Here is a 57479-nt window from a genome sequence, read left to right as displayed (position 1 = left end):
TATTTTTAGAACGAAAACGTAAGAGATAAAGACTTATTGCGTTTATCTAGGATCTTGTGAACTAAAAGATGCACATATCAATACAACGAGGGGGATTAGTGTGAATATTGATTTTTTATCAAACCATCCCGATAAAATTAAAGAAGTTTCTGAGATGGTTTTTAAGGAATTTGTAATGGATTCGGCTAGTAGCATGAAACTGGAAGAAGTTGTTAAACATTTTTCAACAACAAAGGACAATGCATTTCCAATAACACTTGTTGCTTTAGAGAACGGAGAATGTTTAGGAACTGTATCAATCTTCAAAAACGATTTAAAGATAAGAGACATGTATAAACCTTGGCTTGCTTCTCTATATACAAAACCTGAGTATCGGGGGAGAGGTGTAGGGCAAAAGTTAGTAGCCAAAACCATAGATGTAGTCAAAGAATTAGGATTTAAAGAACTTTATTTAAGAACAGAAGATGCATCGGACTATTACAGGAATAGCGGATGGACCTATATTGAAACTGTTTCTGATGATAAATACGAAAGAATTGATGTATTTAAAGTAAAGTGTATTTAATTTAAACCAACAGTCTACTTTGTGGAAAATTGCACTTCAAGTAAAGGGGGCTTATACAACAAGGAGGTGCACCCTTGTTGTATTAAAGGGCAGTAATGCACAATAAGGTGTTAGAAATAATTAAAGGGGGGTAATGAAATTCATGACAAAACTAAGTTGTGCAATTTTGGTAGGTCTAATTACTGGTCTTTGTGTTTTTGCAGCAGTTATGTTAATTCCAGATTCAAGTTATAAGCCTATATTCATTATCTTAGTTGCTTTTTTAAGTAGTTACATCAGTGGTGAATTTGTAACAAAATTTCTAAAGAGTAATGACGAAATAGTTTAGGTACTGTTGTGCTAACGGGATGTTTATATAACACAAAAAGATTTGGGTGATTTAAAATGGTAGCGGCATTTTTTATGTATTTTGTTATATTTTTTGTAGTTGCAAGATTGATAAGCTTTTTAGGTAGGATAAAGTGGTTTCCTTCAGTAAGAACTACAATTCAAAAGGATGCGAAATTATCAGCGATTTTTTCATTTGTTATTGCTTTAGTCCTGATTATTGGTGAATACAATTAGTTTTCATTAAATTAACTAGCTGGGTGCTTGTTTCGCTAACGGGCGTGAGTGTTGAACATAGGGATTCGACTTGCCTTGTTAAAGTAAAGGATGCTTGTTGAAAAAGGAATCCCATATTCACCTAAAAGTGTATTGAATATATGTGATATATTCTAAAAGTAATTGGAAGGGTTGAATTGATAAATGGACATAAGAAAACCAAATGAAGTAGAAATTGAAAAGATATTAACACTTTCTCCACAAGCGATATTTGAGGGAACTTTAGGTGAAATAGAACCAACGATTGAAAAAGCAAAACAACTGGTAGAACCTCTTCTAAAGAAGGGGAGTTATTATTTAATATCAACTGAAAACAATGTAATAACTGGTTGGATTCTTATAGGCGGAAGTAAAGACCAGTTTTCAGATAAGGCGCTCGGATTTATTTATGAATTATTTGTTCTAGAGGAATACAGAGGTAGAGGTATTTCAAAACAATTGATTAAAACAGGTGTTGAACAATTGAAACAAGAAGGATACTCCGAAATTCGTTTAAGCGTATTTGATGGAAATCAAGCAATTAAGATATATGAAAGTCTAGGCTTTAAAAACAGAACAATTACTATGAATATTTCATTATAAATAACAGGAGCGAATATTTAACGAGGCGTTGTCAATCTGATAACGCCTATTGTGATAAAGTGGCAGAATTGTTCAAGATATAATTATTATAATCCAAGTAATTATGGAGGATGAAAATGAAAATAAGACAGTTAAAAGTTGAAGATTGTCAGCGAATATTACCAGTCATGAATGAGTGGTGGGGTGGTAGAGAAATGACACATCTATTACCTCGTTTTTTATTCGATAATTTTTATGATACAAGTTTCGTAGTAGAAAAAGACGATAATATAATAGGTTTTTTAATTGGATTCTTGTCTCAAAGTAATAAAGAAGAGGCGTACATTCATTTAGTAGGGGTTAATCCAAACAATCGCAGAGAAGGTGTGGGAAGCACTCTATACAATCAATTTTTTAAAACTGTTGAAAAGTTTAGTGTGAAGAGGGTTCGTTGTATAACCTCACCAGTAAACAAAACCTCTATTGATTATCACACTAATCTAGGTTTTAGTATTGTTGAAGGTGATAAATTAGTTGATGAAATTTCAGTACATACAAATTATGACGGCAAAGATAATGAATGAGTGTTATTTGTTAAAAACATGTAATTTGAATAAATACACTTAAAATAACGGAGGTTGTTAGCACAACAAAAGGATCGTCATTCCGTATAGACGGTCTTTTTCTAAAAAGAATTATTGGGATTTTATGTTAAAATATAATGTAAATTGCTGATCTTAAAGTAAAGAGCAGGTTAATTTAAAAACAAAAATTTATTGATGGAATGGAGGGGTAAGATGTCTAAGCGTAAAATAAGTGTAATTGCTATGATTTCTATAGTATTAAATATTTCTTTAATTTGGTTTGGATTTTCTTTTTATCAAGAAAATATAACTATTAAAAAAGGAATTATTACTCAATATTCAGCACAACAAGAGGAAGCACTGTTTGAATTGGAAAGAGCATTGGAACATCAGGATAACAAAGAGGAATTTGTCAAAGCATTAACATCGGCATATGGAATCATATATCATAATGAAGTCTTAACGAGAACTTATACGCCTATTGGTGAGAATGTAGAAATTCCTGAGAATATAAACACAATAAATAGTCCTTACACATCAAAAGCGATTGGGGAGGCACTATTCGAACGAACAATGGATAGAGTGGACAATGACGATATACAAAAATTGGAAGAATATACATCATATGTTGATGATGTGGTTAAAACACTTGATTATCAAAATAGAATAGAAGGAAAAAGTTTAAGCGAGCAATATAAAGTATTAAATGAAGTTAGCAATTTAATCGAAGATTTTGATTTACAAGACTAAAAATGTAATGACATTATATTTTGTGAACTATTACACTTAAAGTAAAGGTGAGCGTATTTTGAAGATAACTTGATATCGTTGAATGTGACAATTCATGATATAATTGAATAAACTATTCAATACTATTTAAGGAAGAGGTGAACGCAATATGAATACAGCTAAAGAGCGTTTGCTTAAGATTATTGATGAAATACCTGAACGAGAAGTAGTTAAAATCTTAGATTTTGCAGAGTATATAAAAATTAAAAGGGAGAAGAGCTTATTTGAGGATTTAACAAAGGCTAGTGAGAGCAGTCTAGATTTTTGGAATAATGACATTGATGATGAGGTTTGGAATGATGTATAAACAAGGTGATATCGTTTTATTACCTGTTCCATTCAGTGATTTAACAAATAGAAAGCAACGCCCTGTTCTCGTTATTTCAAGCGATAGTTATAATGATATGACAGACGATATGGTTGTTGTTGCTATTACTTCACAACTTAGAAATCTAGATTATTCAGTGATAATTGAATCAATAGATTTAAAAGAAGGAACCCTTAAAGTTACATCTGCAATCAGAGCTGATAAGGTTTACACATTATCTAAAGATATCGTTAGAAAGAAATTTGGACAAGTTAATACCGAAGTTATGGAAGATGTACGAAAAAAAGTTAATGAGCTAATAAAGTAATGAATGAAGAAGGACTGTTATTGCAGTCCTCTTTTTAATAATCGTTACATTTGAGGAGAAATACACTTAAATTAACGGTAGCATTAACATAAGAAGATAAAATGAATTTTTTAAATAAATTACGACAATTTTGGTGTAGATAATGGAATAATATGGAACGTGCTTAAAAAGAAATACCACCTTTGAAAGATAAAATAATAAATATACTTGAACGTACAAGTATGAGTAAAGGCTTGGGTTATAAAAAATCTAAAGTCTTTTTAATTTTCAACTACAAAAAGTGGTCATACACTAAAAGATTATTATTAGCGCAACAAGAGGATCGTCATATATTATTGGCGCTCCTTTTCTTTATAAGAAATATTGGAATTTTATGTTAAAATATAATGTGAATTGCTGATTTTAAAGTGAAGAGCAATAATGTTTAAAAAGAGAAAGAATTAATTTAGTGAGGTGATACTTATGAACAGAAGAGGTATCGGGTTTGGATTTTGTGCTATTGCAGCTTTTTTGTTTTCTGTAAGGTACGTAACTGGTGCCCTGTATAGTATTAGTGGGATAGGGACTTCTAGCTCATATGGTCCTGGAACTTTTCAAGATCTTTGGCTCAATTCCACTGGAACGCTTCCGTTAATATTAAGCATTATTTCTTTAATTATTAGTGTTGTTTACTTAGTTGGGGCGGAAACAGAAAATAAATAAACTCCATTATTATTAAGCTAAACTGGCAAAAGTTGAACAAGAAGTTGCCGATGCGGCAGCGCTTATTGTGCTAAAAGGCTGGGTTATTGAGTAATTTACAATACAATTAAGGGGATGAGTTCTTGAAAATCTTGAGGATAATAAACACTATTCTTGCAGTTTTAATCTTGAGTGTATCTATCTACCATTTTCTTATAGAAGAATTACCTATAAATGTAGTATTTGTCTGTTTGTCAGTGTACTTGTTGCTTAACGGCATCCAACAGGTCATGGATAATAGGAAAGATTGGCTGGGCTATTTCTCTACTGGAACTGGTATTATTTTGTTTCTTGGAGTTATTATAGAATTTCTGTTTAGGTAATTCATTAACGGGAGCGTTACTGGAATAAGATGATTAAATAATATGGAGGGATTTCATGGAAAAAATTATTCAACAGAACAATGACCAAACTAAAATGAAATACTTAGTCATTACTTTTTTTTCGTTGCTAACTTTAAGAAAGTTAAAAAGAGTAGAGAAATATAGAAAGGAATTGAAAGCTGAAGTAGAACGACAAGAACTAGATAATGATTTTCATAAACTGTAACTGTAATGAATTATAGTTACTTCACTATAGGGTGCAGATATTGAATAAGGAGTTGTCGATGTGGAAACTTCTATATGATTTAAAGATATAGAAGAGTTAAAGAAGAAATAGAGAGAAACCAATTTTATTGTAGCTTTTTGATGAAATTATCTTTTAAATTATAGCTGAATTTTGAGGAGGAGATCCGTGGGAAAAAGATTTACGTTGTGGTCATTATATCTAACACTTTTTTGTATAGTTTCATCAGCCTACTCTTTATTTTCTATGATTAACAACAATTGGCTTATATCGCCTCTAACTGTGACTATTTTCTTAATGATGGGTGTGCTTTCATTATGTCTCGCAGTAGTTGGAGTAATTAAAGACGATGGGACTTGGTGGAAAATAACTAGAAGTTGGTTGGTACTAATTTTATCCTCTTTAACATCATTTGGACTTCTTTTGGCACTATTATTTACAACTGTTTTTTCGTCAATGGGAGAATCCACTCATATAAAGACAGTAAGCTCACCTAATAACACTTATACAATTGAATTTTACAAATGGGATGCGGGAGCTGCAGGAGCTGCAGGGACGTTTGGGATAAGAGGAGAACTAAATGGACCATTATGGTCTAAGAAAAGGATTTATTATGAAAAAAGAACGGAAAATGTGGTTGTTGAATGGGAAAATGATAGTGAAGTATCCATTAATAATCATATTCTAAATTTAGATGAAGGTGAGACTTTTGGTTATTGATATTTGATCGTCTTGTTATTTTGCTTGAAAAATTACTGGAATATTATATTAATATAAAGAACCAGATTTTTTAACAAGCAAAAAATAATTCTGAAAGGAAAAATAATGACTATGAAGTTAATTTTCCCATTATTTATGTTTATCATATTTTTACTATACGGTTTCCAATACTTTGAATTCTTTGAACCCCTAGGTTGGTGGCAATACCTAATAGCTCCCTTACCAATAATGTTGTTAGTTTGGTTACTATTCGACACTTTAAACCTTTTAAACCTTAAAGAAAAGAGAGTGGGGACTGGAGTAGGGGTAATGATTATAGTTTCTGGATTGATATTAAATATTGTTTTAGATAATTTTATATTTGTTAATTAACTTGTTCCATTAACGCGTGCTAATGTGCAACAAGGAAAGGTACTGATCAATGCAGGATTAGTACCTTTCCTTGTTGAAGAAACCCTTTTTAAATGTTAGACGTAAATGTAAAATAAGTTGAAAAGTTAAAGGGATATATTGCTAATCAAATCAAAGGCGGTGTTAAAAATAGAGAAGCAAAATAAAGTTATTTTTAGAGAAATTCAAAAACCGCGTTCAATGCTGTTGTGGATATTTATTTCTGTGTTTACTTTTTCTATGTGGTATATATTCATTCAACAAATAATTTTAGGAAAACCAGTTGGTACTAAACCAGCTCCTAATGTATTTTTAATTATTCTTTGGGTATTTTTTAGTGTTATTGTACCAATAATTTTGCTATTCTTCACCAAACTTATAATAGAAGTTCGTGAGGAAGGGTTATATATTCGATATATGCCTTTCCATTTTCGCTACAAACAGTTTCTGTTTAAGGAAATAAAACACTATCAATCAATTAATTATAGTCCCTTAAAACGTTTTGGTGGTTGGGGAATTCGATTAAATGTAAATGGGGAAAAGGCTTATAATATGGATGGTAACAAAGCTATAGAATTGGGTATGAAAGGTCAAACTCTGGTGATAGGTACTCGAAAGCCAGAAGAATTTAAGAATGCGATTGATTCATTAAAAAAGGGACTGTAGATGCATTATTTAACTAAAAGAGCGTTTGTGAAACAAGTGTTTCTTCGTTCTTTTTAAATTAAAGGTATGGATGCTTTAAAATCATACAAATGGAGCTATCCTATTAATTGAGGAAGTTGAAGAACCTGCCTTTAAGATTAGTTTGATGCTTACTCACCTTGAACAAGCTGGGATTTTCAATGCTGTCGATGGTGTGGTCGTTGGTAATTTCCAAACAGACCCTGACGAATATGAGAAAATAAAGAAAGTGCTTCAAGATTTCTTTGCTAGTGCTTCTTTCCCTGTTGTAGAGAATTTTCACATTGGACACTGCCAACCTAATTATGGTGTGCCGCTAGGAGCAATTGCAAAACTCACAACGTCGCAACCTAGATTAGTGATTGATTCGGGCGTGACTAAAACTTAAAAATCTATATTGAAGTCTTGTATTGATAAAAAAGAGATTGAGGATGTTTTTAAAGAAGGTTGTCCTAGCCTTTGTTATAGAACTAAAGGGCAAATCTAGAAGAAGGATATGTCGCAGCAGCTCGTATGTTAGTTGAATAAGCATTAAGTTACAAGAGGTGTCATATGACAATAATTTGCTTGGAAGGGACAAGTGCGGTCAGAAAAACAAAATGAATATGAATGTGACGGTCCTTTTGTTTTTAAGAATTATTGGGATTTTATGTTAAAATATAATGTGAATTGCTGATCTTAATAGTGAAGATTCAGGAATGTTCAACAATGGAATTACAAAATAGGGGGGGTATTATTTCAAAAAAGAAAGGGTTTATCGGAGCTTTCATTGTGATATTAATCATTTTTGGTTTTCGCTCTTTCTCTTTACATCAGGAACAGAGCCAAATCAAAAATGACACTCTTATGCACTTGGAAAATCAAGGTTATGATGAAGAAACGGACATAAAAGAAATTTATATTGTCGAAATACTTGAGAAAGACGAAAATGATGAAATTGAACATACTGAGAAATACGAAGCAGTTGTTCATTTTCAAGATGAACCAAGCAACGCTTATTTTTATCGGTATAAAAAGAGTACAAATGAAATAATTCAAACTGATAGTATTAACGAAGGTACGAGCCAAGCATTAAAACATATTGAATAAAATGTTGCACTAACGGGTTTAATGCTTCAATAAGAAACGGACCAGATTGTACAACAAAACAATAGCTTAAATTATGTTTATTTTGAATGAAGAGGGGTCATTATGTGGTTTATTAAGGAATACTTTTTAGGATATTTGTTTATTATGATTGCAGCACAAGGATATTCTTGGTATTACCTTTCGGGTGATATTTACCCTTTATGGTTTTTCATAATAGCTGCTATCGTAGGATTGTGTTTATTAGTTCATAAAAATAGCAAAAAAGTGCCTGACAATAAAAAAAGTAAAGTCATACTATTCGACGTTATATATATCATTATTGTTTCTTTACTCGTAAGTATTCCTTCGCCGTTTTTAACGTGGGTTATAGCTGCATTTCTTCCTCTTTTCATTATTCAATATGCTTTTAAACCTTTAGGTAGTAATGATAGAGGATAGAATCATTTGGTTATTGCACTATAAAAATAATATTAAGCTTAGTCCATTAACGGGGAGCGTTAGCACAACAAAAGGATCGTCATTCCGTATAGACGGTCTTTTTTTAAAAAAGAATTATTGGAATTTTATGTTAAAATATAATGTGAATCAATGATCTTGAAGTAAAGAAGCAGTAACGTGGAACAGTAAAGGGGGATTTTGTGAGTAAAGCAAAGCCGATATATATCATACTTTTTATTTTATTAACAATTACTATGTGGATAGTTGTATTTCCTATTTCAATTGAAAAAGCACTTGAGAAACAGGGATGGAATAAGGCATTTTTAACTGTGGAGTTAGAAAGTGATTCAGTTCTGCTTTTTATGGAGGAAGAAAAAGGGAAAATTAGATTGGCAAGTGCTTATAGAGGATTATTTGGTTGGAAAATTGCAGATAATACTGGACTTCTATCAGTAAATAGCGATGTAGAAGGGTTTAGTGGTTCAGAAGGCAGTATTCTAATTAAGAATGACAATAAACTACATTATTTATTTGGAATTATAGTTGATGAAGATATTGATAGTATGACTTACAAAACAAATAAAATAACAAAAGAAAAAATGATAAATACATTTACAACGCAAAACGGAACAAGAATTTATTATTCAACACATGAACAAGAATTTGGTGATGTTACTTATATTGCTTATAATCATCAAAATGAACTTGTATACAGTAAACCATAACACTATATGAATTGTTAAACTTAAAGTAAAGGAGAGCTTTAGTAGAACAGCGGTAAGATTTTTCTTTATAAAGATTTCAAGTAAATAAACGGAGCGTGTTCCATGTGGACTTTGGCAAAATACATTACAATAATCATCTGGGTGGTTCTTTTTAGTTATCTTAGAGAAGCAATTGGAGTTCCCAATAACATATATTATATAATTATAGGCTTCCCATTACTATTGGGAGGAATATTGCTTTTAGAATATTTATTCGAGAAAAAGATAAAAACGTAAACTTTGTGAAAAAGTGTTCTTAAATTAACGGGGCGTTTCTTTAACAAGCTATGGTTTATGACACTTGGAAATTTTAATCCATGAATACATTCATTTATTTATGGTTAAATAGTTATAGATGATATAATTAATTTAGAGTATTTTGGAGCGGAGGTAGGTATTATGGAGTATATATTAAAACAGATTTTAAGTGAGTTGAAAGGCATAAAGACAGACATTGGCGAACTACAAACGGGACAAGCAAGGTTAGAAGCAGGGCAACAAAAGTTACAGCAAAACTTGATTGAAAGTTTAGGGACTTAAACAGAAAAAATTACTGAACATGTTGATGACAAAACCGAAGTATTGAATAAAAGAGTTTATAAAGTTGAATCTGAAATAGAGAGAGTAAGCAGACAGTAAGGAAGGAGAAACTTCATAACTGTCTTTTCTTTTTGTTGGTTTGTGATTTTTTTCACTTGAACTCTAAAGGAGAGCTAATCTTTAACAAAGGAGTAGTCCTTGTTATGCAGGATCGCGTTATAAAGTGCAACTCCTATCGTGCTAAAGCAGAATACTTTAACAAGAAATAATGATTTTGTGCTTTAATTTTTGAATTTAAGGGGAGCCGAATGATTATATCAGATGAAATTTACGGTAAATTTGAATTGGATAGTGTTTTAGAAGAAATAATTTTAAGTGAGCCAATTCAAAGGTTAAAGGGGGTTAAAGGGAATACATCAAGGTGGAGCAAGTTACTTAGTTAATAGAAAGTGGAATGTTACTCGTTATGACCACTCCATAGGTGTAATGTTGTTAATAAGAAAACTTGGCGGAACAGTCGAAGAGCAGATTGCAGGGTTATTGCATGATGTTTCCCACACAGCATTTTCTCATGTAATTGATTTCGTATTTGAAAATAAGGAAGAAGACTATCATGAAAAAATATATAATTCAGTTGTTGAAAATTCTGCCCTTCCAGCAATTTTAGCCAAATATAACTACAATTATGAGGATATTTTGTTCGATGATAGTAAGTGGACATTGTTGGAACAGCCAGCACCAGAATTATGTGCTGATAGAGTAGACTACACTCTTCGTGATATGTATAGGTATGGAGTTATCTCTTTAGATGAAGTAAATCGTTTTTTGGAGAACATAACCGTTGTAAAAGGGAAAATGTATCTTCAAAACATTGAAATTGCTGAATGGTTTGTCAAAACGTATTACAAAGAAGTAAATGACTTCTTTATGGACCCTCTAAATGTCTATAGCTACAATATATTGTCTAAGACTTTGAAACGATCTTTAGAAAAAAATATATTAAACCTTAACGACTTTCTTGGTAAAGATGACGAATTACTAAACAAAATAAAATCATCAGCAGACGAGGAGTTACTTGGTTTATTAAGTAAGCTCAATCCAACTGTACTAGTGAAAGAAGATAGTGAGAATTATCATTTACACCAAAAAAACAAACTTCGCATGATTGACCCTTCTATATTCAAAGATGGAGAATTAAAACCAGTATCAGAACTATCAGAAAGAGTAAGGGATATGAATAATACAGCATATGAGAAAGCCACGAGAGGGATGTTTGTAAGGATACTCTCTTACTAAGTTAGGATTTGTTTTAGGGGTCTGACCCTGTCGAAAGACAAATTCCACGTATGGAGGACAGTTTGCAGGGTAGTTGTCCTCCATTTGTAATTTAATTAGTTCTTCCAAACTTCTTAAATATCTATAAACTTAATTCCTTGACCGTAATGGCTTGAGACATTTTAGTTGTTTTACAATCCACAAAGTCTCCCTCATTAACTAAGTCTATTTTCATCGCAGCTTCTAGCTTTTCTGTATCTGGTTGTTTTACTTGCAAGATAAAATCTTGTAAGTGAAGCTCCTCCAACTTTTGTATCGTCTTCTCATCATCGTACTGAACAGAAGAGCGGATAGCACGCTGCGCCTTATATTTACCGAGTTTCACTTCTCCCTTTTGTTCTTTTCCAAAAGTTTCATCTAGATAAAGATGAATTTGTTTTTTTATTTGATTCATTTCCTGCTCTAACTCTTTTTTCTGGCTATTTAAATCATAGTATTTCTTTAATATCTCTTCAGATAGTTGAGACGGTTCTTTGACTTCATTTGTCATCATGATTCCCCCAGTCCATAGTAATTAGTTCATTTATATGAAAAGGAAGGGTTTATTTAGACTGGGTCTTTATGATTATGATTATGTAGGGGTCTGACCCTGTCGAAAGACAAATGCCACAGAAGGCGGACAGTTTACATATGTAATGTAAATTGTCCGCCTTCTGTACTTCGGTAATATGCCATATCGACTACTATGAGTGCCTGTTACCGCCGGTGAATTGTTGAATTCGTCATATTACGGTCGGTGACTGGCACTAGTTAATAAAGGTAATTTTATCTTCAAATTTGATAATTTGAAGAATAATAAAAGTAATAACATAGGTAAATGTAAGGTGAAAAGCCCAGCTGCAATTCTTAACCATGGGGTCGAAATGATCTGCTCAACACTCAAACTAAATAGCTGCATAAACAGTGGCACCATAAGTATTTCGAAAGTAAATAAGAAAATAAAAGAGATTAATCCAATTATAATACCTGAGATTAACTTAAATCTGAAGAAATAAGCAACTAATAATGAAAAAATAATGAATGTTAGAAGTGGCTTCAATGAACTTTGCATAATAATGCTTAACGAAAAGGTGATTCCGCCATATAGGAATGAAAAAATCACCATAGATTTGATTTCTTTCGATATAGAAATGCCAAAAAGTGCAAATGAAACTGCAAGCAATAAAAAAGCTTCTGGAACAGATAATAAAAAATAACTAAACCATGCCATAAAATCCCTCTTTTCTATGTGTAGATCAAAGTAGTCTATTAGATTATAATATGAAATTCTTGTGATTTCGACATATTTCATGGTTTTTTTGCAGTTTTTCTTTGCTAAGCTTAAAAAGTTTATTCAATGAACAAATAAAATCCATCAAACTGTTTGTAGTTTGATGGATTTCTTTATACGTTAGGAAAGCATAAATTTTTTGCTAGAAAGTCTCTCGACGTAGTGAAAAATCTAATGTTTCAAGTATAAGAAAAAGCTAAGACATTTGAAAAAGGACGAGCGAATACGAGTTTTTTAAGTAACATTTTTTAGTTGTCCTTAGGTAGCTTTGGTTGAAATAGTAAGCTACTAGATGCAGTACTAACTTCTGCTTTAGCAATAAAAACAATTACAGTAACTACAAATCCCACTATAATTTTCAATAGATTTTTCACTGAGTTCTCCTCCTTTCTATTAATCTTTCTATCTTATTTACAACAAGATATGAGAAGGGATGAATACTACCAATTTGAAAGATAAAACCCAATATAGAAGCTAAAATAGGCTCAGTTGAAAATGAACCGAAAATAAGAACGTGTAAGAGAATACTCCAGATAACTACGGTAGCTATTGCATATTGTTTTAGCTTTTTTTTCTGAAGAGTAGTGAATTTTTTATAAAAGTGATTAGATGGTGCATATTTGTAAATTAAAATAATTCCAAATAAAGTAGATGAGATTAATAAAACAATAAGTGTACCAGTATCAATCATATCTCCAATTATATTTACAACATATGAAATACCAACGATCATAATAAGGCCGACAGTTAAGCAACGAATATAAGTAGAGTAGTGATGTCCACCTGTTAAAAAACGAAAAAAAACAAATGTGAAAAAAACAAATATCATTGGGTAAATGACACCAAGTATATAGGCTGTAGTGAGTAATGCTAGAAACTTAATCGTTCCTCGAATAATAATCTCGATCCCATATCTTAGATAGTCGACATCCGTTGATCGATCAATATATTTACATAATCTTACCGCCAATTTTTCACTTGCAACTGTAATCATTTATTTTTTCACCTTCGGAAAACAAATTTTAAAAGTAAGTAATTGATCTTTAGTTGTTATGTCATGTGTGCCATTGTATTTCTTTATAATTTCCTCAATAATTGCTAAACCAAAACCTCTATTACCACTGTCTGATTTCGTTGAATAACCAGCCTCAAAGAACTTATTCGAAAGGTTGGTTTGGATGGTTGTATTCTGAACAATAATGATCAACTTTTCTTCCGTTTCATCAATGTAAAGTGATATAAAACGTTCTTTACTATTACTAATTTCAAGTGTTGCATCAAATGCATTATCTAGTAAGTTGCTAATTAAACGAATAAGGTCAGTTGAAGAAAGGATGTTTATGTCAGCTTCGTTCTCTATATTCAACTCTAAATGGATACCGTTTTTATGGTATTGGGTCATTTTTGGAAATAGCATAGAAGCAAGAATAGGATTTTTAACCGTTAATACTTTGTTATTGATATGAATGTCACCGATCATCTGTTCAATATAGTCGTTTGCAGCTTCGTACTTTTTGATCTGTATTAAACCAGAAATAACTGTTAAATGGTTATTAAGATCATGACGATCTGAACGCACGGAAGCGACTAATGAGTTAAATTGTTCAACATGGGTGTTTTCAGAATTTTTAATATTTCTTCTTTCTTCTTTTCTAAAGATTTTACCTAGGATATAAAGTGATGCTATGTTTAGTATCACAACAATAAATAAGTAAATTGGTACTCCTAGAATGCGGAAAACCTCATGGAAATTAACCATGGATGTGATAGATATTAAAATTAAGAAGATTTGTACGAATACAATAATAGCCAATGTGAAAATATTCATATGTATATAAAACAAGGATTCTAAACCAGATATATAATAGAAACCTTTTCCTCTCACTAATATTAATTTTACCTGCTTATTTCAAAGTATATCATAATTTGTGACATAGGGGTCAGACCCTGTCGAAAGACAAATTCCACAAATGGAGGACAATGTACATAAGTAATGTACATTGTCCTCCATTTGTAATTTTCCAAATTGACTGGCACTACTTTTAAGACAGTTCTATGTGCATTCTTGTTTCGCAAACTTCGTGTTTTATTTTACACAGGATATCCATTCTTAATCTGTAACGCTTTTATCAGGAGTTAAAGCACTTATTAGTCCGAGGGTGCTTGGTGGAATGCTAGCAATCAAAAACCACCAGTTGCCTGTAGTAATAGATAAGATTGCAAAAATTATAAGTGACACTGCCACAATAGAAATGCCAAATTTAACTCTAGAGGGTTTTAAAGGCTCTGTCATATTCATATTGATCGATAAAATGACACCTATAATACCCCAACTTGCCATATGAACAAGCATAATGATTCCTAGAAGCATCCCGGCTTTTATCTCAATTCCGAATAAAATTAAAGAAAATAAAACATAGGTGGAACCAAGGGTGAAGTACCAAGAAATCGATCGAGCCTTTTGCCAAATATGGTCATGTAGTTCATCTAAACCGCGTTGTTTTTTGGCCATTCGACGGCCGAACCACCAACCTAATATACCAAATGCTGCTCCTCCATATAATCCTATCATCCCAAGTATTTGTTCACTCATTATTCCTCTCCCCTTTCTTCTAATATAAAAACGTCTTCGATGATGCTATCGAATGCCTTTGAAATGTTGTATGCCAGTTCGAGTGATGGATTGTATTTTCCAGATTCGATGGCAATAATTGATTGTCTTGAAACGCCTACCTTTATTGCTAGCTCTTCTTGCGTCATCTTCTTGCTTTTACGCAAATCTTTGATCCGGTTTTTCACCGTTTCTTCACCTCCGACTAATTTTGTAAAGGTAGCTTTACATCTTTGTGAGTAAAGTGTACTTTACATTTTGTGTAATGTCAAGTAAGCTTTACATTATTGTTGTGTCGGGGTCAGACCCTGTCGAAAGACAAACCATAACTTTTTCCATGCATGGAAGACAGTCTACATTAAATTGCTAGTGCCTATAAGGATTAGTATTTTTTTGAATATAATCTACTACGGGTCGTCACAGATACTATTTTTAATTTTTTTGTAACACACATGAAACTATAGTAAATAAAGAAACGTCAATCATATAAGTGATCTTTTACTATAAAATTTAAATTTATTGTTTCTCGGTCGTATGTATGAGGTTTTGGTTAATTTAATTGAAATTATTCCCTATGTTAGGTGGTACGCTATGAAAAAGAGATTCATGTGGATTATCTTGATTCTAGTTATTGTTGCACTCTCTATTAAAATCTACTTAGACACAAATGATTTTAAGGTAAATACGGTTCAATTAGAATCAAATAAAATGCCTGAAAGTACGGAAATAACCTTGGTCCAAATAAGTGACTTACATAATCATGTTTTTGGCGATCAGAATGATAATCTCATTGATACAGTGAAAAAGTTAAATGCGGATGTGATTGTTATTACGGGCGATCTTATTGATCGAGGTACAGAGAGCTTTGAAAATATGTATGATCTTATTGAGAAGTTAACAGTTATTAACGAGAGGATTTATTTCGTGTCTGGGAATCATGAGTGGGATAATGAAGACACGGAGAATTTTTTTAATGGTCTACGAGAACGAAATGTAAGTCTATTAAACAACACAAATACGCAAATAGAAGTAAATGGGATGATGGTTAATATAGTGGGTGTAGATGATAGCTCGACGGATCATGAAAACATAGAAGAAGCGTTTGATGGCATAGATCAGGAGATTTACACGATTTTGTTGTCGCATTCACCAGGCATTGTTAGTAAATATGAAGCTATTCCAGCTGATTTAATCTTAAGCGGGCATACGCATGGTGGGCAAGTAAGGGTCCCGTTTATTGGTGCCATTGTAGCACCAGATCAAGGATTTTTCCCGGAGTTGGATAAGGGAACGTTTACCATTGGTCCAGAGCAAACGCTGTATATCGATAGTGGTCTTGGTACAAGTATTGCTCCAATACGATTTTTAAACAAAAGCCAGATGAGTTACATTCGAATTACCAATAATAAATAGAGGTGGTTATAGGTTAGACATAGGACATATAAGTTCCAAGCCCTGTCGACAGACGAACCAATGCTATACCCATGCAAGAAAGACAACCTATATTAAGATGTTAGTGCCTAGTCATCACCTATGATATGTCGATTTCGACAATTTACGAGGGATGACTAGGCGCTGTTTTCTTCCTGGTGGATTAATGGGTGCAGAATGGGTGCAACAATTTGGACACCTTTCCTTTTTTAACTATAAAAGGAAGCGCCAACAATAATTAACAGGATAAACAATACAACAATTAATGCAAAGTTGTTGCCGTATCCTCCACTATAGCTCATTTTTTCACCTCCACTTAAAGAAGTTACTATATACTATTTTCATTTTTGCTTTTTGCTGTTGGCGAATATAATGATCTTTCTGAAAAAGATTAAGAATCCCAGCTAAGGCTTCCCAGACATTAGATAATAACTAAAGAGGTGTTTACAACACACGCTTAAGTCTGAGAGTTACTCAACAAGCTGCATGGTGGTGTCAGGAATCTTTGCAATTACAACGTTATACTTGGACCTTTACAACTAAATGGTTCAAGCTTTTTGACTTGTAATGTTTTTCAAGAACGTCAATTAGTAATCCATATATAATGGTGGTTTCAGGAGTTGCAGTAGATGGCAACTAATTTATTTCCTCTTTGGGGGCTGTTGTTTTTATATACTGGGAATTGTTAATTAAATCTTAAGACTATCCAGGTTTCTTTTTTATATTGCAGGGAATACAAGGTGAAACTACAAATATTTTAGAAAGAAGGATGCAAATGGGGATTACTAATTCAACCAACGCATCTACCCAAGAAGCTAAAGAGGAATTAAAGCCATGGATTAGGCGTCTTGCAAGAATTGGATATATGGCAAGGGGTTTGGTGTTTGTGATGGTTGGTATATTAACGTTTATGGCAGCGGTCGGCGTTGGGGGTAACGCGTCAGGTACGCAAGGTATGTTTCGGTCTTTGGCTGGAATGCCTTTTGGAGAGATTTTACTTTGGTTAATTGCGATTGGATTATTATTATATGAAATGTGGTTATTCATTAAAGTTATCAAAGCACCCCAGAATAAAGGGAAGGGATGGAAAGAACTTTTTTCAAGAGGAGCAAGTTTGGTAATTGCCATTATTTATGGTGGACTTATTTATAGTGCTTTTAGCATTGCATTACATGCTGGAAGTAGTAGTGGAAATACGGAAAAAACATGGAGTGCCAAATTATTATCACAACCTTTTGGGCAATGGCTCATAGCTGGATTAGGAATAGCTATCATCGTCTACGGTATATTGGAGCTTTGCAAAGGAATTACGACAAAGTTCATGAAACGTTTTCATACAGAAGATATGAGTGCTCATGAGTATAAAATCGCTAAAAATGCTGGGAGATTAGGTCTAGTTTCAAGAGGAGCTGTGTTTGGGATGATTGGTTTTTTCTTTATTAAAACCGCATGGACTTCAGATTCTGATCAAGCAAAAGGGCTAGATGGTGTTTTATCTGAATTGTCTCAAGAGCCTTATGGACAAATAATACTTGCAATAGCTGCAATAGGATTATTTTTATACGGCGTTTACCAAATCGCCAGGGGAAGATATCAACATATGGGATTAGGAAAATACTGAATTTTTGTTGAAATAACGGGTGACTTCTTTTAGCTAGTTTAGTAAAAGGTAACCATCAACGCTCTCGTGCAGCACAATATCTAACCAATCTAGCTAATTGTGAACCATAGATGAGAATGATGATAGACTTCCCTAATGGAAACAGAAGAACCGTCCCTATGTTTCCACTTTTTGTTTAAACATTATGAATTCGGACAAACGCTTTTTTAAGCGATGTATAGTTACAATGCCGAGTGGCCCCGCCACTCGGCATTCTTTATGTAATTGGAAACATGGGGACGGTTCTTGTGTATCCAAATAGAAAAAGTACGCAGGAGAACCGTCCCCATGTTCACGTTTTTGATTCGAAAGTTGGGTGTATAAAATATCCATCTTGATCAAGAATAACCATGTAAATTATGTTTGAAAGGGAGAGTATGATGGATAATGTTTTGCTTGCTAGAATGCTGTTTGGGTCTTCCCTGATTTTTCATATTATTTTTGCGACATTAGGGGTTGGGCTTACGCTAATGATTCTCATTGCTGAAATATTGAGAGTTGTTCGAAAAGACGATGATTATGGAATCCTTGCAAAGAGATGGACCAAAGCTGTCGCTATTTTACTTGGAGTGGCAATTCCATCCGGCACGATTGTAGCTGTCATGCTTGCATTATTATGGCCAGGGTTTATTGAGGTCGTAGGACAAGTCATTGCTTTACCTTTTACGTTAGAAATATTCGCATTCTTTATAGAGGCTTTATTCCTTTCGATTTATGTGTATGCTGCTAGTCGATTAAGTTCTACGATGCGGATCATCAGTGTCTTTTTCGTCGCACTTGGGGCTACTGCATCTGCTGTATTAATTACGAACGTACAATCATGGATGAATACACCAACTGGATTTAATGTTGTGAATGGAGAAATTACAGATGTTCGTCCGTGGGAAGCGGTCTTAAATCCAGCCTTTGGCTATACAGCTGTGCACGTGGCAAGTAGCGCCTATATGGCAACTGCGTTTGTCGTTGCTTCCGTTGCAGCTTATCAATTATTAAAACCTAATTTGAAAGCAAGTGAAAAAACATATCATAGAAAAGGGCTCATGGTTGCACTTGTTTTTGGTGCCATTACATCGATTTGGACTGCAACAAATGGTCATGCATCTGCTGTAGGATTACATAATAACGTACCCGTTAAGCTAGCAGCAGCTGAAGGCCTATTCGAAACACAGTCCAATGCTCCACTAGCGATTTTTGGTACACCTGACCCAGAAGCGAATCGGGTTGTCGGCGGTATTGAGCTACCAGGAATGCTCAGCTATCTGGCAACCGGCTCTCTTGACGGGGTCGTGGTTGGACTAAATGAATTTCCGCGGGACGAGTGGCCACCGCTATTTGTTCATACATTATTTAACATCATGGTAGGCATTGGGACTTTACTTATTGGGCTATCATTTGGCGCGTTAGCTTATCGGTTTATTTTTAAGAAACGAGAATATCCGAATTGGCTGCTCATTCCTATAATAGGAAGCGGACCGCTTGCCATGCTTGGTATTGAAACGGGCTGGATTTTTGCCTGCATTGGAAGACAACCTTGGACAATTTATGGCATACAACGGACTGCAGAAGCGGCAACGAAATCTGCAAACCTCGGCACATTCTTTGTCATCTTTCTTACGCTGTATGTTTTCTTATTAGTCATAACAGCACTAGTAATGCGTTTCTATTTCCGCCGCAATCCACTTATAAATGAATTTAACAGTCAAAGCCCATCGGTTTAGAAGGAGGGAAAATATAATGGAAGCTTATGTTGCGATTATCATCATCTGGTTGTTTTTGTTTTTCTATGCATTAGGGGGAGCGATCGATTTTGGCGCCGGCTTTTGGTCGATGTTTTATTTTGGACGAAAAGATACAACAGCAGCAAGCATAGCTAACTTGTACTTAACGCCTTCCTGGAAAGTAACGAATGTTTTCTTAGTTTTGTTTGTGGTAGCTTTAGTCGGATTTTTTCCGCACGCTGCCTTTACGTTAGGTTCGATCATGATTGTTCCAGTAAGCTTTGTGCTTATTTTACTGATTATAAGGAGCGCTTTTATGGTGTATTCCTATTCGGTACAAAAATACACCAAAGCATTTACATACATCTCTGGCATTACCGGTCTATTAATTCCAGCGCTCATGCTAAGTATCCTTCCAATCATTATTGGAGGGTTTGTCGAAGTGGTTGGTGACCGTCATTATATTCTGTATGACAGGCTGCTCACTAGCCCAACACTGTATGCACACATCGGCTTTGGTTTAGCTGCTGAATTGTTTCTATCCTCGCTATTCCTAAGCGATTATGCGAGAGAAGCGAAATCAATGGAAACGTATAAGGTGTATAGAAAAAATGCGATCATCTTAGGTCCGATCATGATTGGTATGGCTGTTGCTGCAACGATGACACTTATTCCAGAAGCGATGTGGATGGTTGAAAATATGGCAAGTCAATGGCATCTATTTGCATTAAGCGTTATTGTTTTTTCGGTTGGATATAGTGCACTATGGTGGCCTTCGAGGAAAGGGCGAGTCGGGCAGCCTCGGGTTGCTGTCGTATTTATGATGATTCAAATAGGCTTAGCAAGCTTTGCATATGGTTGGAGCCATATGCCTTACATTGTCTATCCAAAACTAACCCTATATGATGCGCTTACAAATAATCAAATGTTTTATTCACTCCTGTGGGGATATGGAATCGGTATGGCCATTATCGTGCCACTATTCTACTGGTTTTGGCGTCTGTTCCTTAAAGATAAGCGGTATCTTACAAATGAAGAAGTGGATGATGTACGGTAACTAGGAGGACATAAAGTGAAGCAACTAAAAGATATTGCCAAAAAACAGAAAAAGGACACTTATTCTCTTTCGTTTACTGCGTTTGTGATTGGGGCGATGACGGTAACACAAGCTTTATTGATTGTGTCGATCGTCATGCTCATTTTTTTAGAAGAGAAGCCGTTTTCAGATGTTATTTCGCAATTAGCAGCGCTTCTAGTTGTGTTTATAGTAAGGGGGATTTTTTCCTATATCCATGGAAAAATCGGTATTGGAATGGCATCGAAAGCAAAAAAACAGTTTCGAGAATCATTGCTTACGCATTACAGCCATAACCCGATTCAAACGTCTATCAAAGGGCAATCAGGTAAACGCGTCACGCTGGTTACAGATGTGGTGGATGAAATCGATCCATACTTTAGTAAATATTATCCACAACGGATCTTATCTTCCATTGCAGCACTCATTTTGTTAGCAGCAGTGTTTTGGCAAAACTGGCTTTCAGGGCTGATTATGCTTGTAACGGCTCCTCTCATTCCCATTTTTATGATTATCATTGGGAAAAAAACGGAGAAAAAGGCACTCCAACAATTGGACAACCTCACTGCCCTTGCAGGGAAATTTTTGGATAGCTTGCAAGGGTTAATCACATTGAAGCTTTTCGGAAAAGGGAGGGAAGAAGCGGCAGCCATAAAACAGAGTAGCGTGGATTATCGTACAGCAACCATGGATGTACTTAAATTCGCCTTCCTTTCATCGCTCGTACTTGAGCTCATTTCGATGCTTGGGATCGCGTTAATTGCGTTGGAGGTTGGACTTCGTCTTGTCGTTTATCAAAACATCTCTTTTTTTGCAGCATTTTTTGTCCTGGCAATTGCTCCTGAATTTTATAAAACGTTAAAGGATGTCGGCAGTGCCTTCCATGCAGGTAAAGGAAGTATTGCTGCTGCCAAAAAAATTGTAGAAGAGCTAGCAGAATCTGATCAGACCATTACTTGGGGGAACGAACGGTTGTCACAAATAGCTGGACCTCCAAGTATCGGGCTGAACAATCTTTCCTTTACGTATGGGGAGGATCATTTTTCTTTACAGGGGATCCAAGCAACATTCGAACCTTATAGCCAAATTGCTATTGTTGGGGCAAGTGGTTCTGGCAAAACAAGCTTACTGCACTTAATTGCTGGGATGTATGCGCCTTCAACCGGAGAAGTCTTGATTAATAAGCAGTCGCTTTTTACCTATGATGAAGGAGAATGGTTCGACAAGCTCATTTATATATCGCAGGACCCTTACATTTTTTCGGGCACCATTAAAGATAATATCCTGATTGCTTGCCCTGGGAAAAATATCTCCGAAGAAGCGCTGAACTATGCCATAGAAAAAGCAGGGCTCACAGAGCTGATCGATCAATTAGAAGATGGCGCCAATACGGTGATTGGGGAAGGGGGCAGAGGTTTATCTGGTGGGGAAAAACAGCGGATTGCACTTGCCCGTGCCTTTTTAAAACGGCCTTCGATTATCTTGTTTGATGAGCCTACCGTCGGATTGGACCTTTATACAGAGAGCATTTTGCAACAATCAATCCAAGAGCTGGCCCAAAACGCGACAATCATTACAGTCGCTCACCGCTTACATACCATCAAACAAGCAGACTGTATTTTGTATCTTGAAAAAGGGACGTTAATTGGAAAAGGTACGCATGAAGAGTTAATGGAAAATACAGAGGATTATTTGACGATGTTAAAAGAACAGCAAGGAGGTATGGCGGGATGACGGAATTAAAATCTGTAATCAAGTTGATGTTCATCGAACGAAAAGATATGTACATTTCAGTATTTTTTGGCGTATTTGCTGGCATATCCACGGTTGCCGTGTTTGCAATCAGTGGTTATATCGTTTCAAAGGCAGCACTGCTTCCCCCGCTTTATATCCTTACGATTTTTGTAGCATTGTTAAAATTATTCACCGTCATTCGTGCCTTTAGCAAATATGCAGAGCGCTATTACTCGCACAAGGCTACGTTTACCATACTAAGTAATGTAAGGACCTATTTTTTTACAAAACTTGAAGGCCTTGCGCCATCCCTTTTTCAAAGGTTTCGCAGTGGTGACTTGTTAGCCCGGGTTGTTGGTGATGTCGAAAGCCTGCAACATTTTTTTCTTCGCGTTATTTATCCACCAATTGTCATGCTCGTTGTTTTTCTTACAACGATTATTTTTACAACACTATTTTCCTTGCCTGTGGCATTAGTCCTTTTAACAGGACTAATCTTGACCGGGTTTTGTATTCCCCTGATTTTTGCTATAAAACAGCGGGGGATCCAATCAAATATACGACAGCTTCGCGCGCAACTGTCTACGGACACAACTGAATTTTTATATGGCTTTTTAGATTTAAAGCTTTATCGGAAAGTCCCTTTGAAAGAAAAGGCACTGCGTCGAACCTCAGACGTTTACATTGGTGAACAAAAAGATCGAGGAAAGCAGGAACAATTAAATTTTGCAGTCAATCACTGGGTTTCGCTCGTTACTTCCTGGTCTGTGCTTGCTTTAGGGGCTTACCTCGTATCTGCGAATGAGCTTGATGGCGTTTTTTTAGCCATGCTTGTTCTCGTGTCATTAACGGTATTTGAAACGGCTACGCCAATGACAGAGGCACCGAGTTATTTCGAAGATGCTAGAAATGCTTCAACGCGGCTGTTTTCTATTATAGATGAAGCTGAAAACGAGCAAGAACGGAAAAACAAAAACAAAGTAGTAGACTTGCAGAAAGCACCGGAAATCGAATGTGCAAATGTTGATTTTTATTTTCCGGGAGAAGATCGTCCTACGCTAGCTAATGTTTCGTTACGCTTACCGAGCGGTTCCAAAACTGCGATCGTTGGACCAAGTGGTTGTGGGAAATCAGCATTGCTGCATCTATTACTAAAGCTTTATTCGCCGTCTAGTGGAACAATTACGGTACAGGGGCAACTGTTAGCTGATTTAGATGAAGATCAGTTTTGGGAAAACATCTCCCCTGTGCTCCAAAGCAATCACTTCTTTTATGGTACGGTCAGAGATAATTTAAAGCTTGCAGGTGAACATATTTCTGACAAGGAAATGAATGAAGTACTTTCGTGGGTAAAACTAGACCATCTATCCTTAGGCGCTACCATTTTAGAAAAAGGGGCAAATCTCTCAGGTGGCGAGCAACAGCGGCTTGCGATTGCTAGAGCTATACTTAAAAAGGGCAGCCTCTTATTTCTTGATGAACCAACCTCATCTGTTGATCCGATTACAGAACAGCGCGTGATGAACAAGTTATTCACACAAGCAAAAGGGAGTACGGTGGTTCTCATCAGCCACAAACTAACCGGATTAGAACAAATGGACCAAATCATCGTGATGGACAAAGGCACAATCATCGAAACTGGAACATACCCCGAATTAATCAAAAGAAAAGGCTACTTCTATCAAATGAAGCAGATAGAAAAGAGCGTCTTTTTATAAAGAGGGGTCCTTCTTTCTTTTTAAAAGGGGTCTGACCCTGTCGAAAGACAAAATTCCACCCAGGGAGGACAGTGAACATGGGGACGGTTCCTGTGTACACAAATGTAAAAGGTGGTAAATGGAAACAGAAGAACCGTCCCTCCGTTTATTTCTAGCAACCTCTATTAATATCAACTAGCATCTAGTTTAGCTAGCATAGATTCGGGTATGTGTAATTGTGAGATACAATTTAAAAATCACAGAGTGAATTGCACTCTAAAATTTTTAGGAGGTATATCATGGTACAAGGTAAAAGTGGAGAAAATCGCAAAGAAAAAACAAACAAAGAGTATGGTCGTCAGGGCAAATATGCAAAAGGAAACCGTAAATCCAGTAATGATAAAAAAGAAGAAGAATAAAAATAAAGCTGCTTTTTAAGCAGCTTTATTTTTATGACAATAGTGGAAACAGGAGAACCGTCCCCATGTTTCCTTAAATGCCAGGAAACCATCCTGGTGTATTTGTAATAATTCCCCACAAAGCATCGGGAACAACAAGTTCTTTTTGCTTATCTTTGTCAAGCTTCGTAACAATGCTATCTTCTCTACCTTCAGCTAATTTCTGTACCCAATCTGGATCAATGATAATTTCTCTACCTATGGCTAAAAGCGGAATGCCAGACTCGACTGCCTTTTGCGCATCCTCTGCACTATAAATAGATCCCACACCAATGAGCGGAACGCGATTGTTGATCGTTTCTAATAAATAGGCGATCCGTGTCTTTGTTAAGTCGTCCACACCTCTTCTAGGAGTGGAATGGAAATCTTGCAGTGATACATGTAAATAATCCAATCCTTGGTCGGCTAGTGTATCAACTAGAGCAAGCGTGTCATCCATTGTGATTCCAGGTGTTTCTGCTTCTTCTGGAGAAAAACGGTAACCAACAATGAAAGGCGATGTAGCATGCTTGTCCACTACACTTTTTACTTTTTCAACAATCGCTAAAGGAAATGCCATGCGTTTTTCAAGGCTTCCACCAAAACGATCGTCTCTACGATTTGAATAGGCAGAAAAGAATTGTTGAATAAGGTAGCCATTCGCTCCATGAATTTCCACACCATCATAACCTGCTTCAATCGCTCGTCGTGTTGTTTCTCCAAAGGCATCGATCATCTCTTCTGCTTCAACCTCAGATAATGCTCTAGGGATAGGGCTGTTCGCACCTTCTGCAGGAATATCACTCGCGCTAACTACATCGCCATCGACTAAATCAGGCGGACACATTTTGCCTCCGTGAAAAATTTGTAAGATAGCTTTTGCGCCTTGGTCTTTAATCGCCGTCGCTAACTGCCTTAAGCTTGGAATGAAGTCATCACTATACGCAGCAAACTCACCTGGAAACCCTTGTCCATTTCGGGTGACATTGGTACACGCAGTAATAACCATACTTACGCCAGCGGACCGACGTGCATAATAGTTCACCTCTTGCTCTGACACTGTCCCATCCGGATTCGATGAGAAGTTCGTCATTGGAGCCATCACGATACGGTTCTTAAGCTCTATACCATCCGGTAAGGTATAGGAAGAAAGAAGTTTATTATTGTTATTTGTCATCAATCTGTTTCCCCCTTTTTAACATATAAAAGCAATCATAATGAAATTAACGGCCCCTGTACACTTTTTTGCTTTTCTATTTTAACCAAGCTACCTATGGAAGGTGTAATATTTTGGATGATGACTAGGAACTACTAAGTTAAGGGGAGTTTGGCCAAGTTGATTTAAATGGAAATATAGCTCGTTTTTCGCTAAATCGATTAAATCATGTCATAATGAAAGAAATCAAGACAGTTAGGATGACAGGATGAGACAACAAATAGAGGTAAAGTTACATGCAAAATCGGTAAAAGATATAACAAAAGGCTATCCACTACTTGCTAAAGAAGCGATGGAAAGCTCAGAAGTGGCGATGGAAGAAGGAAGTCTCCTTCGCATCGTAGATCCAAATGGCCGGTATATTGCGACAGGCTATTACGGTTTGCAAAATAAAGGAATTGGCTGGGTTTTAACGCGTAAAGAAACGGAAAAAATAGATGCGGCGTTTTTTGCTACAAAGATGAAGGAAGCAATAGCGAAGCGTGCGCGCTTTTATGACGCGGAAGATACGACTGCTTTTCGCGTGTTTAATGGGGAAGGAGATGGAATCGGTGGGTTAATCATCGATTTCTTTAACGGCTATTATTTGGTGAGTTGGTACAGTGAAGGTATATATTCATTCCGTGACGACATTTATCAGGCATTACATGAAGTCGTAGAGGTCCGTGGCCTTTATGAAAAATTACGTTTTAATACGAATGGCCAATATTTGGAGCAAGATGATTATGTGTCTGGGGAAAAGGGAGACTTCCCGTTAATTGTTATGGAAAACGGGATGAACTATGCCGTAGATTTAAATGATGGGGCAATGACAGGGATATTCCTAGACCAACGTGAGGTAAGAAAAGCCTTACGAGATCATTATGCAGAGGGGAAAACGGTACTCAATACATTTTCCTATACCGGTGCATTTTCTGTAGCTGCTGTTCTTGGAGGAGCGACAGGGACAACGAGTGTCGACTTAGCAAAACGAAGCTTACCAAAGACAATCGAGCAATTTGCAGTTAACGGCATTGACTACGAGGCACAGGACATCAAAGTGATGAATGTGTTTGATTACTTTCGTTATGCCGAGCGTCATGGTTTGAAGTTTGATGTGGTTGTATTAGATCCGCCAAGCTTTGCGCGGACAAAGAAAATGACATTTAGTACGGCAAAAGATTATCCAAAGCTACTTAAAGATACGTTGAAAATCACGAATAATGGCGGATTAATCATAGCCTCCACCAATAACGCAAGCTTTAACATGAAGAAGTTTAAATCATTCATTGATAAAGCATTTACCGAAACGAATACACGTTACAACATTTTAGAAGAATATCAATTACCAGAAGATTTTACTGTGCCACATAACTATCCGGAATTTAACTATTTAAAAGTGGTGTTTATCAAGGTAATGAACTAGGAGGTGTGACGAAATGAAATACAATAAAACAATCATGACGAAATTAATAAACCAACATCGAGAACTACATGATGAGTTAAAAAGGCTTAAAGTCGAAATGGACTTAGAAAAAAATTACGCCATCAAAGCACTCTATTATTCCTACGTAGCGAATAGCGGCAAATACATGGAAGCATACCAAAAACTAGACCGCCCAAAATAATGGAAACATGGGGACGGTTCTTGTGCACACAAATATGTAATATAGGGCTAAATGGAAACGGGAGAACCGTCCCCCTGTTTCTGTTATACTATAAATGATTTTCATAAATACTTATTATCGGAGGAACACATGCTTACATTTGAAGAAAAGCTAGAGATTATTGGATCTTTTCCGGAGTTGCATCGAAAAGACGTGTCACTTGGTCGGGTCAATTTTCATTATGAAGATAGTATCCAGGATAAAACGTTGGTGGTGTACCATCTCCATCCGAATGGAAACGGATTTGTGTACGCGGAATTGATTGAAAATGATAACATTGAAACTGACCATAAAGGCATGGTTAATATACGTGATTTCACAGAGCAACAGCTTCGTAACATTATTCAAGAATCCATTGCATCCTTGTCTGAGTCTACGTTCGAGGAATTTTGGATAAATAAGGAGAAACAAGTGCTAAGAGTTGTCCATGATTTTGACCTGTGGAACATCTATGCAGAAGACATGTTGGACGGTACATTTCCTACCTATAATGGAGCTGCCAATTACTTAGAGCAAGAAGGATTTTGGCGTAAGTGATGGTATAATTTATTAGAATAAAAGTGTCAGGCACTAGACAAGGACAATTGTCTAGTGCCTGACACTTTTTTATATGTTAGGAAAACACAGTTTTTGCATTCATATATCTAGTAATTAAATTTGAAATAATAGATAATTCAATTGAATGGATAGAATAGTAATTAGTTATCGTGGAGGTAATCTGATGATGGAACCCTTAACAATAGATGACATAAAAGATATGTTTACAACGATTGTCTACAGCAGAGGTTATAGTTATTATCGTGAAGGCCGTGTTAGCGATTTGTATCATGACACTACTAAAAATATGTGGAGTGCTAAAGTAAAAGGATCAAGATCCTATCTTGTGACGATTGAAGAAGATGAGGACGAAATTTCTTCCGAGTGCAACTGTCCGGCATTTAATCAGTATTGGGAACCTTGCAAACATATAGCTGCCGTCATGCTTGAAATTTATAGTAATTCAGCAAGGTCCAGTAATGCTGCAGTCTATAATCAATTTATGCTTGATAGAAATCGAATAAAGCAAGAAAATTTTCACATGCAACAACAGGAAATCGAGAAACAGAACGCAGAAAGACAAGCCATCTATGTCAAACAGCTGACGAATCAATTTATACAAAACCTTTCTAGTTATGCACAAGAAAATTCAGCGCATAAGAGAGGGGTAAAGAAATCTCCTTTACAAGTAGAATGGATCATTAAGTTAAATCACTCCTACTATGCGAAAAGCCAACTATTATCCCTGGAAATGAAGGTCGGGCAAAAGCGAACCTATGTAGTCAAAAAAATAAAAGCCTTTCTTAATGCCGTGAAATTTCAGACACAGTATCCTTTTACAAAGCATTTCACCTATGACCCAACTGAACAGGAGTTTACACAAGAAGACCGAGCAATTATTGATTTATTGCTGGATGCCTTGAAATTTGAAGAAGCCTACCAGAAAATGCAATCTGATTATTACCGAGGATCAGGATGGGATGAACGCGCGCTTATGATTCCCCCAATGATTGTTGATCAACTTCTTAACCATTTTGCAAAAGAGGTGGTTCGTTTTGAAACGGATGGTAAAGCGTATGATCAAATTAACCTCTATCAGTCTGATCTACCTTTTTCTATTCAGTTGGATAAAGGGGGATTAGACGGGTTTCAATTGGACTTATCAGAGCTTCTAACCGTTCAACATTTGGATTTGTACGGTTTCATTATGTCCGAGAATAATTTTTACAAAATCTCTGATGAGCAACAGTTACTGATTCAGGAGCTAAAGAAATTAATGAACAGGTCACATAGTCCTTTGCTGCCAATTGCTAATGATCAAATTGAGCCGTTTATATCTCAGGTTGCACCTAGAATTGGCAAGATTGGTAAAATGGCGATCTCGGATAAAGTATCAAATGATATTGTGAAATTCCCTCTCCAGGCAAAGCTTTATGTCGAACGTATGGATGATCTTCTCCATGTTACATTAGCGTTTCACTATGGTGAACATAAGATTAATCCGTTTGAAGAAAAGGCTTTGGACAATGGGGCTCCAATCATAATGAGGGATGCAGAGAAAGAACAAGCGATTATGGATGAGATCGAAACGACTTCTATAAAGCTTAATGGTAAACAACTTTATGTAGAAGGGGAAGCAGAAATCTTTGCATTTTTATATGAAATTCTCCCACAACTTGAGGACAAAACAGAAATTCTACTAACCAATGCAGTTAAGTCATTCATTTTACCGAACAGTCAAGCCCCAGTTACCAACATTGATGTAGATTCTTCAGGTAATTGGCTAGAAGTAAACTTTGATATGGCAGGGATTGATCAGGAAGAGGTCAAAAATATCCTCCAATCCGTTGTTGAAAAGAAAAAGTATTATCGTCTTCCAAGTGGTGCATTCGTTTCACTAGAATCGGAAGAACTCCAAATGATGCAGAACGTGTTGGATGAGTTTAAGATTCAGCCGTCACAATTGGAAAAGGAAACCATTCAGCTTCCGATATACAGAGGCATGCAACTTGATGAGATCGTAGATAAAGAGAACGGAAGCTATGCCAAGTACGGCAAGCAGTTTCGTCGACTGTTAAACCGTTTGAAAAATCCCGAAGAACTAGAATTCGATGTTCCGGATTCCTTGCAAGCGGAGTTAAGAGACTATCAGTATTTCGGTTTCCAATGGCTTAAAACACTGAAATATTACCGATTAGGAGGGATTCTTGCAGATGATATGGGGCTTGGAAAGACATTGCAATGTATTGCCTACATATTATCTGAAAAGCTAGTAAATAAAGACAACATGAAGCCAACGTTGGTTGTTGCTCCTGCATCGTTAGTCTATAACTGGAAAAATGAATTTCAAAAATTCGCTCCGGAGTTAACCGTTGAGGTAATAATCGGAAACCCGCAAGAACGGGTTGAAAATTTACAAAGTGAGTTGTTGCCAGATGTGTGGATTACTTCTTATCCGACATTGAGACAGGATATTGATACCTATCGTCAACTTACATTTAGCACACTTATATTGGATGAGGCTCAAGCTATTAAAAATCATACAACAAAAACGGCAAAGGCGATCAGAGATGTTCAAGCTGAAACATGCTTTGCGCTTAGTGGAACACCGATTGAAAATTCAATTGATGAGCTATGGTCCATTTTTCAAACGGTAATTCCAAATTTCTTTCCTAATCAGAAGGCATTTCGTCAACTTGAACCAGTAAAGGTTGCAAAGATGATTCGCCCGTTTTTGTTACGTAGGGTGAAGAAGGATGTATTAAAGGAATTACCTGACAAAATAGAAACAGTGACCTTTTCTGAACTAACGAATCAACAAAAAAACCTGTACTTGGCCTATTTGGAAAGAATCCAAAAGGAATCAAAGGAATCGATTCAAGGAGAAGGCTTTCAAAAAAGCCGTATGAAAATCCTAGCTGGTTTGACGAGACTTCGCCAATTATGTTGCCACCCTTCCTTGTTTTTGGATGATTACAATGGAGATTCGGGAAAACTTCAACAATTAGTTGAAATTGTCAGTAATGGTATGGAAAATGGTAGACGAATGTTGATCTTTTCACAATTTACGAGCATGCTTTCCATTATTCGTGAACAGTTAACGAATGCTGGTTTAGACTTCTTTTATCTGGACGGTCAAACGGCTCCAAAAGAACGGGTCAACATGGTAGATCAATTTAATCAAGGAGAAGCTGACATTTTTCTAATTTCTTTGAAAGCAGGAAATACTGGACTTAATCTAACTGGAGCAGATACGGTCATCTTGTATGATCTTTGGTGGAATCCAGCCGTAGAAGAGCAAGCGGCAGGAAGAGCGCACCGAATTGGACAAAAGAATGTGGTACAAGTCATCCGATTAATCACGCAAGGTACGATTGAAGAAAAAATCTATGAGCTCCAACAAAACAAAAAGGAACTTATTGAAACAGTAGTCAAGCCTGGAGAAGAAAGCCTATCAAGAATCACGGAAGAGGAAATTAGGGAAATATTAAATATTTAGGTGTAAACAGGGGGACGGTTCTTGTGTTCACGAATGGTGTAAAAGCGACGGGTTTTTAGCGGCAAATATGTAGATTAATATTTTGGCGTAAGTAATGAATGTAGTGCCTGTGACCGCACGTGAATTGTCGGTGTAGACATTTGACGGGTGATTACAGGCACCGGTTTATCATGGTACGTGTTTTTATTTAACGACTAATACGGGGCAATTAGCAAGATTGGTTACCGTATTACTAACACTACCAAGGACAATTTTTTTCACACCTGTATGCCCCCGATTTCCAATCACAATTAGATCGAATTCCTCATCATTAGCAAATGTACAAATCTCCTTCGCTTGATCCCCTTCTAAAATATGATAATTAACTTCTGTAATTGCATCTGTTAATCTGTTTTTTGCATCTGAGAGAATAGTTTCGGACACGTTTTCTGTTACGTTAGACTGTTGATGATAAACGTTACGATCATCACTAGCTGTTGCATTTGCGGAGTTATAAATTATAGGAGTAATAACGGATTCAAAAGTATCCGTATCCCTACTAGCAGCTGTGCCATTGTACACATAAGTCACTGTCAACGAAGCATCATGAAGCTTAGCCATTTTTTCCGCCGTCTTTAATGCTTTGACACTTCCTTCTGTTCCGTCGAACGCGATTAATATTTTTGAAAATGTTCTAGTGTTACACATTATGATCCACTCCCTTTTTTAGTAAAAAGCGATAAAAAAACAAATTTTATTTGGTTAATAACGGTGCGTTATTTTTGTGATGCTGATTGGTTAAGTAGCTTTTGAGTAATGCAAGCGTTTTTTGTGCGTCCTTCCCCTTGATAACCATTTTTACTTCCTTATTGCTTTTACAAGTGAGTAAAAAGGATATTAATCTTGATAGGTGATCAGAGCGTATCAGGCGTTGTTGATCTAACAAGTAGATGGAGCCATTAAAATTCTTCATTATCTCATAGATGGTAAGCATGTTTTGAACAGGGATATAATCTTTAATTACAACTTTTGTGGATAATAGTTGTGTCATTTTTTTCCTCCTTATCATTTGCTTGCTATATATTTACACGTTTATGCTCCTGTTGAAACGCTTCATTTGTTTAAGAATACGTAACGAATGTAACAAACATATGTTAATTGTGTTTCAATAGGAACATATCACTATTGTCGTACACCTAAACAAAAAAGAAGTAACCGCCCTCGATTAAGGGGAACGGCTACTTCTTTTGAATTACTGATCAAACTTTGGTCATCCGCACATTATGCGTTCTGTTGTCACTTTCGCGAGTGGTTGCCGCCACTCGATTTTTTTTTAAAAAAATCAGTTTACAAATTTAACAGCGCTTAATGGCACTACAAAAAAATTTAAAACCATGCTCTATTCGAAGGCGTTACTTTACGAGATAAGAAGCCAAACAAATATAAACGCATCATATCTTTCGTGAGATCGCGTAGCTGTTCAGGGGTGAATAATAAATCCCCAGAGTCGTCAGGTGTTTGCCAGTCATAACGGATAAAACCATCTTGCTTCCCAAGGTTCCGTACTTTCATGTGATACGTGTTATAGATCGTTTTCTTAACGGTAGCAAGGTCATCCTGGACAGAAGCAATCACTGTATCTAATTTATCCAAATATACAATCTTAGCGATCAATTGCTCGTTTTCAAAGAAAGCATAATCTTGTTTAAATACTTTAAGTACCATAGGTAAAACAATATATGCGTGTAGAGTCGTGTTCATCTGTTGATTAAGCATGTAAAAACACTCGCTTTTTATTTTTTATTATAATACGAACAAACGTTCTTGTAAATATGAAGTGTATTTCTAGTCTTAGCCATGGCATGGTTTGGTATGCGGTGCTGGATGGAGTTGTTACTGTGCTATTCTTCGTTTAGGATGCGGGAAGTTTCGATTCGTAATGGTTGCGGCTGTCTGCGTTGTGGGCAGCGTTTGATTCACATTTAACAAAAATAGTGAAGGATTTAAGAGACTAGAATGTTAAAATGAGCTAAGTGGTATTATGAACTTTGGGAGGAAATATGAAAAAATTAAAACGTACACTCAAAAGGTTTTTCATCCTAGTTTTTATTTTAGTCGCATTTATGTATCTAAATAACACTTCCTTATTTACTAAGGATACTGATAGAGAGCCTTTCTTGTTAGCTCATCGTGGATTAGCACAGACTTTCCATATGGAAGGAATTACTGGTGAAACATGTACTGCGGAGCGAATTTACGAACCTGATCATCCTTATTTAGAAAACACCATCCCTTCCATGGAAGCGGCTTTTGAAGCTGGGGCAGATGTGGTAGAGATCGATGTTCATCCCACAACAGACGGAGAATTTGCTGTTTTTCATGATTGGACACTGGAGTGTAGAACAGATGGAGAAGGCGTAACGAGAGAACACACGATGAAAGAGTTAAAACAGCTAGATGTTGGTTATGGCTATACGGCTAATAACGGAGAAACGTACCCTTTTCGTGGGAAAGGAGTCGGGTTAATGCCTACATTAGATGAAGTGCTGTCCCATTTTCCAGATCAGTCTTTTTTAATTCATATCAAAAGTAATGACCCAAATGAAGGGGAGCTTTTGTCCCAATATCTTCGTAAGTATCCAGACGAACGGTTAAAAGAGCTTACCATTTATGGTGGCGACAATCCAATCGCAACGTTGAAAGATAAACGCCCTGAACTACGCGTCATGTCAATGGATACGTTAAAAGGGTGTCTACTTCAATACGCAGCAGTTGGGTGGACAGGGTATGTACCGGCATCGTGCGAAAATACGCAATTACATATCCCAGAAAAGTTTGCATCCTATTTGTGGGGATTCCCAAACAAATTTATAAACCGAATGGAAAATGCTAACACAAGGGTAGTCCTCGTTAAGGGTGATGGCAAATGGTCGGAAGGTTATGATGAAAAAGAGGATATAGGAGATCTTCCTACAAATTATACAGGTGGAATATGGACAAATCGTATTGACATTATTGCTCCTGTTTTACAAAAATAAATGCCATAAACCTGTGAGCCACCTGTGATATGCCGTTTTTAACAGATCAGGTGGCGAACAGGCACTATTTGTTTTTTCTACATAAAGTTATTATCGAAGGAATAAAATTGAAAAGTCATAAAAAATTATGGTAGTGACAGGCTATTATGGAAAGTTTTATTCTTAAGAGGGAATTATAGGTGTTACTTATCCTAGGTAAGTGTGGGAAAATTTACAAACATCCTCATTACTAAACGATCGGATCTTTATACCAAGAACTAATCAGATTCTGCTCCTTCATCATCGATAACTTCCGTATTATTGTTTATATTTTCGGTGTCTGGTTGACTTTGACCAGATAAGTAAAGTATTTGAAAACCAATCCCTATTAGTACGATGGCTACTAAAAACCAAACAATCACCCATGCTTTTGAATGATGCATCAACACACCTCCTTACCTAACTTTATCGAAGCATTTAAACTTTTATGACAGTTAATTGTTTAATGAGCAGACCCCTATATTAAAAATCATAAATAGTGAAAAAACTTCTCTAAAGTTATACACTGTTTAAAGTGATAAGAGAATCAAAGATAAATAGCTTCTGAGTTTCATACAACATTGTAGAAGGGTGATAGAAATTTGAATAAGAATAAACGGTTACAGTTGGCTTTTCTGTTAGGCTCCCTTTCCATATTAGGTCCTTTCACGATCGATATGTATTTGCCTTCCTTTCCAACGATTGTAGAAGATTTTGATACAAAAGCTTCATTAGTACAAATAAGTTTAACAACATGCTTGCTAGGTCTAGGTTTAGGGCAGTTAATCATTGGGCCTATGAGTGATGTCCAAGGTCGACGCAAACCTTTGATTATTTTTCTCGGCTTGTACTTACTATCTTCGTTGGCTTGTGCGATTGCACCTAATATCTATACATTGATTGTTTCCCGTTTTATCCAAGGGTTTGCAGCGGCAGGGGGACTGGTTATTTCAAGGGCGATTGTTCGGGATTTATATAACGGACGAGAGCTAACGAAGTTTTTTGCTACGTTGATGTTGATTGGGAATCTTGGCCCAATTGTAGCACCGATCATGGGTGGTGCTATTCTAACTTTTGCAGATTGGAAAGTGGTTTTCCTTGTCTTGGCTAGCGTTAGTTTGGCTTTAACGCTAACTGTAGTATGGAAGTTGGAAGAAACATTACCGACAGAAAAGCGCATCCCTAGTAATTTGAAGAAAGTGATTGGGAATTTTGGCTCCTTATTGAAGGACCGGGAATTTGCGGGTTATGCTTTTGCGCAAGGTTTTGTGATTGCTGGAATCTTTGCCTATGTATCTGGGATTCCTTTTGTTTATCAAAATATTTATGGCGTTTCGCCGCAAGTGTTTAGCTTCTTATTTGGTATAAATGGTGTTGGATTAATCATTGGTACACAAATTGTAGGGCGAGTAACGATTGTATCTGAGAAGACATTTTTGAAGATCGGCTTAGCTCTTTCTAATTGTTCTGCTATTATATTGCTTACTGCTCTTCTGTTAAAGGCACCAATCGTAGCTGTGGCGATTCCGATTTTCTTTCTAGTCATGTCTATCAGTATTATTGCGACATCCTGTTTTTCTTTAGCAATTGAATCAAAGGGACATATTGCAGGAAGTGCATCTGCATTACTAGGTGTATTACCATTCGTACTCGGATCATTAGCTGCCCCACTTGCGGGAATAGCAGGGGAACATACAGCAATTCCAATGGGGATTGTTATCCTATCAGCAAGCGTATTAGCCTTTTTGTCCTATTTTATATTCGTTCGAAAAACGTCATTAAAAATAGAAGGTACGAAACAGGTAGTGCATAATAACTTATAGAAGAGGTCGGGGTCTGGCCCTCCGTATGCGGGGGTCAGACCCCTTTTGTGGACATTTGTCCATGAGAAGGGTCAGACCCCTGTACTTCCAAGTTATCCTAAAATATGAGATACTCTAGAAAATTGAATAATAGAAAGGTGTCTTTTAAGTGGATTTGCAACAAGAATTATCTAGAAATGGTCACTCGGTAGCTGCTGAACTACTAGCAAATCTAACCGCAAGTGATCATTTTCTTGAAGAACTTTCTTTGATTTTAAGAGAATGTGTTGCTTCAACAAGTAATCTTCCTGACGATATGCATATCTTGTACACGCAGTTAGTGCATGTAACTACTTTTCAGAAAAAATACAAACCTATATTATTACGTGATTTAGAAATTATATTATCTGAAACTATCAATCCCACAAATGATCCACCGGTAATCTATATCGATGAACAGGAAGAAGCGGAAGTTATCTCCCTGTATCAAAAAGCCTTCAAAGGTAACGCAGATGCCCAGTTTCAACTTGGTCACTTTTATAAGTCAATCGAGCGCGGTGGTTGGGCCTTTGACTGGTTTCAAGCAGCAGCCGAAGCCGGTAGTGCGGATGCGCTTTATTGGTTAGGTAATGAATATTTTGTTGGAAAAGTTGTGGAACATGATTTGGAAAAAACGTATTTTTATTATAAAGAAGCTGCCGAAAAAGGTCATGGGGACGCGCTAAACAATTATGCGGACATGTATTTGCGTGGGGAGTATGTGGAAAAGGATGAAAAGAGAGCGCTAGAAATTTTTATGGAAGCCGCTGATAAAGGCGTACCAGAAGCCATGTACACCCTTGGTTATATGTATGAAAACGGTGTTGGGACAGAAATAGACATGGCAGAATCCAAGCGATGGTTTACCGAATCCGCACTTGCTGGTGATGTGTTTGCGGCAAATCGCCTAGGACATGAGGCAGTGGAAGATGGGCGAGGGGACGAAGCAATAGAATGGTATCAAATGGCAGCTGATCGTGGTGACTCTTATGGGGAGTTTAATCTTGGTCTTTGTTATGAGAGTGGGATTGGTACCCAGGTTAATATGAAAAAAGCGAAATATTGGTATCAAAAAGCTGCTTTAAAAGGTGATGATCAGGCAAAGCAGCGGTTGGGGGAGTTATGAATTTTTATGGTAGTGTCTGTACACACTGTGATACGTCAGATTCGACATTTTACGGTTGATGACAGTAAATTTAAATAGAGAGGTCTGTGAGATTAGTATATGGTGCCTATTTCCATTGACGAATTTGTAAACAAAAAGATTGATGAAAAGTCAAATAACAATAAAAAAGAAATAAAGAAAAATATCCTAGCGGCTGCTAAAAGGAGAAAAAACGGTATTGGTTGCATGCAATGTAATCAACCAATATGGGTAATTGGTTCAGGTATTGTAGGTTCGGATATGTGTTTCACTTGCATAACAGGAGAAGCGGATGACTCTGAAGATTATGAACTAGATCTTGTTTTGTAAGCGTAATGAATTTAAAAATATTAGATTAAGTCTTTGTTATGAGAGAAGGATTGGAATCGAATTTTTAAGATGAAAAGCTGCTTTAAGAAGTGATGATCAAGCGAAGCAGCGGTTGAGGGAGTATTAAAAATTATCGCACTTATTGCAGTGCCTGTGCCTAGCCATGACTTGTTAGTTTCGACAGATTACGGGAGGGTACAGGCACTATTTTAATGTCACGAACCCATCTATATAGATTGTCTTCAGTCAACACAAGTCGGAATTGGGAGACATCTCTATTGTAGTTTTCTTTATTACTCTTCCATGTTTTTTTAGTTAATATTCATCAATCTATATGATTAGTAAATGAACAATTATTAAATCATATGAATCCTTTGGCCTATGTCAAAGGATATATTTCCTTGGAAATAACTGTGGGGAATTGAGGTGATATGTCGAATCAGTCCTTACGCTAATACGAAACCAAACTATTGTTAACCACAGACGACACACACTTCCATGAAACGTTTCCTAACTATGCACCGTATATACTAGTAGAAGTACACTATAGGGGGCGTTTTGATGTCGGGATCCATATTCTTTAAAGATAACTTTTTTTCAGCGGGTATCACGGAGATTTATAATGAAAACCAAGAACAAATCGGTTCACTAAATCTAAAAAGTGCTTTTTCATCAAGTGTTGAAATACTAGACAGAGATGGGAATGTCATGATAAAAGGAAACTTTCCATTTTTTTCACGTGGGTGGAGTGTAAAGGATAAGCATGATCAAGAGATTGGTAAACTAAAGCAACGTCTTTCTTTTTTGTCGAAAAAATTTGTTTATCAATCTTATAGAAGTGGAGATTATATCATTAGATCAGAAGCATTTTCTAAGGATTATGATATTTTGGATCAAAATGAATCGTTAGTTGCAGAATTCAGGAAAATAAGCAACTTCTTCCAATCGTCTGCATATAACCTTAAAAACCATTCATCCAACCTATCAAACGAAGAGTTAATCGCTGTTGTCATGGGGGTTAATATGATCCAAAAACAAAACAGTGCTGCAGCTAGTAATGGTGCTGCAGGCGGTTCGTAAGTTTACATTTAACGGCTCTTATCTGAATTATTGTGAACGAGGAGACCATTTAGATGGACAGTTGTTAGCCTAAATGGTCTAATTTCACCATTTCTTACAACAGAACACAGTACCCATTTTGTTGTTGTGAAATAGGTAATCTTAATAAATATAATTTTTTATAAATATTTAAACAAACGTTTAATTAAATTGCGGTATAGGAATCTATCATCCTATGTCAAAGAATATATTTCCTTGGAAATAACTGTATGGAATTGAGATGTTATGTCGAATCATTTCACCTGAAAAGCTGTTAATATAAAATTCGGAAGTAAACAAGGGTGAACAAGGGGACGGTTCTCCCGTTTCCATTTCGAAAACAGGAAAATCGTCTCGATGCATATAAAACGGAGGTATTGCGTCTTTGTCACTAGTCATATAATGCGATTAATCATGGCTAAGAAATGGAAACATCTCGGTTTGATTAACCGAGATTTTTTAGCGGAATTCTAGAATGCTGAAGTCCAACCACCGTCAGCAGTGACAACTGTGCCGTTTAAGAAGCTCGAGTCATCTGATGCTAGGAATAAAGCTACTTTTGCTATTTCATCTGGTTGTCCAATACGAGGGATAACACCCTGTACCACTTTTGTGCGCTCCATGCCAAACTGATTAATATTTTTCATGGAAGAAGAAATATTTGTTTCTACGGCACCAGGAGCGATTGCATTACAACGGATCCCTTTTTGTGCGTACATAAAACCAGTGTTTTTTGTAAGACCGATGACGGCATGTTTAGATGCACCGTAAGTAGCTCCTGCATGCGCACCACTAATGCCACCAGTGGAAGCAGTATTAATAATAACACCGCTTTCTTTTTCTAGGAAAATTGGTAATGCTTTACGCATTGCTCGCATTACACCTTTTGTATTTATATCAAAAATTAAGTCCCAACGCTCATCAAGAATATCCCCAACAGGTTCAAATCCATCCATAATACCAGCATTGTTAACTAAAATATCTAACGTTCCAAATTCACTTACAGCTGTATCAATCATCGTGTCAATATCTTCTTGTTTCGCAACATTCATCTGAACTGCTTTAGCAATACCATTCTGATCTGTAATCGCTTTTACTACAGCCTTAGCACCATCGATGTTTAGATCAGCAACAATTACTTTTGCTCCTTCACTTGCATACATTTCTGCAATTGCTTTCCCCATGCCTGAAGCTGCCCCAGTAACGATCGCCACTTTGTCCTGTAATTTCATCCTATATCCCTCCAAATGTTTTAGAAACTTATTGAACATGTGTTCATTAAAAGTATAATAGGTATAGAAAAGAAGTACAAACAACGGAATGTTGAATTTATGTTGACTAATCAACAAGTATTACAAAAGGTGTACAATAAGAGGTGAAATATTTTGAAAAAAGATTTGCGTATTATAAAAACAAAGGAAAGTTTGCGTCATGCTTTAATAAGTTTACTTAAAACGAAGTCGATCGAAACTATTTCTATTGCAGAACTATGTCGGTTAGCACAAATAAATCGAGGTACATTTTATCTGCATTATAAAGATGTGCATGAGGTGTTTAAGGAGTATTTAGATGTTATTGTAGAAGATCTGAGAAAATCCTATGAAGAACCTTATTACAAGACAAACTATAAAATTAAAGATATTACGGCAGACATGATCAAAATTTTTCATCATGTAAAAAAATATCAAGATTTTTATCAAATAATTTTTGATGAACGGATTCCAATGATGTACTATTATCTCCTGTTCGACACGGTCAGAACATTTATGCGGGATTCTATAGAAGAAGGTCTGCTAGCGGCGCAACATGAGTTAAAAGTAGACTACTTAATTAGCTATCAAACAAATGCAATCCTAGGCATCTTAATAGAATGGCATCGACAAGAATACAAAACATCTATTACAGAGTTAAACAAGCAATTGTTCATGATCATATCAATTCATGATCCATTCAGGATGCAGTAGAACGAATAAACGGAAACAGGGGGAAGGTTCTCCTGTTTCCGTTTACCGTTTTATTCCATTTCTGTGTACAGGAGAACCGTCCCCCTGTTTCCATCTTAAAATTAAGGCAGTATATTCCCCGCCGCGCGATAGATGCTATACCATTCTTCACGAGTAAGGTGAACTTCGCTTGCTTTGATACAGTCTACTAATCGTTCTTCATTCATCGTTCCAATGACAGGTTGCATGTTCGCTGGGTGTCGTAGTAACCACGCAATAGCAATTGTTGTATTGGAGACACCATATTTTGCAGCAACCGCATCAATTTCTTTGTTCAATTCCGGGAACTTTTCGTTTCCGAGGAATACCCCTTCAAAAAAGCCGTACTGGAAAGGGGACCAAGGCTGGATCGTAATATCGTTTAACCTGCAATAATCAAGCACACTGCCATCGCGATTTACTGCAGATTCATTTGTCATATTGACATTGATACCGCTTGAGATCATCGTTGTGTTTGTAATACTTAATTGAAGTTGGTTCGCAACGATCGGTTGTTTCATGTATTTTCTTAAAAGCTCCATCTGCATTGGATTTTGATTGGAAACCCCGAAATTCCTTACTTTCCCTGCGCTTTCAAGAATATCGAAGGCTTCTGCAACCTCTTCAGGCTCCATAAGTGCGTCTGGACGATGGAGAAGGAATACATCCAGATAATCTGTTTTTAGACGCTTTAGGATTTTATCAACTGAATTTAAAATATGTTCCTTGGAAAAATCGAATGTGCTTACATCAGGGCGAATACCGCATTTAGACTGAAGAATGATTTTTTCTCGGACATCATCATTCATATGAACAGCGTCAGCAAATATCTCCTCACATTTACCTGCCCCATAAAGATCGGCGTGATCAAAAAAGTTTGCACCATTTTCTAATGCTGTCTGGACAAAGCTTTCCGCCTCATTTTTGTTAAGGGAATCAATTCGCATACAACCAACTGCAACAACAGGCACTTCTAGTTCACTTGTACCAAGCTTCATTGTTCTCATCCTGCTCGTCTCCTTCTGGAAATAATTAGTCTTCTTTTTTGTGATAATGAGCTAAACCAAATCAATTATATCAAAGTTTATAGTGGAAATCTTTTCATGTGACTGGATGCTACTAGGGTGAACCTCGCTTCGCATCTAGAAAATGTCAAGCACCAAACGTAGAAATCTTCCATGGACAGTGTCTGACATTCTCTTTCAACAGTCCGGTTATTTTATATGCTATTGTTTTGCAATACTTTCTTCTGGAGCTTGCTCTACCCGTTTTATAAAAATGGAAAGAAGTAGACTTATCACGCCTATGACAAGGATCATGACATAGGCATCACTAATTCCTTGGATGGAAGCTTCCATCAGTAAGTGTTCTTTCGTCCCTTCAGCCGAAGCTGCCACCATTTCTTGTAAATGATCTTTTGTTCTCGTTGTCATAATAGTGACAAGCAACGATGTTCCAATGGCACCAGCTACTTGTCTAGCTGTATTGGAAATGGCAGTACCATGTGCATTTAGACTAGCTGGTAGTTGATTTAATCCGGCTGTTTGTAGTGGCATTAGAAATAACGCCATTCCGATTCTTCTGCCTGCGTACATGAGAATTAAATACGTATAGCTCGTAGCATCCGTTAAATTGGTGAACGTGTACGTGGTCATCAGAATGATCACAATTCCTAGAATGGTAAGCCATTTAGCGCCATAGCGATCAAATAATTTTCCAACTAGTGGACTTAGAAGCCCCATTAATAAAGCGCCAGGTAGCATTAAAAGCCCAGCTTCTAAAGCTGTGAACCCACGAGCATTTTGAAGATATAATGGTAACAAAATCATATCTGCGTACATGACCATGGTAATGACACAATTGATAATAGTTGTTAAGGTATACATGTTGAATTTGAATGCCCGAAGATCAAGGAACGGATCGTTAGAAATAATCTGTCTTCGAACAAATAAGCCAAGTGTAACAACTCCTAAGACAATGGAGAAAATTACCTCTATATGTGCCCAACCTTCATTTCCTGCTTCACTAAAACCGAATAGAAGGGAACCAAATCCGAGTGTAGATAGAACTAAGCTTATGACATCTAATTTTGATTTTTTTGTTTCTGACACATTTTTCAGAAAGAAAAAGCCACAAATAATGATAATTAAAATAAATGGGATCATCCCGTAAAACAGTACTTGCCAAGGATAAACATCGAGCACATATCCAGTAAGTGTCGGTCCAATTGCAGGAGCAAATATAATGGCTAGACCAATTGTCCCCATTGCTGTACCGCGTTTGTGTGGAGGATATAGAGATAAAACGACATTCATCAGTAATGGCATGGTAATACCGGTGGATGCTGCTTGGATCAGACGTCCTGTTAATAAGATTGGGAAGTTGGTAGCAACAGCCGATATGATTGTCCCAGTGAGAAAAATAATCATGGATGTCTGAAATAACTGTCGGGTTGTAAATCGTTTCATTAAAAACCCTGTTACAGGAATTAAGACGCCGTTGACCAACATATACCCTGTTGTGAGCCATTGTCCTGTTGCAGCATCAATACTAAACTCGTTCATGAATGTTGGCAAAGCTATTGTCATGGTTGTTTGATTGAAAATAGTAAAGAAAGCGCCTAAGATCATAACGATTAATATAGGTGCTTTTTTTATCGATTGGTTATTTGTAAATGAATTCGCGCTCAAACTATCGTCATCCTTCCCCAATGTCTTGCTAAACTAATTTACACAATGTAGTATAATTTACAGAGCATAAATAAAATTATAGGTACTATAAGTATCGAATACAAGTTACAATTTTGATGAAAATGTATATTAGTTTACACATAATATATTTGTGTTGTTTTACTAGTAAAAGATTTACACAGAAATAAAAAATGTTGTTTAAAAGGTGAGGTTGACCATGGAGAATAAAAAACAGACTACGGATCCACGGGTTATTCGGACAAGGCAATTGCTTCGGGAGGCGTTAATAAGTTTATTGCAGGAAATAGATATTGATAAGATTTCAGTTAATCGATTGGCACAACGAGCAACCATTAATCGTGTTACCTTTTACTTACATTATCGCGATATCCCAGATATGTTAGAAAAAATGGCAGGAGAAATGATAGAGGAGATGTCGACTGTATTGCGACAATCGTCATCGAATAGAGTCCGTCCATATACCGAAGACGATTATTGTGCCATTATGGAAGACCTGTTAAAGCATATAGCAACAAATAGCACCTTTTATAAAACAATCCTTGCTTCTAAACGGATTCCTGTCTTTTATGATCAGTTGCAAACATTTTTAACAGACAAGATTGTTTCCAGTGTAGAAAAAAAGGAGAAGGTGCACATCGTTGACCATAGAGATCGCATACAGAAGGATATCTTAATCTGGTACGATTCAGCTGCGCTGATTGGTACGATTACCTCTTGGTTAAGAAGAGATATGCCGTACACACCTGCTTATTTAGCAAAACAATTTTATACGATTAGAAACAGATAAGTTAGTGATGGGAACGGACGCCTGGGGTTGGTATATTCCAATGGATTTACAAGTATTGCATTGCAACATGGAAATCTTATCTTTACTTCATAAGTTAGATGAGGGATTGGAGCAAGACGTTGAAAGACAACAATTTCATACTGGGTATCATGATCATAGTAATGATGTGTACAACTATATCTTTTTTATGATTGGCGAGCACGATGTAGCAAAGGATTTATTACAAGATACATTCTTGCGTGCGTATGATAAAATGCATCATTTTAACGGTGGCAATGAAAGAAGTGATTGGTGGTTTTTCCACTCCTGTTTTAAATAAAGACGTTGCTGCAAATCACGCACACTCATTGGACGGAAAGACATTTGAGGAAATTCAATCTGATATGTCGGAAGCAGAGTGGATAGATAATTGGAATGGTACGTATAGTGACCATATTGATTTTGATTATGAGTAGGATAGGTTTAAGAGAGAAGCACCAGAGCAAAGGTGCTTTTTTTTATGAAATAGTAATAGCTACTTGAGATTCATTGTTCCGAATACTGGCTGCATGTTCGCAGGGTGGCGTAGTAACCACGCGATAGCAATTGTTGTATTGGATACACCATATTTTGCAAAAACCGCATCAATTTCTTTGTTCAATACCGGGTACTTTTCGTTTCCGAGGAATACCCCTTCTAAAAAGCCAAACTGCAAAGGTGACCAATGCTGGATCGTAATAAATGGCTTCGGTGTCTTAAAGGGGGTCAAAGGAACCCTTTTTTGAAAATTAAACAACCAAGTACAATGATTCCCTATTTATTTTAACTAGTTTAACTGTGTTTGGCCTAGTATTTTCATGAATAGAAATTTGGGATAAACGTAAGAATCAGGCACCACGAGTGCGATTAGTTACGGTAGAGAAAGCAATATGGGTATCCGGAAAGCGGCGCGCAGAGGAGGACTTTTGTTGCAATTTTCTACTTTCAAACGTGTTCTAGCTAGTTCCAGAAGGGTTATCGAACATACACGGATCGACAATTTTACCAAATTATGTTTGTTATACTTAATCTATTAAAAAGGGAGGTGGAAAACTAGATTGTATGGCTAGTTTATGGAAAGTATTTTTAAAGCGCTTACATTACAGAAGGGAGTTCGTGTATAATGTTCAAAAAACGATTGGTTGTGATTTTTGTGTTATGCTTTTTCACTATATTAAACGTACCTTCAGTCTTTGCAGCGGATGAAAACACGGAAACTACTTTACCGTTTATTCTCAAAAATGAAAACTTCTCATTTTCCGAGCGTACGGATGCCGTCATTATTGATGCAGGAAAAGAGGTAAATAGCTCCTCACTGTCCATTTCTGATTTTGATGTACAGGTGATTACAACAAGAAAAGTCGATCCGAGTGTTGTGGGGTATGATGGTCCCCGCGAGGTTATCGATGTTTATACAAGTGACGTGAATGATGTTGGTTCATCAACTGACACTGGACGATATATCGTTATTGATTTTCCGGATGTTGGTTGGGGTGATGGTGGATCCACGGAAGATGGTGGATATACCTACGATGCAACGTACACGATTACGTATCAAGGTGACCAAATAGACTATGTGGACGGATCTTCCATTGTGCCTGAGGCATTTACGCAGACAGGTGTTGTCAGTCCTGTTCTTGACCAATATAGATATGCAGACTACAACGGGCTTGAATACAGTTATTTTTATAACGAAGAAGCAGAGGAACCGTTGCCTCTTGTCGTTTTCTTCCACGGTGGTGGACAAGGTAACGATGTCTATACTCCGATCCGATTTAGTAACGGTGGTACTGTGTGGGCAAATCCTGAGAATCAGGAAAAATATCCTAGTCATGTGCTAGCACCTCGTAATGCTAACACACCGGATGATATGCACAAAGTAAAAGCAGTTATTGATCAAATGATCGCGGATGGAAAAGTTGACCCGAACCGTGTTTATATCACAGGATTCTCCATGGGTGGAGCTTCGACTTGGACCTTTTTAAAGACATATCCTGGCTTTGCGGCAGCAGCTGCACCTCTTTGTCCTGCAGGAGGACCTGATAGTGTGGAAAATGCTAAAGCAGTAGCTTATTTGCCGCTTTGGACTTTCGTTGATGAAGACGACTTTTTATTGGATCTTGTTGTCGGTAATGACGAAACGTACGGACAATATTGGAACGACTCCTTATTGACGATCCTACCGGAAAATAGACTGGATGACCCTCCGTATAATGGCCACGTTTTTGATGGGCATGCGGTTTGGCTCCCAGTTTATAATGAATACGTACACCCAGAGCGTGGCATGCTGATCGACTGGTTATTCACTAAGAGTAAAATTAGAGGTGTATCAGATGTAGAAGTGGAAACAGTGTCTAGGGTTGCTCCTACTCTACCTGAAACAGTCGTTGTAGATGTCAATTATAGCGCAACAGGGGTTGTTTCAGAAGAAAGAGCAGTTGTTTGGGATGCGGTTGATGAAGAGAGCTATGGTAACGAAGGACCAGGTGCCTTTACAGTAGAAGGTACGATAGAGGGGACTGTTGAGAAGGCGGTAGCCACGGTTACTGTTGAATACAGAAACCGTATTTCAGACCTGAAGGGCACGGTTACAGGCCTGGACATTGTACATGGCAATAAAAATGCACTGATGAAGAAACTAGAGAAGGCTGAAGATTTTCTGGCAAATTCGAAACATGACAAAACTGCACAAGCTGTCCAAATGGTGGAGAACTTTAACAAACAAGTTCAAAACTTTGTAAAACCAGGTAAACTTACCGAAGAGCAAGCGAATGAGATGATGGAAGCAGGGAAAGAGACGATCAGGAGTATTACGAACTAAATTAACATAGAGACCAATTGTGTGACTTTTATAGCACTTACGATATTTTGTTTAGAGTGTCCTTTTTGCTACCCGTACCGTTATATGTCGTCGAGTACGACGTAACAGTACGGGTAGCGAATAGGTCACTATTTTTTTGAATATATGTAACACACATTAAAAGGAGATCGAAGGAGGACGTATGGTTTAGGTGACCGAGGTAATTGGTGTAAATAACCAGTTAAAAGCTAATGATAGTTGGCTTCAAGAAGGCGATCCATTCTGTTTAGATGAGGAAATAAAGTTAGTCTTATTCAAAGGCATAGATTGTGACGGTTTATGAAGCCCCTAAATGCATCATCGGTGAACTTCGTTTGGACAAAAAAAAGTAGAGGGGAAGTTGAACTGCATTTTCCGTATTGCAATGGACTATGATTGAAGCGAGAAGACCCAAGTGATAACTCCACTTGGGTCTTGATTTAGTCGCGATAGCAATTTGTTTTGTAGAAGTTTCGTTACTTTTTGGTGATTGATAAAGTAATGAATATATCTCATAGGATTTTATAAACTGTTAGTCAGAGATACGTTTATTTTCTTTAGTCCATAATATTATTGGAATTTTATGCTAAAGTAAATTTATATAAATAAAAGTTCATTATAGCTATTACAGAAACTAAACTGAGGTGTAATATGAAAAGATTTATAGCAATCATATTATTTGGAGTGGTGCTCATCATTTCAGGGTGTTCTGATAGAGAGGAAGTAACAAAAGAGACTTTATTAGCAGCGCTTGAAAAGGAAGGAGTAAGAACTTGATAAGGCTTTTGGGGGATTGTGAGTTTGTAAACTTTTATTTTACATATGTTGTTGACGAAGGAGCGATAATAAAATGACTATACCGTTGCAAGTACATAGTGGGGATCGATTTATGCGGGATCTTTTTGCAGAGGTATATAATGAAGAAACAGGGTATTCTACAGTTTTTCGACCACAAGGAGGATATTGGTTAAGTGAGTATATGACGGATGATGATTATCCTTCGCCATGGTTGCATTTTATTTACAATAATCCCGATATGATCAAATATCATAGTCGTCCTTATTATAGTATTTACAGGATAACAGAGGACGCAAAAATCTATACAATTAACACTTATACAGATTTCGTTAACCTGATCGTTAACTATCCATTAAGAATAGAAGGTTCTATCTTTATAGATTTTGAAAAACTATCAAAGGACTATGATGGCGTTCATTTAACTAGTGAGGGATTTGAGAATTGCAGCATTGCTCACATGCAGATTTTGGATGACCTACAATTTGATGGAGGGAATACGCCTACTTTAAGAAGTTGGGAAGTACCGTCTTTTCTTGTTATGAATCCTGATATACTACTGTATTTAGATGAAAAAGAAAACGAAAGATATGAAGAAGATGAAGGCCTTTGATACGTTAAAAAAACGACTGAGCCAGGGGAAGTTGTTGGTGCAAAGAGAAGATGGTTATTTAGAAGAAGAGATGTTTCGTTTTTACGTTCCAGCTAGAAATCAGGACTTAGAGCGATTGCCGTCCTATACACCAGCAGAATTAATTTTACTCTTATCTAAACATAACGGTGCAGATTTATTTGAACACCCAATCAACGGTGGTGGCACGCATTTATTCTCAGTTAATGAAATGATCGAGCATATAGATTTGTGGGAGTGCCCAGAATATTTTATCCCGATCGGAACTGGGATGGATGGCCTTTGGATCGTGTGTCAATATGATACGGAGACAAAGGAAAACTATATGTGGATTGGTGATTTTCTGAATTTTGAAGACGACTTTGATAGATTACCCATTGATTTTTCTACATGGCTAGAACGTTTTATTATTTGTCAAGGATGTTCGTTTTGGGAATGGGATAGATAAGGAGACATCTCGTAGATTTGAAAAAAGTAGCCGTTCTCTTGACCAAGGTAACAGCTACTTTTTAATATAATATCAATTCCATCAATTCAATCTATTATTGTCCTTCCCTCTAACCACAATCTCATAGGGAACACTATTTACTTGTAATTCTTCCAATTTAACTTGAATCACTTCATCCACATAACTTTCTATCTCTTTTGCTTTTTTATTCGAATCAGACAACCATTTCCACTTCCAGGATGGTTTTTCTAAGTTTGTTTCAATAATGATTTGGGATGGTTCAGGATGAAAAGAAAAAGCAAAACCACGATATTCTTCAAACTTCATTTCTACTAATTGTTTTACAGTATCAATAATGGGGTACCATTTTTCTAAAGCCTTTTCTTTCTCCGTTTTACGCGTTACTTCAATGTTGAATTCTTCTTCTGCATCCTTTTCAACAACACGTTTAATGATGGCTATGATCTTATTCTTTTCTTTTTCAAAGATGGACTCCGTTACATCGATTTGAACTGTTAAACGTTTACTGGACAAAGAGACACCATCCATTCTATAACCTTCTTTTTCTAAAGAGGATTGGATTTTGTCAAAAATCTTATTATGTCTGTTCATACGTTCCTGTTCCACTGGAGGTGGTGTTTCACCAAGCGATTTTCCCCATTGAACATCTACTTTATCTAGACCAATTTTATCAACTAGTGCATCGATTTCTGCAGTTATTTTCTTCTCATATTTTTCTTTAATCTTATCCTTTTTGTATTCAATTGTTACAATTTTTCTCTCCTCATCGTAGGCAAGACCTATACGTTCGCGTTCATTATGATCAAAAAAAGCTTGAATGCCTTTGAACAATTTTCCTATTTTGTTCCGTTCAGCATCCAACTCTTCTACGTCCTCACGAGCAGAACTATCTCTTGAAACAGTATGCACATCTACACTAGTTATAAATAAACATGCGACAGCTAATAGCAAACTACCCATCATTTTTCTACTCACTATACCACACACCTTTATAGATTCATTTAGGTGTATCTTTTCCAATCTTATCCTGCTTATTCGAGTTGGAAACAAGGGTGGAAACATGGGGACGGTTCTCGTGTGCACGAATATAATAAAACTGAAAATGGAAACGGAAGAACCGTCCCCATGTTTCCAAATGCATTATGATGGCCTATACATTCTTTTTATGGATGAATAAGATGAAGAAAACGGAAATTTGGTGAAGAATATGGTAGATCATGATGAAAGTTATAAACGCTGGACAGATATACCCTATGCAGGTGAGACAAGACCTCCTAATAATCCGATTGAACCTTTTGCAGGTTCGTGGAGAACTTATTTTATCCAGCATGATGAAAAGGGTGGATTTGAAACATTAGATGGACGACCGATAAGACTAGCAATAAAAGATCCAAATACAATTGATTTTGAAAAGGAATTAAAAGTAGTCCAACGTGCTCAAGAGAATATTAATGAAGACGAAATAAACAAAGCGATATATTGGGGTGCTGGTCCACCGACCAAACAGTGGACACCAATCGTGGATAGATTAATTGACTCTTATAGTGTAGAAGCACCAAGAGCTAGTAGGATTTTAGCGGCATTGTATGCGGGTTTAAATGATGCATTTGTAGTAGCGTGGTCTTTAAAATATAAATGGCAGGTAGCACGACCAAACCAGATCGATCAAAACTTAGCTACAATTATCTGTACACCTGTGCATCCAAGTTATCCATCAGGTCATGCGGTTGTATCAGGAGCTGCTGAAATAATATTAAGCTATTTCTTTCCAACAGAACATAAAAAGCTCCATAAGCTTGCAGAAGAGAATGCAACGTCGAGATTATATGGAGGCGTACATTTTCCATCAGATAACAAGGAAGGTCTACGACTTGGACGGCAAATAGGAAATATTGTTGTGCGTGAAATAAGTAAAGAAAAAAATAACCGTGGAAGCATTACGGATACACCTTATCGACAATTTAAGGATGCAGAGCTTAATCCACCGCCTTATGAACAGGTCATTCCTTATGAATATGATACCTCATGTCAATCTTTGGTATTGCAGCATGTAATTAGTAAACAAGATAACGATCGTGATCATCTTCCAAAACCAAAGCTTTTTTTCTAAAAGAGACGTGAAAAATCCCCTTTTAGCATGCCAACGGAATTTTCATATCGTGTGTATTGCTCAGTAAAATACTGTTTGTAAAATGATGAAGAGACAATTACTTTTATTACGTAATTGTCTCTTCGTTTATTTTTTGATCTAAATGCGAAATTACTATAACAGAGGGGGGAAGTGCTCTATTTAAAGTACTTCCCAGATGTTGCTATACAGGAGGATGTGCGGAATTTAATAGAAAGAAGCGCCAACTATGATTAACAAGATAAATAAGACAACGATTAAAACAAAGCTCGATCCATAGTTTGTAGGTTGTTCACAACTCATATAACCCCTCCTTAACTAAATTAATAGGTTCATATTAAGATTATGTTATTTACTAAATTTAGATTGGACTTTCACACAAGAACCAAGTTTCCATTGTGTCCATTTTTAAGAAACATGTGGAAACGTAGGGACGGTTCTCGTGTGCACAAAAGCAAAAAGTAAGCAGGAGAACCGTCCCTGTGTTCACGGTTAAGATTTTAGCAGTTTTCATGTCTAGTTACAGAAAATATTAATACAAATAGAGTAAGGATGTTTTTCTGAAAGAGGGGCATGGCAACATAGAAGTAATTCAGATAAGGAATAAAGGATTTAGGAGAAAACGGAGAGGGGAAAGGTATGTGACGAAAAAGCCGTTTTATTTACAAGTGATCTGTAGTCTGTTGGTAGCTATTGTGATCTTACAATCTGGTTGTACGAGTGAAACCACTTCTGATGAAGAAGAATCAGTGGAACCCAACACCCCTGTGCGCAAAAAAGTAGAACTCGTACAGAAGGACGAACCTTCCAAAGACGACTCAACTAAAGAGGATTCATTAGAAACGGAAGAAAATACGGATGATACAGAACAAGCTGTAGACCAAGAGGATGAAACGAACCAAGATAAACCAAAATACACCTATCCAGAGCCTATTAGGGGAATACATGTGACCGCCCACTCTGCAGGTGGAAGTCGTCTAGATCCATTAATGGACATGATAAATACCACTGACTTAAATACGATGGTTATAGATGTAAAAGAGGACTATGGAAATATAACGTATAAAATGGAAGAATACGACGAGTTCAGTGAGCCTTTTATTAAGGATCCGGAAAATCTAATGGAAAAATTAAACGACAGTAATATCTACCCAATCGCACGACTGGTCGTTTTTAAAGACACTGTTTTAGCAGAAAACCAACCGAACCTATCCTATCTTACAAGTGATGGCCAAGTTTGGAAAAATGGTCGTGGGGAAGCTTTTGTTAATCCGTTTTTACCTGAAGTGTGGGAATATAATGTGGAGGTAGCAAAGTCTGCTGCCAAGTTAGGATTTAAAGAAATTCAATTTGATTATGTGCGCTTTCCAGAAGGATTTGAAAACAAAGACGATATTCTCCAATATGATTTGGGAGACTATAAAGACCGCAAACCATCTAAACTTACGCAGTTAGAAAAGGAACATAAGGAAGAAATGAAACAGTTTGAAGCAACAAAAACAACACTAGAAGCGGCATATAATAATGCGCTAAATGAATATACCGTTTTGACTGAAAATCAAGCTGATGGTGAATCCGATAATGAATCAAATGAGAAGGAAACAAGTGAAATGAAAGAAGCAGAAAAGGCTTTGGATGAGGCGAAAGAAAAGTTAGATGAACATAGCAATAATATACCAGAAAAGCCTGTTCTAACAGAGAAAGAAAAAATGGTTCAACTGCGTGTTGATGCGGTGACTGACTTTGTGGAATATGCAAAAAAAGAATTAGATCCTTTAGGAGTTAACGTGTCGGTCGATATATTTGGTTATACCGCAACGATACCAGAGGCGCCTGGGATCGGACAAAACTTTTTGAAAATTAGTGAACATGTCGATGTCATCTCATCCATGATCTACCCAAGTCACTGGGGACCTGGTTATTTTAACATTCCACAACCAGATACAGAACCATATCGCTTAGTGAAAGAATACATTAAAGCGGAAAAAGAAAAGCTAGCCCAGTTAGAAAAACCACCGATTTCACGGCCATGGATCCAAGATTTCACGGCATCGTGGTTAGGTTCAGGGAACTACATTTCCTATGGTAAGAAACAAGTCGAAGATCAAATTAGAGCCTTACATGAGCAAGGGGTAGAGGAATTCCTTCTTTGGAATGCGAGTAATAAGTATTCAGAAGGAGTAGATTATACGCCCTTAAAGTAAAGATTATCAACCGAAACGCCTGTCTCTTCCTATGAGTTTTTATTAATCACAGGAGGAGACAGGCGTTTTTTTTGGGGGGGATTTTTGAAAATGGAAACAGAAGAACCGTCCCCCTGTTTCCTCTTTTGTTAGACAGAAGGAGGGTTGCATTTTTTAAGTATGATTATTGACAATAATTGTTATTATTGTATATAGTATAGATATACAATTTTGAGATTGAGGAGATCACATGAATATTCTTGTGTCTACAACGAGTAAGGAACCACTATACAAGCAAATAAAAGAACAGATTAAGCAACATATATACAACGGCGAGCTAAAGGAAGGCGATGCGTTACCTTCCATGAGAGTGTTGGCGAAAGAGTTGAAGGTAAGTGTGATTACGACAAAACGAGTCTATGAAGAACTGGAACAAGAGGGGTTTTTATTTTCTGCAGTAGGAAAAGGGACCTTTGTGGCGGGGCAGCAACCGCATGTATTACGAGAATGGCAGATTCGAGAATTTGAAAATCAGCTGGAAGAAGTGGTGTTAGAGGCAAAAAAGTTAGGATTAACTAAACAGGAATTACTGGAGAGGATCGAGATTTTTTTTGAGGGGGATAGGTAGATATGAATACGGTTGAAATGAAGCAAGTAAGTAAAAAAATGGATGATTTTTCTATTAATAAATTGTCTTTCACGGTACCTAAGGGATATATAACAGGATTTATTGGTCCAAACGGTAGTGGCAAAACGTCGACCATCCGAATGATGATGGATGTGTGGAAGGCCGATCAAGGAGAAATAAAAGTTTTCGGTCAAGATATGGATACGAAAGCAAAACAACGAATTGGCTTTGTTTATGATGATTTGTACATGTATGAAAACTTCACGATAGATAAGATGCGATCGTTTATTGCTCCACTTTACGATACATGGGATCCAACTTTGTTTTGGAAGTATCAATCGAAATTTGGTTTGCCTACAACAAAAAAGCTAAAGAAGTTTTCTAAAGGGATGAAAATGAAATGTTCCTTATTATTTGCACTATCCCATAATCCCGAATTCATCATCATGGATGAACCGACCGCCGGACTTGATCCAGTCTTTCGAAGAGAATTGATCGACTTGTTACAGGAGCTAATGACGGATGAAAACCGTACGATCTTTTTCTCAACGCATATCACCACAGATTTAGACCAAATTGCGGATTATATCGTATTTATTAAGAATGGTGGAATTGTTTTTCAAAAAAGCATGGAAGAAATAAAAGAAACGTTTCACATCGTGAAAGGGAAGAATGAAGATTTAGACCCTGATATTCAAAAAATGTTTGAAGGTATTCGCCAGACTGATCAAGGGTTTAGTGGATTATTCACGGGCAATCTTTCTCTGTTTGATGGGTTTGAGGATCGAGTTTTAATTGAAAAAGCGACTCTTGAAGATATTATGTATTTTATGTTAAAACGGTAAGCTCAGTCATGAGGAGGGATGTGCAATATCTATGAAACAATTACTCTATAGAGATTTTCTCTTAACACGCAGACAAATTGCAGGCACATGCTTGATCTTTTTCATTGTTAGTTTAGGTCATTATCCAGTTCTCATTTACTATTTTATATTTGCACTTCAATTACCACATATTATGTTTGCCGATGAAAATAAAAATAAAGTGCACTATTATTTATTGAGTTTGCCTATAGGGAAGATGTGTTTAATTGTAACTCGATATCTGTATATACTGATCGCGTCCGTTTGCTTGTTACTCTTTGCCTGGGGAATAGCTGCGATTACTTCTCTAAAACCAGATGATATCTTTTATATGGTCTATGGTTCTACGATTTATGGTTGGCAAGATATATGCCTTGCTTTTAGCGTTGTTTTGGCTGCTTTTGCAATTAGTATCCCTTTTATGTATGGATTTCGTGGAGCGATTATTGTACATGTAATAAGTGGAGTGATGGGCTTACTGACTATAGGATTTATTTTTGTTAGTACAAATCTTCCGGATACGGAGGAGAACTGGAAATTTAATGATAAGGTGATGACTTGGTTTAGAGAGCTGTTCCCGCTATCACCTGTCGTAATCTTGCTCATTGGCTTGAGCATGTACGTGATCTCGATCGTGATATCTGTTCAACTTGTTCGGAAAAATAAAAGCCTAGATTAAGGAGGAAATTTCAACTTGAAACTTATGTACCAGTTAGTAAAAACGGATTTTCAAATCTATGGTTGGATGCCGCTCCTTTTCTTCTTTTTGTATCCGTTGGCGATATGGATCAATAGTGAATTATTCCTCTATTATCTATTATTTTGGTATCACGGTTTGTTCGCACTCTATGTATTTTATAATGCCAGTGCGAACCACGTTAACCAGTTCTATGTTAGTCTCCCGATGTCAAAGAAGCACGTTATTGTTAGCAAGTACATATTTCTTTTCAGTAATGCGGTCATCATAGCGATTTATCAATGGGGAATGACCATTGCCATGCAATCATATGTTACAAATCATACTTTTCTTGCATTAAAAGTTATCCTTTCATCTTTAGCGGTTAGCCTGGTCTTATTGCTACTACTTTTACACATTTATTATCGATTTCCTGCATTTGTATATCGATTTACCATACTTGTTATTCCAGTGTGTCATTTGACAGGCGTATTGTTTGAATCAAACATAGCTTCGATCATTCCATCACTCCAAGGAGCTCTTTTGTTTGTGGGGATCGTACTAATTATCTTTGTTTTATCCAGCTTGTACACCATGCGAATATATGACAACAAAGATGTAATTTGAGAATGGAAACACGGGGACGGTTCTCCTGTTCACACTTTTAAAACGTGTACAGGAGAACCGTCCCTGTGTTTACAATATAAATGTTAAAATCTACTGTGCGCAATGCTATAATAAAGGAAAAGAAGGGAGAGTGGTGTTTATGAGAGAGGAGATATTAAATCAGCTTCAACGTATTATTTTTAATGTGTTTGATCATGAAGATGTTAGAGTTTATCTTTTCGGGTCATGGGCACGTGAGGAAGAAAAAACGAGTTCTGATATTGATATAGCCTTGGAACCAGTAAAGAAGCTCTCTCCCTACAAGTGGATCGAATTGGTGGATCGCGTGGAAGAATCGACTATTCCCTATCATGTGGAGTTGGTTAATTTGGAACATGCTAGTAAAGAACTAAAGCAAAATGTAATAAGGGAGGGAATTCTATGGAAAGACTCAAACAAAGAATAAGTTCAGCCGAAAATGCATTAGCTTCCTTTCATGAACTCGTTGTTCTTGAAAACCCAAATCAAGTGGAAAGAGACGCATCAATCCAAAGGTTTGAATTTTCATTTGAGGCATGTTGGAAAGCTGCCAAGCAATATTTGTATGATATCGAGGGCGTTGATACTGCATCGCCTAAAGGTGTAATCAGAAATTTGAGGGAGAACAATATTCTTTCTGAGGAAGAAACGATAAAAGGTATTCAAATGGTCAATGATCGAAACCTAAACGTACATACATACAATGAGGAAGTAGCTATTAAGATACACGCCGGTTTGAAACAATATTATGAGCTGTTAGTCACTATGATCGAACGGATGAAAAAAAGAATATGAGAGGAAACACGGGGACGGTTCTCCTGTGCACACTTTTAAAACGTGTACAGGAGAACCGTCCGAGACCAGTGAAAAAGTCTACGACTTACCCCTAATTCATAAAACACATTAGAATTTAATATTTTTTATCACTTTCAAATAAAAAAGACCCTCTAAATGGTATAATTAGTACGCTGATACCAAAACCATTAGGGGGTCTTTTTTATGCTTCGACAACAGCCAAAGCAATTTAGTTTTCATTCTGTATTATACAATAAAATTCCTGATAATCATATCCTAAAAGCGATATCTAAGGTCGTAGATTTTAGTTTTATTAATATTCTCCTTGAAGATACATACTGTAAA

At 36.6% G+C, this 57479-nt stretch carries 66 protein-coding genes and 2 pseudogenes (1 of these 68 running past the window's edge); 49 read left to right on the top strand and 19 right to left on the bottom strand.

Annotated features, from left to right (window positions below; translation table 11 throughout):
• The 18 genes and pseudogenes from NYQ66_RS02915 to NYQ66_RS02830 form a co-directional block, all read left to right on the top strand.
• Positions 1-29 carry the 3' portion of a hypothetical protein gene (locus tag NYQ66_RS02915; protein ID WP_259866650.1) on the top strand. Its footprint begins 256 nt before the window's first position, so the window shows 29 of its 285 coding nt (coding positions 257-285); its start codon lies beyond the left edge, outside the window; its stop codon occupies positions 27-29.
• A gap of 71 nt (positions 30-100) precedes the next feature.
• Positions 101-565 carry a GNAT family N-acetyltransferase gene (locus tag NYQ66_RS02910; protein ID WP_259866648.1) on the top strand — a complete coding sequence of 155 codons (465 nt, stop codon included), beginning with the start codon at positions 101-103 and terminating at the stop codon, positions 563-565.
• Between the two features lie 142 nt (positions 566-707).
• A complete protein-coding gene (locus NYQ66_RS02905; RefSeq protein ID WP_259866646.1) occupies positions 708-893 on the top strand; it encodes a hypothetical protein in 186 nt (61 codons plus the stop codon).
• A 419-nt stretch (positions 894-1312) separates the two neighbouring features.
• On the top strand, positions 1313-1750 hold the full coding sequence (locus tag NYQ66_RS02900) for a GNAT family N-acetyltransferase (protein ID WP_259866644.1): 438 nt from the start codon (positions 1313-1315) through the stop codon (positions 1748-1750).
• 116 nt (positions 1751-1866) lie between these two features.
• Positions 1867-2313: a GNAT family N-acetyltransferase gene (locus NYQ66_RS02895; RefSeq protein ID WP_259866642.1), complete on the top strand. Its 447-nt coding sequence runs from the start codon at positions 1867-1869 to the stop codon at positions 2311-2313.
• A gap of 213 nt (positions 2314-2526) precedes the next feature.
• Positions 2527-3063, top strand: coding sequence for a hypothetical protein (locus NYQ66_RS02890; RefSeq protein ID WP_259866640.1), 537 nt, complete (start codon positions 2527-2529; stop codon positions 3061-3063).
• Between the two features lie 148 nt (positions 3064-3211).
• The gene (locus NYQ66_RS02885; RefSeq protein WP_259866638.1) at positions 3212-3409 is read left to right on the top strand and encodes a DUF2281 domain-containing protein; all 198 of its coding nucleotides are present in this window, start codon (positions 3212-3214) and stop codon (positions 3407-3409) included.
• Positions 3384-3737, top strand: a complete 354-nt coding sequence (locus tag NYQ66_RS02880) for a type II toxin-antitoxin system PemK/MazF family toxin (protein ID WP_259866990.1) — start codon at positions 3384-3386, stop codon at positions 3735-3737. Before NYQ66_RS02885 ends, NYQ66_RS02880 begins: the two co-directional genes overlap by 26 nt.
• Before the next feature lie 462 nt (positions 3738-4199).
• A complete protein-coding gene (locus NYQ66_RS02875; protein ID WP_259866636.1) occupies positions 4200-4439 on the top strand; it encodes a hypothetical protein in 240 nt (79 codons plus the stop codon).
• A 417-nt stretch (positions 4440-4856) separates the two neighbouring features.
• Positions 4857-5027 carry a hypothetical protein gene (locus NYQ66_RS02870; RefSeq protein WP_259866634.1) on the top strand — a complete coding sequence of 57 codons (171 nt, stop codon included), beginning with the start codon at positions 4857-4859 and terminating at the stop codon, positions 5025-5027.
• Between the two features lie 186 nt (positions 5028-5213).
• Positions 5214-5765, top strand: coding sequence for a DUF5412 domain-containing protein (locus NYQ66_RS02865; protein ID WP_259866633.1), 552 nt, complete (start codon positions 5214-5216; stop codon positions 5763-5765).
• 540 nt (positions 5766-6305) lie between these two features.
• Positions 6306-6821 carry a DUF6141 family protein gene (locus NYQ66_RS02860; protein WP_259866988.1) on the top strand — a complete coding sequence of 172 codons (516 nt, stop codon included), beginning with the start codon at positions 6306-6308 and terminating at the stop codon, positions 6819-6821.
• A gap of 97 nt (positions 6822-6918) precedes the next feature.
• A complete protein-coding gene (locus tag NYQ66_RS02855; protein ID WP_259866985.1) occupies positions 6919-7227 on the top strand; it encodes a hypothetical protein in 309 nt (102 codons plus the stop codon).
• 320 nt (positions 7228-7547) lie between these two features.
• A complete protein-coding gene (locus NYQ66_RS02850; RefSeq protein ID WP_259866631.1) occupies positions 7548-7928 on the top strand; it encodes a hypothetical protein in 381 nt (126 codons plus the stop codon).
• A gap of 102 nt (positions 7929-8030) precedes the next feature.
• Positions 8031-8366, top strand: a complete 336-nt coding sequence (locus NYQ66_RS02845) for a hypothetical protein (protein WP_259866629.1) — start codon at positions 8031-8033, stop codon at positions 8364-8366.
• Positions 8367-8566: 200 nt separating this feature from the next.
• On the top strand, positions 8567-9091 hold the full coding sequence (locus NYQ66_RS02840; RefSeq protein WP_259866627.1) for a hypothetical protein: 525 nt from the start codon (positions 8567-8569) through the stop codon (positions 9089-9091).
• 438 nt (positions 9092-9529) lie between these two features.
• A complete protein-coding gene (locus NYQ66_RS02835) occupies positions 9530-9670 on the top strand; it encodes a hypothetical protein (protein ID WP_259866625.1) in 141 nt (46 codons plus the stop codon).
• A 308-nt stretch (positions 9671-9978) separates the two neighbouring features.
• Positions 9979-10966 (top strand): annotated as a pseudogene (locus NYQ66_RS02830) (HD domain-containing protein).
• Between the two features lie 121 nt (positions 10967-11087).
• Here the strand turns inward: NYQ66_RS02830 and NYQ66_RS02825 are convergent.
• The 7 genes from NYQ66_RS02825 to NYQ66_RS02795 all read right to left on the bottom strand — a co-directional run bounded on the left by NYQ66_RS02825 (position 11088) and on the right by NYQ66_RS02795 (position 15074).
• Positions 11088-11495, bottom strand: coding sequence for a hypothetical protein (locus NYQ66_RS02825; RefSeq protein ID WP_259866623.1), 408 nt, complete (start codon positions 11493-11495; stop codon positions 11088-11090).
• Between the two features lie 237 nt (positions 11496-11732).
• Positions 11733-12215 (bottom strand): hypothetical protein, encoded by a 483-nt coding sequence (locus NYQ66_RS02820; protein WP_259866622.1) that lies wholly within the window; start codon positions 12213-12215, stop codon positions 11733-11735.
• Between the two features lie 308 nt (positions 12216-12523).
• The gene (locus NYQ66_RS02815) at positions 12524-12649 is read right to left on the bottom strand and encodes an AgrD family cyclic lactone autoinducer peptide (protein ID WP_259866620.1); all 126 of its coding nucleotides are present in this window, start codon (positions 12647-12649) and stop codon (positions 12524-12526) included.
• On the bottom strand, positions 12646-13269 hold the full coding sequence (locus tag NYQ66_RS02810; protein ID WP_259866618.1) for an accessory gene regulator ArgB-like protein: 624 nt from the start codon (positions 13267-13269) through the stop codon (positions 12646-12648). Before NYQ66_RS02810 ends, NYQ66_RS02815 begins: the two co-directional genes overlap by 4 nt.
• Entirely contained in the window at positions 13270-14118 is an 849-nt protein-coding gene (locus NYQ66_RS02805) for a sensor histidine kinase (RefSeq protein ID WP_259866617.1), read from the bottom strand.
• A gap of 267 nt (positions 14119-14385) precedes the next feature.
• Positions 14386-14868 (bottom strand): hypothetical protein, encoded by a 483-nt coding sequence (locus NYQ66_RS02800; protein WP_259866615.1) that lies wholly within the window; start codon positions 14866-14868, stop codon positions 14386-14388.
• The gene (locus tag NYQ66_RS02795) at positions 14868-15074 is read right to left on the bottom strand and encodes a helix-turn-helix transcriptional regulator (RefSeq protein WP_259866613.1); all 207 of its coding nucleotides are present in this window, start codon (positions 15072-15074) and stop codon (positions 14868-14870) included. The genes NYQ66_RS02800 and NYQ66_RS02795 overlap by 1 nt, the downstream gene beginning before the upstream one ends.
• Positions 15075-15477: 403 nt before the next feature.
• Between NYQ66_RS02795 and NYQ66_RS02790 the strand changes: the two genes are divergently transcribed.
• The gene (locus NYQ66_RS02790; protein ID WP_259866611.1) at positions 15478-16299 is read left to right on the top strand and encodes a metallophosphoesterase; all 822 of its coding nucleotides are present in this window, start codon (positions 15478-15480) and stop codon (positions 16297-16299) included.
• A gap of 227 nt (positions 16300-16526) precedes the next feature.
• Here the strand turns inward: NYQ66_RS02790 and NYQ66_RS02785 are convergent, their stop codons facing one another.
• Positions 16527-16619, bottom strand: coding sequence for a YjcZ family sporulation protein (locus tag NYQ66_RS02785; protein WP_259866609.1), 93 nt, complete (start codon positions 16617-16619; stop codon positions 16527-16529).
• Between the two features lie 473 nt (positions 16620-17092).
• On the opposite strand from NYQ66_RS02785, the gene NYQ66_RS02780 reads away from it, so the two are divergent.
• The 5 genes from NYQ66_RS02780 (at position 17093) to cydC (ending at position 24222) form a co-directional block, all read left to right on the top strand.
• Entirely contained in the window at positions 17093-17938 is an 846-nt protein-coding gene (locus tag NYQ66_RS02780) for a DUF1206 domain-containing protein (RefSeq protein ID WP_259866607.1), read from the top strand.
• Positions 17939-18357: 419 nt separating this feature from the next.
• Positions 18358-19695: a cytochrome ubiquinol oxidase subunit I gene (locus tag NYQ66_RS02775; RefSeq protein ID WP_259866605.1), complete on the top strand. Its 1338-nt coding sequence runs from the start codon at positions 18358-18360 to the stop codon at positions 19693-19695.
• A 16-nt stretch (positions 19696-19711) separates the two neighbouring features.
• Complete coding sequence (locus tag NYQ66_RS02770; protein ID WP_311202002.1) at positions 19712-20752, top strand: cytochrome d ubiquinol oxidase subunit II; 1041 nt, start codon at positions 19712-19714, stop codon at positions 20750-20752.
• A gap of 15 nt (positions 20753-20767) precedes the next feature.
• The gene (gene cydD, locus NYQ66_RS02765; RefSeq protein WP_259866603.1) at positions 20768-22504 is read left to right on the top strand and encodes a thiol reductant ABC exporter subunit CydD; all 1737 of its coding nucleotides are present in this window, start codon (positions 20768-20770) and stop codon (positions 22502-22504) included.
• Positions 22501-24222, top strand: a complete 1722-nt coding sequence (gene cydC, locus NYQ66_RS02760; protein ID WP_259866601.1) for a thiol reductant ABC exporter subunit CydC — start codon at positions 22501-22503, stop codon at positions 24220-24222. The genes cydD and cydC overlap by 4 nt, the downstream gene beginning before the upstream one ends.
• 471 nt (positions 24223-24693) lie before the next feature.
• Here cydC and NYQ66_RS02755 read toward each other — a convergent pair whose 3' ends face one another.
• The gene (locus NYQ66_RS02755) at positions 24694-25815 is read right to left on the bottom strand and encodes an NADH-dependent flavin oxidoreductase (RefSeq protein ID WP_259866599.1); all 1122 of its coding nucleotides are present in this window, start codon (positions 25813-25815) and stop codon (positions 24694-24696) included.
• Between the two features lie 247 nt (positions 25816-26062).
• Between NYQ66_RS02755 and NYQ66_RS02750 the strand changes: the two genes are divergently transcribed.
• The 4 genes from NYQ66_RS02750 (at position 26063) to NYQ66_RS02735 (ending at position 31536) form a co-directional block, all read left to right on the top strand.
• Positions 26063-27259, top strand: coding sequence for a class I SAM-dependent rRNA methyltransferase (locus NYQ66_RS02750; protein ID WP_259866597.1), 1197 nt, complete (start codon positions 26063-26065; stop codon positions 27257-27259).
• A gap of 13 nt (positions 27260-27272) precedes the next feature.
• A complete protein-coding gene (locus NYQ66_RS02745; protein WP_259866595.1) occupies positions 27273-27461 on the top strand; it encodes a hypothetical protein in 189 nt (62 codons plus the stop codon).
• Positions 27462-27590: 129 nt separating this feature from the next.
• Positions 27591-28037, top strand: a complete 447-nt coding sequence (locus tag NYQ66_RS02740; RefSeq protein ID WP_259866592.1) for a hypothetical protein — start codon at positions 27591-27593, stop codon at positions 28035-28037.
• Between the two features lie 184 nt (positions 28038-28221).
• Positions 28222-31536, top strand: a complete 3315-nt coding sequence (locus NYQ66_RS02735) for a DEAD/DEAH box helicase (protein WP_259866590.1) — start codon at positions 28222-28224, stop codon at positions 31534-31536.
• 183 nt (positions 31537-31719) lie between these two features.
• On the opposite strand, the gene NYQ66_RS02730 is transcribed toward NYQ66_RS02735, so the two are convergent.
• The 3 genes from NYQ66_RS02730 to NYQ66_RS02720 all read right to left on the bottom strand — a co-directional run bounded on the left by NYQ66_RS02730 (position 31720) and on the right by NYQ66_RS02720 (position 33291).
• Entirely contained in the window at positions 31720-32223 is a 504-nt protein-coding gene (locus tag NYQ66_RS02730; RefSeq protein WP_259866587.1) for a universal stress protein, read from the bottom strand.
• 46 nt (positions 32224-32269) lie between these two features.
• Entirely contained in the window at positions 32270-32566 is a 297-nt protein-coding gene (locus tag NYQ66_RS02725; RefSeq protein ID WP_259866585.1) for a hypothetical protein, read from the bottom strand.
• 335 nt (positions 32567-32901) lie between these two features.
• A complete protein-coding gene (locus tag NYQ66_RS02720) occupies positions 32902-33291 on the bottom strand; it encodes a hypothetical protein (RefSeq protein WP_259866583.1) in 390 nt (129 codons plus the stop codon).
• A 284-nt stretch (positions 33292-33575) separates the two neighbouring features.
• On the opposite strand from NYQ66_RS02720, the gene NYQ66_RS02715 reads away from it, so the two are divergent.
• Positions 33576-34553, top strand: a complete 978-nt coding sequence (locus NYQ66_RS02715; protein ID WP_259866581.1) for a glycerophosphodiester phosphodiesterase family protein — start codon at positions 33576-33578, stop codon at positions 34551-34553.
• Between the two features lie 257 nt (positions 34554-34810).
• Here the strand turns inward: NYQ66_RS02715 and NYQ66_RS02710 are convergent, their stop codons facing one another.
• Positions 34811-34975: a hypothetical protein gene (locus NYQ66_RS02710; RefSeq protein WP_259866579.1), complete on the bottom strand. Its 165-nt coding sequence runs from the start codon at positions 34973-34975 to the stop codon at positions 34811-34813.
• A 198-nt stretch (positions 34976-35173) separates the two neighbouring features.
• Between NYQ66_RS02710 and NYQ66_RS02705 the strand changes: the two genes are divergently transcribed.
• From NYQ66_RS02705 to NYQ66_RS02690, 4 genes are all read left to right on the top strand, one after another.
• Entirely contained in the window at positions 35174-36394 is a 1221-nt protein-coding gene (locus tag NYQ66_RS02705; protein ID WP_259866577.1) for a Bcr/CflA family multidrug efflux MFS transporter, read from the top strand.
• 148 nt (positions 36395-36542) lie between these two features.
• The gene (locus tag NYQ66_RS02700; protein WP_259866576.1) at positions 36543-37538 is read left to right on the top strand and encodes a tetratricopeptide repeat protein; all 996 of its coding nucleotides are present in this window, start codon (positions 36543-36545) and stop codon (positions 37536-37538) included.
• Positions 37539-37637: 99 nt separating this feature from the next.
• Positions 37638-37886, top strand: a complete 249-nt coding sequence (locus NYQ66_RS02695; RefSeq protein ID WP_259866574.1) for a hypothetical protein — start codon at positions 37638-37640, stop codon at positions 37884-37886.
• 561 nt (positions 37887-38447) lie between these two features.
• Entirely contained in the window at positions 38448-38966 is a 519-nt protein-coding gene (locus NYQ66_RS02690; RefSeq protein WP_259866572.1) for a hypothetical protein, read from the top strand.
• Positions 38967-39454: 488 nt separating this feature from the next.
• Here NYQ66_RS02690 and NYQ66_RS02685 read toward each other — a convergent pair whose 3' ends face one another.
• Positions 39455-40216: an SDR family oxidoreductase gene (locus NYQ66_RS02685; RefSeq protein WP_259866570.1), complete on the bottom strand. Its 762-nt coding sequence runs from the start codon at positions 40214-40216 to the stop codon at positions 39455-39457.
• A 153-nt stretch (positions 40217-40369) separates the two neighbouring features.
• On the opposite strand from NYQ66_RS02685, the gene NYQ66_RS02680 reads away from it, so the two are divergent.
• Positions 40370-40948: a TetR/AcrR family transcriptional regulator gene (locus NYQ66_RS02680; RefSeq protein WP_259866568.1), complete on the top strand. Its 579-nt coding sequence runs from the start codon at positions 40370-40372 to the stop codon at positions 40946-40948.
• A gap of 101 nt (positions 40949-41049) precedes the next feature.
• On the opposite strand, the gene NYQ66_RS02675 is transcribed toward NYQ66_RS02680, so the two are convergent.
• Both NYQ66_RS02675 and NYQ66_RS02670 read right to left on the bottom strand, forming a co-directional pair.
• Positions 41050-41973, bottom strand: a complete 924-nt coding sequence (locus tag NYQ66_RS02675; RefSeq protein WP_259866566.1) for an aldo/keto reductase — start codon at positions 41971-41973, stop codon at positions 41050-41052.
• A gap of 219 nt (positions 41974-42192) precedes the next feature.
• Positions 42193-43656, bottom strand: a complete 1464-nt coding sequence (locus NYQ66_RS02670) for a DHA2 family efflux MFS transporter permease subunit (RefSeq protein ID WP_407652038.1) — start codon at positions 43654-43656, stop codon at positions 42193-42195.
• Between the two features lie 217 nt (positions 43657-43873).
• Between NYQ66_RS02670 and NYQ66_RS02665 the strand changes: the two genes are divergently transcribed.
• Genes NYQ66_RS02665 through NYQ66_RS02655 form a run of 3 tightly spaced genes read left to right on the top strand, consistent with a single transcriptional unit; the run spans position 43874 to position 44919 of the window.
• A complete protein-coding gene (locus NYQ66_RS02665; RefSeq protein WP_259866564.1) occupies positions 43874-44464 on the top strand; it encodes a TetR/AcrR family transcriptional regulator in 591 nt (196 codons plus the stop codon).
• A 40-nt stretch (positions 44465-44504) separates the two neighbouring features.
• Positions 44505-44783 (top strand): RNA polymerase sigma factor, encoded by a 279-nt coding sequence (locus tag NYQ66_RS02660; protein WP_259866562.1) that lies wholly within the window; start codon positions 44505-44507, stop codon positions 44781-44783.
• Positions 44740-44919: a hypothetical protein gene (locus NYQ66_RS02655; RefSeq protein ID WP_259866560.1), complete on the top strand. Its 180-nt coding sequence runs from the start codon at positions 44740-44742 to the stop codon at positions 44917-44919. The genes NYQ66_RS02660 and NYQ66_RS02655 overlap by 44 nt, the downstream gene beginning before the upstream one ends.
• Before the next feature lie 65 nt (positions 44920-44984).
• Here NYQ66_RS02655 and NYQ66_RS02650 read toward each other — a convergent pair.
• Positions 44985-45182, bottom strand: a pseudogene (locus tag NYQ66_RS02650) (aldo/keto reductase); the annotation flags it as partial.
• A 423-nt stretch (positions 45183-45605) separates the two neighbouring features.
• Here NYQ66_RS02650 and NYQ66_RS02645 point away from each other — a divergent pair.
• The 4 genes from NYQ66_RS02645 to NYQ66_RS02630 all read left to right on the top strand — a co-directional run bounded on the left by NYQ66_RS02645 (position 45606) and on the right by NYQ66_RS02630 (position 49195).
• A complete protein-coding gene (locus tag NYQ66_RS02645) occupies positions 45606-47303 on the top strand; it encodes an Ig-like domain-containing protein (protein WP_259866558.1) in 1698 nt (565 codons plus the stop codon).
• 190 nt (positions 47304-47493) lie between these two features.
• The gene (locus NYQ66_RS02640) at positions 47494-47625 is read left to right on the top strand and encodes a hypothetical protein (protein ID WP_259866556.1); all 132 of its coding nucleotides are present in this window, start codon (positions 47494-47496) and stop codon (positions 47623-47625) included.
• A gap of 546 nt (positions 47626-48171) precedes the next feature.
• Entirely contained in the window at positions 48172-48729 is a 558-nt protein-coding gene (locus NYQ66_RS02635) for a hypothetical protein (protein ID WP_259866554.1), read from the top strand.
• A 37-nt stretch (positions 48730-48766) separates the two neighbouring features.
• Entirely contained in the window at positions 48767-49195 is a 429-nt protein-coding gene (locus tag NYQ66_RS02630) for an SMI1/KNR4 family protein (protein WP_259866552.1), read from the top strand.
• Positions 49196-49276: 81 nt separating this feature from the next.
• Here the strand turns inward: NYQ66_RS02630 and NYQ66_RS02625 are convergent, their stop codons facing one another.
• Entirely contained in the window at positions 49277-50191 is a 915-nt protein-coding gene (locus NYQ66_RS02625) for a hypothetical protein (protein ID WP_259866550.1), read from the bottom strand.
• 232 nt (positions 50192-50423) lie between these two features.
• On the opposite strand from NYQ66_RS02625, the gene NYQ66_RS02620 reads away from it, so the two are divergent.
• On the top strand, positions 50424-51326 hold the full coding sequence (locus tag NYQ66_RS02620) for a vanadium-dependent haloperoxidase (protein ID WP_259866548.1): 903 nt from the start codon (positions 50424-50426) through the stop codon (positions 51324-51326).
• Positions 51327-51551: 225 nt separating this feature from the next.
• On the opposite strand, the gene NYQ66_RS02615 is transcribed toward NYQ66_RS02620, so the two are convergent.
• On the bottom strand, positions 51552-51647 hold the full coding sequence (locus tag NYQ66_RS02615; RefSeq protein WP_259866545.1) for a YjcZ family sporulation protein: 96 nt from the start codon (positions 51645-51647) through the stop codon (positions 51552-51554).
• 338 nt (positions 51648-51985) lie between these two features.
• Here NYQ66_RS02615 and NYQ66_RS02610 point away from each other — a divergent pair, with 338 nt between their 5' ends.
• The 7 genes from NYQ66_RS02610 (at position 51986) to NYQ66_RS02580 (ending at position 57134) form a co-directional block, all read left to right on the top strand.
• Positions 51986-53548 (top strand): putative glycoside hydrolase, encoded by a 1563-nt coding sequence (locus tag NYQ66_RS02610; protein ID WP_311202001.1) that lies wholly within the window; start codon positions 51986-51988, stop codon positions 53546-53548.
• Between the two features lie 229 nt (positions 53549-53777).
• A complete protein-coding gene (locus tag NYQ66_RS02605) occupies positions 53778-54155 on the top strand; it encodes a GntR family transcriptional regulator (protein WP_259866543.1) in 378 nt (125 codons plus the stop codon).
• A gap of 2 nt (positions 54156-54157) precedes the next feature.
• Positions 54158-55000 carry an ABC transporter ATP-binding protein gene (locus NYQ66_RS02600; RefSeq protein WP_259866541.1) on the top strand — a complete coding sequence of 281 codons (843 nt, stop codon included), beginning with the start codon at positions 54158-54160 and terminating at the stop codon, positions 54998-55000.
• A gap of 31 nt (positions 55001-55031) precedes the next feature.
• Entirely contained in the window at positions 55032-55697 is a 666-nt protein-coding gene (locus tag NYQ66_RS02595; protein ID WP_259866539.1) for an ABC-2 transporter permease, read from the top strand.
• A gap of 24 nt (positions 55698-55721) precedes the next feature.
• Positions 55722-56321, top strand: coding sequence for an ABC-2 transporter permease (locus NYQ66_RS02590; RefSeq protein ID WP_259866977.1), 600 nt, complete (start codon positions 55722-55724; stop codon positions 56319-56321).
• 139 nt (positions 56322-56460) lie between these two features.
• Positions 56461-56766: a nucleotidyltransferase family protein gene (locus NYQ66_RS02585; protein WP_259866537.1), complete on the top strand. Its 306-nt coding sequence runs from the start codon at positions 56461-56463 to the stop codon at positions 56764-56766.
• A complete protein-coding gene (locus NYQ66_RS02580; protein ID WP_259866535.1) occupies positions 56742-57134 on the top strand; it encodes a nucleotidyltransferase substrate binding protein in 393 nt (130 codons plus the stop codon). The genes NYQ66_RS02585 and NYQ66_RS02580 overlap by 25 nt, the downstream gene beginning before the upstream one ends.
• Positions 57135-57479: the final 345 nt, after the last annotated feature.

The sequence above is a fragment of the Aquibacillus koreensis genome, assembly GCF_025154055.1.
GTDB classification, from domain to species: domain Bacteria; phylum Bacillota; class Bacilli; order Bacillales; family Amphibacillaceae; genus Aquibacillus_C; species Aquibacillus_C koreensis.
This window is presented reverse-complemented; position numbering and strand designations above follow the sequence as displayed.

What these genes read in the sequence shown, in the direction of transcription:
- NYQ66_RS02905 (WP_259866646.1), top strand. Translation starts at nt 708, where the DNA reads ATGACAAAACTAAGTTGTGCAATTTTGGTAGGTCTAATTACTGGTCTT.
- NYQ66_RS02900 (WP_259866644.1), top strand. Translation starts at nt 1,313, where the DNA reads ATGGACATAAGAAAACCAAATGAAGTAGAAATTGAAAAGATATTAACA.
- NYQ66_RS02895 (WP_259866642.1), top strand. Translation starts at nt 1,867, where the DNA reads ATGAAAATAAGACAGTTAAAAGTTGAAGATTGTCAGCGAATATTACCA.
- NYQ66_RS02890 (WP_259866640.1), top strand. Translation starts at nt 2,527, where the DNA reads ATGTCTAAGCGTAAAATAAGTGTAATTGCTATGATTTCTATAGTATTA.
- NYQ66_RS02885 (WP_259866638.1), top strand. Translation starts at nt 3,212, where the DNA reads ATGAATACAGCTAAAGAGCGTTTGCTTAAGATTATTGATGAAATACCT.
- NYQ66_RS02880 (WP_259866990.1), top strand. Translation starts at nt 3,384, where the DNA reads ATGATGAGGTTTGGAATGATGTATAAACAAGGTGATATCGTTTTATTA.
- NYQ66_RS02875 (WP_259866636.1), top strand. Translation starts at nt 4,200, where the DNA reads ATGAACAGAAGAGGTATCGGGTTTGGATTTTGTGCTATTGCAGCTTTT.
- NYQ66_RS02870 (WP_259866634.1), top strand. Translation starts at nt 4,857, where the DNA reads ATGGAAAAAATTATTCAACAGAACAATGACCAAACTAAAATGAAATAC.
- NYQ66_RS02850 (WP_259866631.1), top strand. Translation starts at nt 7,548, where the DNA reads ATGGAATTACAAAATAGGGGGGGTATTATTTCAAAAAAGAAAGGGTTT.
- NYQ66_RS02845 (WP_259866629.1), top strand. Translation starts at nt 8,031, where the DNA reads ATGTGGTTTATTAAGGAATACTTTTTAGGATATTTGTTTATTATGATT.
- NYQ66_RS02835 (WP_259866625.1), top strand. Translation starts at nt 9,530, where the DNA reads ATGGAGTATATATTAAAACAGATTTTAAGTGAGTTGAAAGGCATAAAG.
- NYQ66_RS02825 (WP_259866623.1), bottom strand. Translation starts at nt 11,495, where the DNA reads ATGACAAATGAAGTCAAAGAACCGTCTCAACTATCTGAAGAGATATTA.
- NYQ66_RS02820 (WP_259866622.1), bottom strand. Translation starts at nt 12,215, where the DNA reads ATGGCATGGTTTAGTTATTTTTTATTATCTGTTCCAGAAGCTTTTTTA.
- NYQ66_RS02810 (WP_259866618.1), bottom strand. Translation starts at nt 13,269, where the DNA reads ATGATTACAGTTGCAAGTGAAAAATTGGCGGTAAGATTATGTAAATAT.
- NYQ66_RS02800 (WP_259866615.1), bottom strand. Translation starts at nt 14,868, where the DNA reads ATGAGTGAACAAATACTTGGGATGATAGGATTATATGGAGGAGCAGCA.
- NYQ66_RS02790 (WP_259866611.1), top strand. Translation starts at nt 15,478, where the DNA reads ATGAAAAAGAGATTCATGTGGATTATCTTGATTCTAGTTATTGTTGCA.
- NYQ66_RS02785 (WP_259866609.1), bottom strand. Translation starts at nt 16,619, where the DNA reads ATGAGCTATAGTGGAGGATACGGCAACAACTTTGCATTAATTGTTGTA.
- NYQ66_RS02780 (WP_259866607.1), top strand. Translation starts at nt 17,093, where the DNA reads ATGGGGATTACTAATTCAACCAACGCATCTACCCAAGAAGCTAAAGAG.
- NYQ66_RS02775 (WP_259866605.1), top strand. Translation starts at nt 18,358, where the DNA reads ATGGATAATGTTTTGCTTGCTAGAATGCTGTTTGGGTCTTCCCTGATT.
- NYQ66_RS02770 (WP_311202002.1), top strand. Translation starts at nt 19,712, where the DNA reads ATGGAAGCTTATGTTGCGATTATCATCATCTGGTTGTTTTTGTTTTTC.
- cydC (WP_259866601.1), top strand. Translation starts at nt 22,501, where the DNA reads ATGACGGAATTAAAATCTGTAATCAAGTTGATGTTCATCGAACGAAAA.
- NYQ66_RS02755 (WP_259866599.1), bottom strand. Translation starts at nt 25,815, where the DNA reads ATGACAAATAACAATAATAAACTTCTTTCTTCCTATACCTTACCGGAT.
- NYQ66_RS02750 (WP_259866597.1), top strand. Translation starts at nt 26,063, where the DNA reads ATGAGACAACAAATAGAGGTAAAGTTACATGCAAAATCGGTAAAAGAT.
- NYQ66_RS02745 (WP_259866595.1), top strand. Translation starts at nt 27,273, where the DNA reads ATGAAATACAATAAAACAATCATGACGAAATTAATAAACCAACATCGA.
- NYQ66_RS02740 (WP_259866592.1), top strand. Translation starts at nt 27,591, where the DNA reads ATGCTTACATTTGAAGAAAAGCTAGAGATTATTGGATCTTTTCCGGAG.
- NYQ66_RS02735 (WP_259866590.1), top strand. Translation starts at nt 28,222, where the DNA reads ATGATGGAACCCTTAACAATAGATGACATAAAAGATATGTTTACAACG.
- NYQ66_RS02730 (WP_259866587.1), bottom strand. Translation starts at nt 32,223, where the DNA reads ATGTGTAACACTAGAACATTTTCAAAAATATTAATCGCGTTCGACGGA.
- NYQ66_RS02725 (WP_259866585.1), bottom strand. Translation starts at nt 32,566, where the DNA reads ATGACACAACTATTATCCACAAAAGTTGTAATTAAAGATTATATCCCT.
- NYQ66_RS02720 (WP_259866583.1), bottom strand. Translation starts at nt 33,291, where the DNA reads ATGCTTAATCAACAGATGAACACGACTCTACACGCATATATTGTTTTA.
- NYQ66_RS02715 (WP_259866581.1), top strand. Translation starts at nt 33,576, where the DNA reads ATGAAAAAATTAAAACGTACACTCAAAAGGTTTTTCATCCTAGTTTTT.
- NYQ66_RS02710 (WP_259866579.1), bottom strand. Translation starts at nt 34,975, where the DNA reads ATGCATCATTCAAAAGCATGGGTGATTGTTTGGTTTTTAGTAGCCATC.
- NYQ66_RS02695 (WP_259866574.1), top strand. Translation starts at nt 37,638, where the DNA reads ATGGTGCCTATTTCCATTGACGAATTTGTAAACAAAAAGATTGATGAA.
- NYQ66_RS02690 (WP_259866572.1), top strand. Translation starts at nt 38,448, where the DNA reads ATGTCGGGATCCATATTCTTTAAAGATAACTTTTTTTCAGCGGGTATC.
- NYQ66_RS02685 (WP_259866570.1), bottom strand. Translation starts at nt 40,216, where the DNA reads ATGAAATTACAGGACAAAGTGGCGATCGTTACTGGGGCAGCTTCAGGC.
- NYQ66_RS02675 (WP_259866566.1), bottom strand. Translation starts at nt 41,973, where the DNA reads ATGAGAACAATGAAGCTTGGTACAAGTGAACTAGAAGTGCCTGTTGTT.
- NYQ66_RS02665 (WP_259866564.1), top strand. Translation starts at nt 43,874, where the DNA reads ATGGAGAATAAAAAACAGACTACGGATCCACGGGTTATTCGGACAAGG.
- NYQ66_RS02660 (WP_259866562.1), top strand. Translation starts at nt 44,505, where the DNA reads ATGGATTTACAAGTATTGCATTGCAACATGGAAATCTTATCTTTACTT.
- NYQ66_RS02655 (WP_259866560.1), top strand. Translation starts at nt 44,740, where the DNA reads ATGAAAGAAGTGATTGGTGGTTTTTCCACTCCTGTTTTAAATAAAGAC.
- NYQ66_RS02645 (WP_259866558.1), top strand. Translation starts at nt 45,606, where the DNA reads ATGTTCAAAAAACGATTGGTTGTGATTTTTGTGTTATGCTTTTTCACT.
- NYQ66_RS02635 (WP_259866554.1), top strand. Translation starts at nt 48,172, where the DNA reads ATGACTATACCGTTGCAAGTACATAGTGGGGATCGATTTATGCGGGAT.
- NYQ66_RS02620 (WP_259866548.1), top strand. Translation starts at nt 50,424, where the DNA reads ATGGTAGATCATGATGAAAGTTATAAACGCTGGACAGATATACCCTAT.
- NYQ66_RS02615 (WP_259866545.1), bottom strand. Translation starts at nt 51,647, where the DNA reads ATGAGTTGTGAACAACCTACAAACTATGGATCGAGCTTTGTTTTAATC.
- NYQ66_RS02605 (WP_259866543.1), top strand. Translation starts at nt 53,778, where the DNA reads ATGAATATTCTTGTGTCTACAACGAGTAAGGAACCACTATACAAGCAA.
- NYQ66_RS02600 (WP_259866541.1), top strand. Translation starts at nt 54,158, where the DNA reads ATGAATACGGTTGAAATGAAGCAAGTAAGTAAAAAAATGGATGATTTT.
- NYQ66_RS02595 (WP_259866539.1), top strand. Translation starts at nt 55,032, where the DNA reads ATGAAACAATTACTCTATAGAGATTTTCTCTTAACACGCAGACAAATT.
- NYQ66_RS02590 (WP_259866977.1), top strand. Translation starts at nt 55,722, where the DNA reads ATGTACCAGTTAGTAAAAACGGATTTTCAAATCTATGGTTGGATGCCG.
- NYQ66_RS02585 (WP_259866537.1), top strand. Translation starts at nt 56,461, where the DNA reads ATGAGAGAGGAGATATTAAATCAGCTTCAACGTATTATTTTTAATGTG.
- NYQ66_RS02580 (WP_259866535.1), top strand. Translation starts at nt 56,742, where the DNA reads ATGGAAAGACTCAAACAAAGAATAAGTTCAGCCGAAAATGCATTAGCT.